Genomic DNA, 43,334 nt, shown 5'->3' with positions numbered 1-43,334 from the left:
AAGCCTAACACATCAAAAAATAATTATTATGGAGCTGATGTGGCTGGACCAGTTTTTAAGCGTATTGCGCAAAAAGTTTTTACCGATGTACCATCAACTAATGTAGTGAAAAACCTAAAAAAGAATAATCCGGCTCAGGACAAAAATTATTTGGCTTATAATGATAATGTAAATAAAAAACCAATATCAATACCTAATTTACATGGTATGTCTGGAATGGACGCTGTCGCTTTACTCGAAAATTTAGGAATGAAAGTAAAAGCTATCGGTGTTGGAAAAGTAAAAAAACAATCAATACAAGCAGGTCAGCCAATATTAAAAAATAATACAATAATTTTAGAATTGTCATAAAAATGCTTTTAAAAGAAATTTTATACAAAGTCGCTCTCGAAGTTGTTCACGGTTCAACCGATGTTGCTGTGCATAATATTCATTTTGATTCTCGAAAAATAGAATCTAATGATGTTTTTGTAGCTATTCGTGGTTCGGTTTCAAACGGACATGAGTTTATAGATAAAGCCATTTCTCTTGGAGCTTCTGTGATTATTTGCGATACATTACCAACTGATTTATTGTCGCAAATCACTTACGTGAAAGTAAAAGACACGAATGCAGCTTTGGCTTATTTGGCAACAAATTTTTATGATAATCCATCACAAAAACTACAATTAGTTGGTGTAACAGGAACAAACGGAAAAACGACAATTGCTTCATTGTTATATCAATTATTCAAAAAAGCAGGTTTCAAAGTCGGATTGCTTTCTACTGTAAAAATTTTAGTTGATGAAGTAGAATATAAAGCAACGCATACTACGCCAGATTCATTAACCATCAATTATTATCTAGATAAAATGGTTGAAGACGGTTGCGAATATTGCTTTATGGAAGTAAGTTCGCACGGAATTCATCAAAAACGTACTGAAGGTTTACAATTCGTAGGTGGAGTTTTTACCAACTTATCTCACGATCATTTAGATTATCATCCAACATTTGCAGAATATCGCGATGTGAAGAAATCATTCTTCGATAATTTACCTAAAAATGCATTTGCTTTATCAAATATTGATGATAAAAATGGTGCTGTAATGATGCAAAATACTAAGGCAAGAAAATTGTCTTACGCGTTAAAAACGTATGCCGATTATAAAGCTATTATTATTGAAAATCAGTTAAGTGGATTACTGTTAAAAATAAATGAACAAGAAGTTTGGGTTCGATTGATAGGAACTTTCAATGCGTATAATTTATTAGCAATTTACGGAGTTGCCATCGAATTAGGAATCGAGAAACTAGAAGTTTTAAGACTCTTGTCAGAATTAGAGAGTGTTTCAGGTCGTTTTCAGTTTATTGTTTCGAAAGAAAATATTACCGCAATTGTCGATTATGCACACACGCCAGATGCTTTAGAAAATGTATTGAGTACTATAAATGATATTCGTACAAGAAACGAACAACTCATTACTATTGTAGGTTGTGGCGGTGATCGTGACAAAACCAAACGTCCAATAATGGCAAATATAGCATCAGAAATGAGTGATAAAGCTATTTTGACATCAGACAATCCAAGAACAGAAAATCCGGAAACCATTATTGCCGAAATGGAAGCTGGAATTACTCCAGTTAATTATAAAAAATACATGTCTATTACAGATAGAAAACAAGCCATAAAAACCGCTTGTCAGTTAGCACAGCCTAATGATATTATTCTCATTGCAGGAAAAGGACACGAAACATATCAAGAAATAAATGGCGTTCGTCATGATTTTGATGATATGCAAATTGTAAAAGAAATTTTAGAACAACTAAATAAATAAAGTTCAATCGTTGATTAGTTTAATCGATTAACCGAATCAACGAATAACCAAATAAACTAAACTATGCTATACTATTTATTCGAATACTTAGATAAATATTTTGATTTCCCAGGCGCTGGAGTTTTTCAATATATCACATTTAGATCAGCATTAGCGATTATCATGTCATTGCTTATTTCGACTATTTTCGGAAAAAGAGTCATTAGTTATCTAAGCCGCTTGCAAGTAGGGGAAACAGTAAGAGAATTGGGGCTTGAAGGGCAAACTCAAAAGGCGGGAACACCAACAATGGGTGGGTTAATTATTATATTTTCTACCTTACTTCCTGTTCTTTTATTGGCGAAATTGAATAATATTTATATTATACTTTTAATTGTAACCACAATTTGGATGGGAGCTATTGGATTTCTTGATGATTATATCAAAATATTCAAAAAAGACAAAGCGGGATTAAAAGGAATTTTTAAAGTAATAGGTCAAGTTGGGTTAGGGATTATTGTAGGAGCTACTTTATATTTTCATCAAGATGTAACTATTCGTGAGAATATTGCAAAAAATAAAACTGAAATTAACTCTACTCAAAATTCATCAAATTCAATTTCGTTAGATAAAAAATCGACCGCAACAACCATTCCCTTTTTTAAAGATAATGAGTTCGATTATGCCGAATTATTAGCTTGGACAGGTGATGGTTATGAGAATTATGCTTGGCTAATTTTTATTCCAATCGTAATTTTTATCATTGTTGCTGTTTCAAATGGAGCCAATCTAACCGATGGAATCGATGGTTTGGCGGCAGGAACTTCCGCAATATCAGTTATTGCTTTAGGAGTTTTTACATTCGTTTCGGGGAATATTATTTTTTCTAATTATCTTAATATTATGTTTATCCCAAATTCGGGAGAAATGACAGTTTTTATTGCTGCATTTGTGGGAGCATTAGTTGGGTTTTTATGGTACAATAGTTATCCAGCTGCTGTTTTTATGGGCGATACAGGAAGTTTAACCATTGGAGGAATCATAGCCGTTTTAGCCATTGCAGTTCGAAAAGAAATGCTAATTCCAGTTATTTGCGGGATCTTCTTAGCTGAAAATTTATCGGTGGTTTTGCAAGTTTCTTACTTTAAATATACTAAAAAACGTTTTGGCGAAGGACGACGAATCTTTCTTATGTCGCCTTTGCATCATCATTATCAGAAGAAAGGATATCACGAAAGCAAAATTGTAACGCGTTTCTGGATTGTCGGAATTTTATTGGCGATAGTGTCAATAGTAACTTTAAAATTACGATAAGATGAGGCTAGTAATATTAGGCGGAGGAGAAAGCGGCGTTGGTACGGCGATTCTTGGTAAGAAGAAAGGATACGATGTGTTTGTTTCTGATTTTGGAAAAATAAAAAACAATTACAAAGAAGTCTTAATTCTTAATAAAATTAAGTTTGAAGACGAACAGCATACAGAAGAATTAATTCTAAATGCCGATGTAGTGATGAAAAGTCCTGGAATTCCTGACAAATCACCCATAGTTAAGAAATTAAAAGAAAAAAACATTCCTGTTATTTCTGAAATTGAGTTCACAGCACAATTTACTAATGCTACAACCATAGGAATCACTGGAAGTAATGGCAAAACAACAACAACGATGTTGGTGTATCATTTGCTAAAACAAGGTGGACTAAATGTTGGTTTGGCAGGAAATATAGGTAAAAGTTTTGCTTGGCAAGTTTCCGAAGACAAACATGAAACTTATGTTTTAGAGCTAAGTAGTTTTCAGCTTGACGGAATAGAAAATTACAAGCCACATATTGCCATAATTACAAATATTAGCCCAGATCATTTAGATAGATATGATTATAAATATGAAAAATATATAGCATCGAAATTTAGAATAACTATGAATCAAACAGAGGAAGATTATTTGATTTATGATGCCGATGATGAAGCTATAAGTAACTGGCTAAAAAATAACAAAACAAGAGCAAAATTAGTTCCATTTTCATTAACAAAACAATTTGAATTTGGCGCTTTCGAAGCAGAAAATAATATAAATATAAACACCAATAACGACCCATTTGTTATGCAAATATCTCAACTATCACTCGAAGGAAAACACAACGTAAAAAATGCTTTGGCAGCTACTTCTGTAGCACAATTGTTAAAAATTAGGAAAGCGACTATACGTGAGAGTTTAGCTGATTTTCAAGGTGTCGAGCACCGTTTAGAGAAAGTGCTTAAAATTCAAAATGTGCAATACATCAACGATTCTAAAGCAACAAATGTAAATGCTACTTTTTATGCTTTAGATAGTATGACTTCGCCAACTGTTTGGATTGTAGGTGGTGTAGATAAAGGAAATGACTATTCAGAATTGATGGAATTGGTAAATAAAAATGTAAAATCTATCATTTGTCTAGGTGTTGATAATAAGAAAATAATTGAGGCTTTTGGTAGTGTTGTAGATGAATTAATTGAAGTAACAACTATGAATGATGCTGTTCGCCAAGCCTATAAAATGGCAGAAAAAGGCGACACAGTTTTATTGTCGCCAGCTTGTGCAAGTTTCGATTTGTTCGAGAATTATGAAGACAGAGGAAGACAATTTAAACAAGCAGTTCAAAATTTGTAACGAGGTTTTTCGAATAACCGAATCAATAAATAACCGCATAAACATAAAATATGAAAACGCTATTACATAACTTAAAAGGAGATAAAGTCATCTGGTCATTCGTGGCGCTTTTGGCATTGTTTTCGTTTATACCTGTATATAGTGCCAGTAGTAATTTAGCTTATTTGCATCATGGTACAGGAAATACATTCGTGTACTTACTAAAACATTTTATACACTTAATAATGGGTTTTGTTATTATGTATCAAGTGCAAAAAGTGCCATACCATTATTTTAGAAGTTTATCCAGATTATTATTGCCTTTTGCATGGTTGTTATTAGTTTATACAATGCTGAAAGGAACCATGATTGAAGGAGCGAATGCCAGCCGATGGATACAAGTTCCGTTTTTAGGAATCACCTTTCAACCATCAGCATTTGCATCAATGGCATTGTTAATATTTGTTGCGAGATATTTGTCTAAAACAGCAGTCGAAGACATGACTTTATCTAAATCAGCATTGGAATTATGGGCGCCAGTTTTCTTTACATTAATGTTAATTTTGCCTTCTAATTTTTCTACAACAGCTTTAATATTTTCAATGGTATTAATGGTAACGTTTATTGGAAAATATCCAATAAAAAATATTGCGGTGATAGTGGGAGTAGGAATTTTATCATTAGCGGCTTTTATTTTGGTTGTCAAAGCATTTCCAGATGCGTTCAAAAATAGTCGAGTTGGTACTTGGGAAAGTCGTATAGAAAATTTCACGTCAGACAAACCCGGCGAAGACGATTATCAAATCGAAAAAGCAAAAACAGCCATTGCAACTGGTGGTCTTTACGGATTAGGTCCAGGAAAAAGTATTCAGAAAAACTTTTTGCCACAATCTTCTTCCGATTTTATTTTCGCAATCATCATCGAAGAATTTGGGCTTTTAGGAGGATTCGCTATCATGTTTTTATACATCATGTTATTCATTCGGTTCATAATTGCATCATATAAAGCGCCCACATTATTCGGAAAATTATTAGTTGCAGGATTGGGTTTTCCTATTATTTTTCAAGCTTTTATAAATATGGGGGTTGCTGTCGAATTATTACCAACCACAGGACAAACATTACCACTTATAAGTAGCGGAGGAACATCAATCTGGATGACATGCGCAGCGCTTGGAATTATAATTAATGTGACCAAAAAAGAAGAAGAAATTACTGAAGAAAATATCGAAAAGAAACAACGAGATGAAGCTTTACAAAAACTAATAGACAAACAATTGGCAGAAAATTCTCAGGAAGAAAATTATTCTATCGAAGACAATACGAATAATCCAATGAATGCAGTTTTGAATAAACAATAATAAAATGAAACAATATAAATTCATATTAAGCGGAGGCGGAACTGGAGGACATATTTATCCTGCAATTGCAATTGCTAATGAGTTAAAATCTCGTTTCCCTGATTGCAAAATTCTATTTGTAGGTGCACAAGACAAAATGGAAATGCAAAAAGTGCCACAAGCGGGTTATGACATAAAAGGATTGTGGATTGCAGGAATACAAAGAAAACTCACTTTGCAAAATGCCATGTTCCCATTTAAATTGATGTCAAGTTTAGCTAAATCATTCGGAATCGTAAAACAATTTAAACCAGATGTGGTTATAGGAACTGGGGGTTTTGCTAGCGGAGCAGTGCTTAAAGTAGCTTCTATGTTAGGAATAGCAACGGTGATTCAAGAACAAAATTCTTATCCAGGAATTACCAATAAATTATTAAGTAAAAAAGCCAATAAAATTTGTGTGGCTTATGAAAATTTGGAACAATTTTTTCCAAAAGAAAATATGATTCTGACAGGAAATCCTGTTCGTCAAGACTTAATTTCAGTTGATGAAAAACGAAATGAAGCGATGGCTTATTTTAAATTAGATACAAATAAAAAAATAATATTAATCCTAGGAGGAAGTCTTGGAGCAAGAAGAATAAATCAATTAATTGCGAAAGAAATAGATTGGTTATTGTCGCTAAATATTCAAATTATTTGGCAATGTGGTAAACTGTATTTTGAGGATTACAAACATTTTTCAGACAAAGAAAATGTACAAGTTTTATCATTTATAGACAGAATGGATTTTGTTTATGCTGCTGCCGATATTGTGATTTCTCGTTCAGGAGCATCATCAGTATCAGAATTAGCGATTGTAGGGAAACCAGTTATTTTTATTCCGTCGCCCAATGTGTCTGAAGATCATCAAACCAAAAATGCACAAGCCATTGTCGAGAAACATGGTGCGATTTTACTAAAAGAATCACAATTAGATTCTGAATTTAATTTGGTTTTTGAGGCCTTATTAAAAGACAAAGGAAAACAAGAAGATTTAAGTAAAAATATAAAATCATTGGCTCTGCCAAATGCAACAAAACAAATTGTTGACGAAATAGTCAAATTGATAAAATAAACTTAGTAACTCAGAGCATTAGCAACTTAAAAAAAATGAACTTAAACCAAATACATAACGTCTATTTTATCGGAATCGGAGGCATCGGAATGAGTGCTTTGGCTCGTTATTTCAAATTTATTGGCAAAAATGTATCTGGTTATGACAAAACACCATCAACATTAACGACAGAGTTAATCGAAAGTGGAATTGCAATTCATTTTGAAGACAATATCGATTTAATTCCGAAAGATTATTTTCTAGAAAACACATTGGTAATCATCACGCCAGCAGTTCCTAAAAACCATTCAGAATGGAATTATTTTCTAGAAAGAGATTATCAGGTAAAAAAACGGGCTGAAGTTTTAGGAATAATTACTAAAGATACTTTTTGTCTTGCGGTAGCAGGAACTCATGGAAAAACGACAACTTCTAGTATTTTAGGACATATTTTGTACGAAAGTGGTGCTGATGTTACGGCATTTATTGGTGGAATTGTCGAAAATTATAATTCAAACCTTATAGGTTCTGGGAAAACAGTAACTGTGGTCGAAGCCGATGAGTTTGATCGTTCATTTTTGCATTTACACCCAAATATTGCTTGCGTGACTTCAATGGATGCAGATCATTTAGATGTTTATGGTGATGATGCTTCAATAAAAGCTTCGTTCAAAGAATTTGCTGATAAAGTAGAAGATAAAAATAAGTTATTTGTGATAAACGGTTTGCCATTAGAAGGTATCACTGTTGGTGCAAATGATGATTCACAGTTTGTAGCACATAATATAAGAATTGAAAATGGGTGGTATGTTTTTGATGTAAAAACGCCAACTGAAAATATAAAAGATTTGAAATTCGGATTACCTGGAAAACATAATCTTACAAATGCGTTGCTTGCTTTGGCAATGGCTCGAACTTTCGGAACCCCAACCGAATCTATTGCTAAAGCATTAGCAACATTCAAAGGGGTAAAACGCCGTTTTTCTTTCCAAATTAGAAAGCCAGGATTCGTTTATATTGATGATTATGCGCACCATCCAACGGAAATAAATGCTGTGTATCAAGCAGTTCGTGAGTTGTATCCTAATCAGAAAGTTTTGGCAGTTTTTCAGCCGCATTTGTTTAGTAGAACTAAAGATTTTGCAGATGATTTTGGTAAAAGTTTGTCGCAATTCGATGAAGTTTTGTTGCTAGATATTTATCCAGCCAGAGAATTGCCTATGGAAGGAATTACCTCGCAATGGTTGCTAAATAAAATTGAAAATAAAAACAAGGAATTAATTCAAAAAGTAGAGTTGATTCCGTTATTAAAAAAATCGGATGCCACAGTAATTGTTACTATTGGCGCAGGAGATATCGGAGAGATGGTTTCGCAAATTAAAATTGCATTAGATGAAAAGAAGTAATATTTTAATCAATATTCAATTAATTGCCATTCTTGTTTTGGTGGTTTTTTTGTATTCCTTCACTTCAAAACGAAATGAACGCAGAAAAATATCAAAACCAACCATCGAATTTTTAAACTCAGAATGTCCGTTTGTAACAAATGAAATGGTTAATAACTTGTTGATAGATAATTTTGGGGGTACTTTCAGTATCCAAAAAGATAGGGTAAATTTGAAAAATATTGAGCGAACCATCAATAAACACAACCTAATCGAAAAGTCTGAGGTTTTTTTGAGTGTCGATGGTAAGTTAAAAGTAGTTATAAAACAAAAGATCCCAATCGCTAGAGCTTTTAACAAAAACACTTCCTTTTACATTGATTATAAAGGAGGTAAGATGCCGCTTTCGAGTAATTTCACAGCAAGAGTTCCGCTTGTTTATGGCGATATTAACAATCGTTATGATGAGAATTTTGCTGAACTTTTGCGGGAAATTTATAACGATGATTTTTTGAAAAAAAACATTATCGGAATGAAAATTTTAACCGACGGTAGCGTTATTATGAAGAATAGAGATTATAGTTATGATATAATTTTTGGGAGAACCATTTATATGGAAAGAAAATTTAACAACTATAAAGCGTTTTTTCAAAAAGCAGTACAAGATACTCTGATAAGTTCTTATAAAAAGATTAATCTGAAGTTTACAAAACAAGTAGTTTGTACTAAATAATTAGGGGTATGGAAAGAGAGAATATAGCGGTAGGACTAGATATAGGTACAACAAAGATTGTAGCTATGATAGGAAAGAAAAATGAGTATGGAAAGCTAGAAATTTTAGGTGTAGGAAAATCTAAAAGCCTCGGTGTGGCTCGTGGTGTTGTAAATAACATCACACAAACCATACAATCTATACAAGAAGCAATAAGTTTAGCGGAAGCTGATTCAGGTTATAAAATAAAAGATGTTGTAGTAGGAATTGCAGGGCAACATATTCGTAGTATTCAACACAGCGATTATATTTCAAGACCCAATCCAGAAGAAGTAATTAGCGAACATGATATTGATGTTTTAATCAATCAAGTTCAAAAATTAGCCATGTTGCCAGGAGAAGAAATTATTCATGTATTGCCACAAGAGTTTAAAATCGATGGGCAATCTGAAATAAAAGAACCAATAGGAATGTACGGCGGAAGACTAGAAAGCAGTTTTCATGTAGTTGTTGGACAAGCATCGTCTATCAGAAATGTGGGACGTTGTATAAAAAGTTCTGGTTTAGATTTGTCTGGATTAACGTTAGAGCCATTGGCTTCGGCAGATGCGGTTTTAAGTCAAGAAGAAAAAGAAGCAGGGGTGGCTTTAATTGATATTGGTGGCGGAACAACGGATTTGGCTATTTTCAAAGACGGAATTATTAGACATACAGCAGTAGTTCCTTTCGGAGGAAATGTAATTACTGAAGATATAAAAGAAGGCTGTTCGATTATCGAAAAGCAAGCGGAATTGCTAAAAACAAAATTTGGTTCTGCTTGGCCAGGAGAGAATAAAGACAATGAAATTGTTTCAATTCCAGGATTAAGAGGAAGAGATCCAAAAGAGATTTCATTAAAAAACTTGTCAAAAATAATCCATGCCCGTGTGGTAGAAATTATAGAACAAGTTTATACAGAAATTAAAATATATGGTCACGAAGATCCACGTAAAAAATTAATCGCAGGAATTGTATTAACTGGTGGTGGTTCACAATTGAATCACATCAAACAATTGGTTGAGTATATTACAGGAATGGATACTCGAATAGGATATCCTAACGAGCATTTAGCAGGAAATTCTAGCGAGGAAATATCAAGCCCGCTATATGCAACTGCGGTCGGATTGGTTATGAATAGTATTCGTAATAATACAGTAAGTGCTGTGCCACAGGATAATTTTATTCCCGAACCAGTTCTTATTCAAAAACCGACTATTGCAGAGCAAGTTGAAATACAGCAAGAAGCAGAAAAAGTTATTGAAGAAGCGAAAGTAGAATCAAAAACAACCGAAAAAATGATTCGTAAATCCTTTTTCGACAAGTATATAGATAAAATAAAAGATTTTTTAGACAACGCGGAGTAATCTAAATTGTCAATATAATATAAAGCATAAATAAAAACCAATAGTATGGAAAGCAACTCAGAATTTGGAAGTATTTCATTTGATTTACCAAAAAACCAATCAAATGTAATTAAAGTAATAGGTGTAGGTGGAGGCGGAAGCAATGCGATAAACCACATGTTTAAGCAAGGGATAAAAGGTGTAGATTTTATCGTTTGTAATACAGACTCACAAGCACTTGAGAACAGTGCTGTACCCAATAAAATTCAGTTGGGAGTAAACCTAACCGAAGGATTGGGAGCGGGAGCAAATCCAGAAGTGGGACAGCAATCAGCAATAGAAAGCATTGCCGAAATCGAAAAAATGCTAGACAGCAACACCAAGATGGTTTTTATCACCGCAGGAATGGGTGGAGGAACAGGAACAGGTGCTGCGCCAGTTATTGCGCAACTGGCAAAAGAAAGAGACATCTTAACGGTTGGTATCGTAACAATTCCATTTCAGTTTGAAGGAAAAGTACGTATCGAACAAGCACTTTTAGGTGTTGAAAAACTAAGAAAACAAGTCGATTCACTTATTGTTATAAATAATAATAAGTTGAGAGAAGTGTACGGAAATTTAGGTTTCAAAGCTGGATTTTCTAAAGCTGATGAAGTTTTAGCAACTGCATCACGCGGAATTGCCGAAGTAATCACACATCACTACACACAAAATATCGATTTAAAAGATGCTAAAACGGTATTGTCAAATTCAGGAACCGCAATCATGGGTTCCGCTACTGCCGAAGGAGAAAACAGAGCCAAAGAAGCTATTGTTTCGGCATTAGATTCCCCATTGTTAAATGATAATAAAATTGCTGGTGCTAAAAACGTATTGTTGCTTATCGTTTCTGGAACTAACGAAATCACTATCGATGAGATAGGAGAAATAAACGATTATATCCAAGCAGAAGCAGGACACAACGCCAATATTATTATGGGAGTTGGAGAAGAAGAAGAACTTGGAGACAAAATAGCAGTAACCATTATTGCTACAGGATTTTGTGTAGAACAACAAAACGAAATTGTAAATACAGAACCTAAAAAAATAATTCACGCGTTAGAAGACGACCAGAAAATTGTTCGTGATTTAACACAAAAATACGAAGCACAAGGATTCGATTTCTCCTCAAATGTAGTTGCTGAAGAAACAAAAATTATTGAAGTTCCTGTTGTCGAAGAAAAAATAGTATTTTCTTTAGAAGGAGAATTACCAAATCCTGTTGAAACTTATTTCACAATGGATTTAGTGCCAACAACAGAATTAATCAAAAATTTAGATGTTACTTTCGAAGTGGTTTCATCAAAAACAATCGATGTAAATGATTTTTATTTCACTTCACCAGAAGTTAAAGAAATCGAAGTAATCGATCCACAATTTGTAGTAAAAGAGCAAGAACAAATCACATTTACATTCGATTTGCCAATACAAAAAGCTCCTGAAACTGCAAATAAAGATAGATTAATATTCGATTTAACAAACGAAATTAGAGATATCAAAGTAAATGAAGCAGTAGAATTTGTGCCAATGACCGAAGTAACTCAAAACGGAGTTATCAAGCATTCGCTCGAAGAGTATATGGAAATCGAAAACCAACTATTTGAAGCTAAAAAAGTAGAGAATGTAGTGGTAGAAACAATTCCAGCCGAATTAAATATTACGATGACGCAAATAGAAACGCCACAGTACACAACTCAAAATGAAGAAAATAAAATTTCTCCGTTAGAAATGTCTATCGAAGATTCTTTGAAATTTAGAGCTGAAGAGCGTCGTCGTAAAATGAAAGAATTCAATTATAAGTTTCACAACAATGCATCAAAAGTAGATGAGTTCGAAAAAGAACCAGCATACAAACGCATGGGAATCGATATTTCGAACAATTCGATAGACAATAGCAGATCGCGTATGTCATTAGGAACAGATAGTAACGACGATATTCAGTTGCGATCAAACAATTCGTTCCTTCACGACAACGTCGATTAACTAACTCAAACCAAACCCTTGTAGTCCGAAATTTCTTATGATTTTTCGGGCTATTTTTTGTCATTTCTAGAGGTAAAACAATCTAAATTTTCACTAAATTTGTCGAGCCTAATCCTCTGCTGTACATTATAAGCTTTTTTTGCAAAATGTTTTTTCTACAAACCAGAAATAGCTTCCTTTGGTCGCTTTTCTGCTTCAATAAAAAATATATTTTCTCTCAAAAAGGCTTTTCATTTCCATCAGGGGCAAAAAAACATTAGATTTCAGATGTTTAGACTTCAGATTTTTTTGAAATCAACATCTGCAATCTAAAATCAGCAATCTAAAATCTAAAATAAAAATGAGCTTATCAACACACATCATGGACGAAATGAAAACAGCAATGCGAGCAAAAGACACCGTTGCACTCGAAGCACTTCGCGCCATCAAATCGGAAATATTACTAGCCCAAACGGCAACAGGAAGCAAAGAAGAAATCACTGAAGCAGACGAAATCAAAATTCTACAAAAATTAGTAAAAATGCGTAAAGACAGTGCGTCTATTTTTACAGAACAAAATCGTCCAGACCTTGCTGAGCCAGAATTAGCGCAAATTGCAGTTATCGAAAAATTCTTGCCAGCACAATTATCAGAAGAAGAAGTAGAAGTTATTATTGCAAAAATTATTGCAGAAACTGGTGCTTCGGGAATAGCAGTAATGGGAAAAGTTATGGGATTGGCATCAGCACAAATTGGTGGTCAAGCCGAAGGAAAAACAATTTCTAGTATTGTTAAGAAACTATTAGTTTAGACTTCTTAGATTATTAGAAAGTTAGACTACTTAGATTTATAAAATTTAAAATATCTAATTTTCTAAGTAGTCTAAATATTGGCCGCGTAGTTCAACTGGATAGAATGACGGATTTCGGCTCCGTTGGTTGCAGGTTCGAACCCTGCCGTGGTCACTGTGTATAAGAATAATACTTTAACATCGTTAATTGTAAATGATTAGTTTTTTTGATCTACAGTTTAATTTATATTAAATAGGGTTTAAATATTAGTGTAATATTTAAACCCTATCCACAGGTATTATATTTCTAAGATTTAAATAATTTTCTATTAGAAGATATAATTTAATCCTTTTACAGTCATTTGTTAGTTTAGTTTTTAAGTAGATTAATTTTTTAGGTTAATATGTTTATTTTAAAATTTCTATTTTCTAATATTTTAATTTCCTAATTCTAATTGATTTTTTACCAAATTGAAATAAGCTGCTTTTTTTTGTACTAATTGTTCGTGATTTCCTATTTCAGCTATTTGACCATTTTTTAGGACTACAATTTGATCAGCATTTTTTACAGTCGATAATCTATGAGCTATTATTAATACGGTTTTTCCCTTAAAAAATTCTTGAAGATTGTCATGAATTACTTTTTCATTTTCGGCATCTAGTGCTGAAGTTGCTTCATCAAAGAAAATATAATGTGGGTTTTTGTAAACAGCTCTTGCTATTAAAATTCTTTGTCTTTGTCCTCCCGAAATTCCATTTCCAGCAGCTCCTATTTTAGTATTCAACATTAATGGTAAGCCTGCTATAAAATCTTCAATATTTGCTATTTTAATTGCTTTATTTAACTTTTCATAATCAATTATTTCATCTCCAGTAGCAATGTTTCTCTCTATGGTATCAGAAAATATAAAACCATCTTGCATTACAACTCCACAGTTTTGGCGTAAACTTTTTGGAGATATGGTTTCTATATTACTATTGTTAAATGACAAATCTCCTTTAGTTGGTGGGTAAAATTTTAATAATAATTTCATTAGGGTAGTTTTTCCACTACCACTAGCTCCAACTATGGCGGTTATTTTACCTTCTGGAATAACAAAATTTAAATCTTTAAGTATATAAGGAGATTTGGGTCCTTCATATTGAAAAGATACTTCTTTAAATACTATTCCCGTATTTAATTCGATCTTACTATTACTTGTATTAAGTGCTTTTTGTTCCTTTTTTTCTTCATCTGATTGGTCTTGTACTTCTTTTAATCTTATAAAACTTAATTTTGCATCTTGCAATGATCTAAAGAAAGAAATTAACTGATTAATGGGGGCATTCATTTGACCAATAATGAATGATACGCTAAGAAGTGACCCCAATGTCATATGTCCTTTGATTACAAAATAAGCTGATAAAAAAGTAACCAATATATTTTTTGATTGATTTATAAATTCGAATCCTAATTGTTGTGTTTGATCAATTTTGAGAATTCTCATATTAAGTTTATAAAGCTTATGTTGTACAATTTCCCATTCACTTCTCTTAAATTCTTCAAAATTATTTAATTTCATCTCTGAAACTCCTGTAATAATTTCAAAAGTATTTTCTTGGTTTTGGCTCCTCAATTGAAATTTAAAATAATCTAAAATTTTTCTTTTTTTTAACCAAAAAATAGACCACAGAACTGAGATTGTGGTTAAAAAGATATACACAAGTAGAATTTTATAATCGTATGTATACAAAATTCCGAAGAATACTAAAAAAGAAAGCATAGAAAATATAGTGATTAAACTTTGCGATGTCAAAAAGTTTTCGATGCGTTCATGATCTTGTATTCTTTGATTAAAATCACCGATATTCTTGGTGTCAAAAAAGCGAATTGGAAGTTTTAGAATTTTTTTAAGAAAATCTGAAATAATCTCGATATTAATTTTGGCACCAACCTTAATCATAATCCAATTTCTATAAATATCAAAAATAACACTTCCAAAGAAAACACCAAATTGTGCGATTAGGATGTAAGTAATATAATTAAAATCTTTTTTGACTACTCCATTGTCAATTAATTCTTTAGTTAGTAAAGGCAGGAATAGATTTGAAACAGAGCTTAGGAGTAGCAATGCCATAACTCCTAATAATTGTTTTTTAAATGGTTTTAAATATTTTAAAAGACTCGACATATTAAACTCTTTTTGATATTCCTCATTTAAACTTTCAAATTTTTCTGTAGGTTCTAAAAATAAGGCAATGCCTTCTTGATTAGCATCTGACCACGAAGCTTTGAATTTATCCTCGGACAGTTTTATCATACCATGACCTGGATCTGCTATTTTAAAGGTTCTTTTCTTTGAAAATAAAGAAGTATTAATTTTATATAAAACTACAAAATGATTATTATTCCAATGTAAAATGCAAGGTAAGTAGTCTTTTTCTAATTTTTTGAAATTCAAAATAGCGGGAAATGTATTAAACCCAATTGTATCTGCGGCTGATTTTACGCCTAAAAGGGAAACACCTTCCTTAGTTATATAGCTATTCTCTTTTAAAAATTGGAAATTTATTTTTTTTCCATAAAACCTGCTAATCATTGATAAACAAGCTGGTCCACAATCCATTTGATCACGTTGTGGAATAAATTCTATCTTCATATTTATGTGTTATTTTATGTAATATTCTTTTTATTCAAGTATCTGGAGTTTTTATTTTAGTTAGTTGTATTTTATACTAACTTTCCTAATAACCCTAATTCATCTATTGAAGGAAGACTAGAATCAATACCAATCAATAAACTTATTCCTACGCCTGCTAAACCCCATCCCAGAGAAAATTCATCAGATATTGATTTTTTTAAATCTTTGGGGGTACAAACGAAAGTATATCCTGCCTTTTCTTTCGTTTTCAAATTTCTAAGTTCCATGATTTGCCCATACCAATATTGATAGCATTCTTTGTAAATAGGTATATCTGTTGTTTGATATAGTTCTTTAAATGCACTGAAAATACCTGAGGCGCCATACATTACTCCAGCATCATAAGTGAATTTTAAATCCATTTTTCTTTCAGCTGATGTGACTAGCATATCTGTAATTTCTAATTCTAATATTGAATTTTTCAAAATTTTATTTGCATTATATAAGGCATAAAGTACTCCTAAATCACCATAAGTTATTCCGAAAATGGTATTTAATTCTTTTGGAAACTCTTCGTCAGAAAAGAAATTAGGAAAATAACTGGTACTAATATTTCTTTTTTTACTCATAACTAGATTGACAGCTTTATTTAAAAAATTTTGGTTTAAATTATCATCCTTGATAACTCCTAACTGAATTATTTTTGAAATAAAATTAAGAATCATCGAACAGCCATGTGAAATCCCTAAGTAAACTAGATTATTATATACAGCGGATGATTTCCAATATATTTCATTTGGGGTATGATAAATTGCATATTCATGAATTGCTGAATAAATTTTTTGTAAGACTAATTTTGATTTTTCATCCTTTTGATAATAATATTTATTGAGGTGAAAATGACCTGCTGATAAAGCCCCACTAAAATAATCAAAATCTTTTTCTTTTAAACTTTGTTCTGTTAATAACTCTAAAGTGTCTTCAATAATAGTATAAAAATCTTCAAAATTATATTCATAATTCCAATGATACTGAATAAATAATAATCCTTTTCCAAAACTAGAAATAACATTAGATAGCGAATCTCCTTTGTATTTGGGTTTGTAGTTTTCTTGTGAGATAGAAGATACCCAAACAATAGATAGGTTGATTAATTGTTCTCCTTTCTCAAGATATTTTTCATCTTTAAAATATTGATGACAATAAAAATAAAATATCGCCAATCCCATAGTACCATAATCTGAAGAGGCATCATCAAATAATTCAATGTTTTGATCAATAGCTTCGATAATTACACTTATGTTATTTTCTATATCATCAAGTGTATACTTAATATTGTTTATGGTCAATGGTTGATTATGTAACATATGTGTTGTAGGTTTATTTATTTATTCTAAGGATGTGAAACCCTTATTTAACAGTGCTTTATTGCGATTATAATTAGAATAATAAGCTTTAAACATCAAAAAATAAATAACCAATTCATGCATTCTTGCATTGGTTGGAAAAATCCTATTTAGGTTCATGTGAATATAATCTTTTACTAAAGTTATTAATTTTTGTGTTGTTACGATATTTTCTTTAATTTGAGGAACTATTGTTTGATTTTTATAAGATCGTTTATTAAAAATAGGAACGAAATTTTGAAGAGAATCATAGTTTTTTAATCTAATAATTTCATCTAAAAGAGAATTGTATTGTCTTAATTTTGTATCTATAGATGACTTAAATCTTTTTAGTGCTTCATGATCTGACATGTCAACAAATTCTGGCATGAATCCTTTGTATAAATCTTCCATTAATTGCATTTTTTCTTCAAGTGACACTTCAAAATCATTTAGTAAATAATCTACTGATAGAATGGCTGTTCTCCAACGAATATCTTCATCGCCTATGTGGTTTATTATTTCGACAACATCTATCACCGCTTGACTATCATAGCAAAATAGTGTTTCAGAAAGTTCTATATTATTTTCTTGGTATCGTTCAATTTCCCTTTTATAGGTGTCTATTTGCATCGAAAATATATATCCTTCTTGAATTAGGGGTGTTAGTAGTTTGTTTAATTTGTATGTGATTTTTGCTATTTTTGAAGATGCAATACGCAATCGGATATGATGGTCTGTATCTTCATAACGTATAAAAAACCAGCATAAATTTTCTTCTTTTGATTGAAGTTTTGTAATTAGGGGTTTGATAACCTCACATATAACTCTCTCGCCAACAAGATGACTGCAATAAATTTTAAAATAACACCAAGAATTTCCAGGAAAAAAAGAATGATTGTATCCTTTTTTTGTTTTTTGTTTTTTTAATAAAATTTCACGCATAAAAATTAATTAGTGGTTTGGGTTTGCAAAGGAAAAATAAATTCAGTTGCATGGTTTTTTCCATTTTGAGATATAAAGTGATCTTTATGAAAGGATTCAAATAAATATAAATCTCCTTTTTTTATTCTTTTTAAAAGTATTCGTAACGAGATTTCATTTTCAATATCTAATAGAAGCGAATTGTCACCATCTCTCAATACACAAAAAGTATTTACATTAAGTGATTTTAGGTGTTCTATTAATTTGGAAATATTGCAATTTTTATTTTTTTTTAATTTCCATCTAGCTTCTGAAAGTATTATGTGTTTATATTCAACTCGGGGTAAGTAAGTGTTATTGTTCAATGAGGACCAATTCCAACTCCTAAGTATTATATTTTGATATTGGATATCACATAAAAACTGTATGATTGGAAGTTGACTATTATTTGGATTATATGCATTCGAGAATCTTGGACGAATTTCTTTATTTAAAGATTTTGAACGTAATATTATATTTTGGTTACGAATACTTACATAAATATCGTTAATAGAAATAATTTTATCTATTTTTTTACTATTGGATAAGTATGGAATTTCGTAAGAGTAGAATGTAGGTCGTAATAATACATTACCTAACTTGTCATCAGGTTGATGTATAATTTCTGCATATATATAGTTTGAGTCTAAATTAGATAAGGATTTTTGTAACATGTCTGTTAATTTTGGATCATGGTAAGCAAATCTACCTAATATGTTTAGAGAATAAGGGGTTGGTAAATTACCTTTACAATTAAATTTAAAATCCCCTTTATCTAGAGATTCCATCGATTGAGCATATAAATCTCCAAATAGATAGTAATTTTCAGCCCAATTATGGATGACATTTTCTTTAGGTATTTCCCGTATATCTTTTTCGCATAATTGAATGATTTTCGGATTTGAAGAATCAAAACAATAATGATATTTTTCGTAAACAAGCTTAATTATTGGAGGTACAAAGGATTTAATGTTGGAAGTTTTAAAAGAGAAATCAATGTTTTCAATTAAAGGTTTATTTTCAATATTTCCACTAGTATATATCCCATAACCTACACCCATTTGGGGGTCAATAGCTTGATTTAAGGGTATTTCTCTTGACTCAAATTTCTTCAAGAATTGTTTTATAAAAATTTCTAAATTTGGTTTGTTTATTTGTGGAAGTACTTCTAAAATTTCTTTGGTTTCTTTTACTAATATTTCAGGAATATTTTTTTTAAGATTGTTATTTGTCAAATTAAGTTTTAAATCTATTTGAAATGTTTGATGAGTGTCATCTAAAATATTTTGGAATTGATTCATAGTTGTTTCCAATTCTGATATTTTTAATCTTTCTTGATTAAAACTTAGTGTTTCTTTTATAGTTGCTAACAGTGATGTTTCAATATTAAATTTAGTTAAATAATTTTCTAACTCTATTAGGGGATCCTCTACACTAGTCATGTATGGGGGTAAAGCATCTACTAATAATTTACTGCTTAGTAGTGAATAAACATACGATGTTATTGAGTCTCGATCTGCATCTTTAAGCTCTACTAAAATGTTTTCAATTAATTTTTCAATAGTTAAACCATTAACTGATTGTTGTAATATTTTATCTAATAAAAAATTATTATTTACCTCTGATAAGGTATAACTATAATTTTTATCCCATTCAATATAACGTATTTTTTTCGCAACTTTAGTAATAGTATTATTAGGGTAATATAATAGATTGTGAGTATTGTTATTTTTTATAATTTCATCTTTAAGTTTTTTTATAAAAAACATATCAGTCCTAAAAATCGGGTTATGTTCAGTTGCTAAAGTAATATTACTCGAAGCATTTGTAGTTTGCCCTGTTGTAAATCCAGAAAATAAACCATAGGGTGTGCATCGTGTAGACATTCTCGTATAATATTTATATAAGCTTTCTAGTACTTTGTCATCTGAATTCCAAACTGTATAATCTTCTTTTAGCCATACTTTTACTAGATGATAGAAAGGACGGGAAGAAAAGTAAATAGCATTTAAAAATTTTTCGTTTTTAAAAAGTATTTTTAATTCTTTACTATTTTTCGACTTAAACAAGTCATTCATTTGAAAGAAATCATCCAAAGAAAGACTAGTTGATCGCAAAACATAAAAAGGAAGTGGGGATATCATAAGTTTATAATAAAATGTCGATAAATAGCTTTCATATATAAAGGAGAGCAAAAGATTACGGTTATATAGCTTGTGTTGGTATTTGCATAACACTACTATCTACAAACGATATATTTCCCGATTTGGATAATCATTACCACAGGAATGTTTTTTATAACTATAATTTCTATCTATCCTTTTGTGATATTTTTTTCTCTTTTCTTACTTAACTTAGTATAAGTTTTACTTTAAAAAAGCTCTCCTCTAGAAGAAGAGGAGAGCAAGAAATTGAATTATAGCTCTGCTGATGCTGGAGAAATAACAGTAGCTCCTGCTACATTACAGTTGATAGTTGATGTTTTAAATACACAAACATCTGTTTTAGACACTCCACCTTTTACAGCGATAATTTGTTGGTCATTTAATCTAGCAATTGCTTTTTTCTCTAAGTTTAAGATTTCAAATTTTTTCATTTTAAATTTTTTTTAATTGTTTATTTGTCTCTACTCTATTAAGGATTTTCGAGTTACTCCTAGCTGCGCGCAATTTATTTTCAATGGTGAATTATTTTTTATAGAAGTTTTATCATTTATTTCCATCTAATTCTTTCGATTATTTTCTTCAAAATCTCTATTTTGACTTACCTTTTTTACCTTTTTGTTTCCAAAATTATAGCTGCATCCAAATGACAGTTTTCTATAATCATTATATTGGGTAAGATATTCTGTATAACCATCGTATTTAGTATATCCATCACTTTTTGTTGTTTTAAGAATATCGCTTACAGAAAGGTTTATTTTTAAATTTTTTTCTAATAAAAACATTCTTATTCCAGAAGATAAGCCATATATATTCTTTAAATAGGTAGTCCCATATATATTTGGTAGATTATGAAAAAAGTTTATGCTTCCAGAAAATGTTTTTGTTTTGTTAATATTAATGGTGTTATTAATATTATATGTCATAGAATACTGCTTCATTCCAATTAATTCAGATATAATTGGCTTAGCATTAATATAAAAAATATTTGCATTTGTAGATAACTCCCATCTAGAAAAAAAAGTATTATAATAGCCTATAGTTAACCCAGAGCTATTTTGTTTGTACGCATTTCTTTTGGTGTTATTATATATACTTCCATCTAATTTTGCTACAGAAGTAATGTCATTAACACTGTACTGGTTGTATAGTGATATAGTTAGTTTACTTTTAAAAGTGTAAGATAATTCACTGTTGTAACTAATTGAAGGTTTTAGATTGACATTCCCTTCAGAATACATATATGGATTAGAATACCAACGAGAAGGATTCATATCAAACAAACTAGGACGATTTATTCTTGTAGAAAAGTTAACCGAAAAATTATGGTTTGTATTTGGGTTATAACTTAAATAATAGGTAGGGAAAATATATCCATATTTTTTATTAAAATTATCCCCATTAATGTTAAAACCTTTTGAATTTGTCCATTCGTACCTTAATCCTAACTTAGTAGACCATTTTTCATTAATTTCTTTTTCAGCACTAAAGTAAAATGCATAATTATATTCTTTATAATCAAAGAAATTACTCTTTGTCAAATCTTTTACATATTCATCATTTATTTTATCTTTATAGTTTAAAGAGGATAAATTATCTAAAAGCGTAAATTTTCCACCCGTTTCTATCATACTCCATTTATAAGGTAGAGTAAAATCAATTTGACCAGAGTAAATCTGATTTTTCATGTTGCTAGTAGTTAAGATATCATTCGATATCGGGTTTATACTATTGACAGTAAGAAAGGAGTTGTTTCTGTCTGCATTACTTTTTGAAAAGTTTCCAGATAAGCTTACTTTTTTACCCAAAGTATCTAATTTAAGATCATAAAATAAATCGAGCGTGAGTGAAGGAGTTTTCCATCTTTGTTGAGAATTTGTACTGAGTTGATAGGATGTACTATTCATAATGTCATATACACTTGTGTTATCTGAATCCATATTATAACTAGATTTATACGATTCAAACATCATGCTCATATCAGACTTATTGTTTATCTTATATTCCGATGTAAAATCAAATCCATCAGCTTTTGTGTCGTCAATTCTATTTTCGGTTGTATGAATATTATCTCCTGTTGAGCTTATAAGATCACGTGTTCCAATAGGTGCAAATCCATTTTTATATTTATAACCATTAACTGTAAAATTAAGTTTGGTAGCCTGGTAGTTAAAAGTTAAATCATTTTGGCTAGATAGTAATGTATTTTTTTTAGTTGTAGAGCCTAATTTTGCATTCCATCCATTGGCCGTATTCTTTTTCAATACTATATTCACAATACCGCTGTTTCCTTGTGCGTCATATTTCGCTGGTGGGGTTGTTATAACCTCTATTTTAGCAATATTGTCGGACTTTATAGTTTGTAGATAATTAGTTAATTCTATACCAGTTAGATGTATTATTTTATTATTAATCATTATTGATAATCCACTTTTTCCTATAATAGAAACTCCTTGTCGTTCGTCTACATATAACATTGGTGTGCTACGAAGCATATCGATACCATTCATACCTTGAGATACAATACTATTGTCTACATTAAAAATTAGTCGATCTACTTTACGTTCTATCAATTTCTTTTTGCCTACTACCCTAATTTCATTTAACTTTTTTATAGGGTCTAATTTTATTACACCTAAATCAATATTTTTATTTACTATAATTTCTTTTTCATAAAGAATATTTCCTAATTGTTTGATTTGTAAATTATAATTTCCTCTCTTTATGATTAGAGAAAACCCTCCATTTGAATTAATAAGTTCACTTTTTGAATTATTACCATCAATACTAAATAAAACTACCTCAGCAATTTCTAAAGATTTATTTGAATTATTCTCTATTGTACCAGTTATTGTAAACTGTGAAAAAACACTCATGGGGAATAATGCGATAAAAAAAAGAATTTTTAATTTTCTAATTAACATGTGTAATTTTATTTTAATTTAATACTTCTTGTCATTTAAATAAAAAAATGTATTATAATAATACTGTACTAAAGTTTGTGATTTTTGACAAGACAAATTTATATGTGTTTTTATTTTAATACAAACAATACAAGTTGGGATTCATGAATTTCGAGCCGAAATTCATGAAATTAAAATTTATTTTTCAGCTAAGTATTTGAAAATAAACAAGTTTTGTTTTTTTTTAAAGGAAAGTTTTTTTTGGATATAAATACTTATTTTTGTAAAATTTATTATAATTTAAATTATGAGATTTATTTTTAAGAAAGTTTTTATTTTTTATTTTTTATTCACAAATATAGTATACTCGCAAAAGTCTAATAATAAGTTAGATAATTTATCTTATGATAAATTAAAGACCATTTATTTTAATGTTTCTAAAACGGATTTTGAGAAAAACTTGTTAGCAAATACATTTATAAAGAAAGGGATAAAAGAAAAAAATAAAATTGGAATTGCAAGAGGTTACTACTATTTAGGTTTACTTTATTATGAAAATAACCCTAAAAGAGCCATAAAGTATCTGGATAGTGTGATTAAGTACTCTATTAATTCTAATGATAAAAGTTTTCCGCAAAATGCCTATAGAGAAAAAGCCTACTTACTCAGAAGAATATATAAATATGACGAGGCTATTCAGAATTATATTCTTGCTGAAAATATTGTTAAGAATACTAATTTAGATTTTTATTATAAAATAAAATTAGATATTGCAGAACTTAAATCTGAAGAATTAGGAGATGTTGATGAAGCACTATCTATTTACAAACAATGTTATAAGTATTACAAAACGAAAGATTTAAAAAATACTGATTATTCTTATTGCTATAATCAAACTTTGTTTGATTTAGCTGATGCTTTTAAAGCAATACAGGCTGTAGATTCTTCAACATATTATAACAGGTTAGGTTATCAAAATTCAGTAATAACAAAAAATGAGGAGGCAAAATATCTATTCGTACTAAATGAAGGAGCGAACCTAATATTGAAAAAAAAATATACGATTGCTATAGATAGTTTAAAGAAGGCTCTGCCTAAAATGATTGAATATAAAAATAAAATAAATATTCTTGCGGGATATTATTACTTAGGTAAAGTAAATGAAAATATAGGTAATAAGGTTGCTGCCCTCAAAAATTATATTACAGTGGATTCTGTGTATCAGAAAGAACAAATAATTTATCCTGAATTTACGGATGGGTATGATTTTCTAATTGAACATTATAAAACAATTGGGAATAAAGAATTACAATTAAAATATTTGAATACTTTGATGTGTATAGATAGCTCTAATCAAAAAAAATATAAAAAGCTAGATAAAATTATTAGGAAAAAATATGAAATTCCTAATTTATTAAAAAATAAAGAAAGTTTAATACAATCCTTGAAAGGAAAAAATGCATTTGCATTTTGGATTGCCTCAATATTGACTGTTTTGGCTCTGTTTTTATTTTTTTATATTATTCATCAAAGACAGACAACAAAAAAATATAAATTACGATTTGAAAAAATTATTGCTGATTCAAAAGAAAGTGCTACAGAAATTTTATACAATGAGATTAAAACAGAAGTAAAAAAGCAAAAAAAACAATCAATAGGAATAGGAGATGACGTGGTAGAACAAATCATGCATAAATTAAGTGTTTTTGAAAAACAAAAAGGTTATCTTAATCCAATAGTTTCTATTCAATTTATCTCAAAAGAATTTGAAACAAACACCCGATATTTATCTAAAATTGTAAATGAGTTTAAAGAAAAAAGTTTTTCACAATACATCAATGATTTGCGAATCGATTATGCAGTTAAAATTTTACAAGAGAACAATAAACTTCGAAAATATAGTATTAATGCTCTAGCAAATGAATTCGGTTTTAATAATGCAGAATCTTTTTCGACTGCTTTTTTTAAACAAACAGGTATAAAACCGAGTTTTTTTATTAAAGAATTAGAGTCTTATAAATCAGTAATTTAAATTTTAATTCTACACTAAATTCATAAATTCCGTGTAGAATATAGAATTTAATAATCGATGTGTTAATTAAGCTTTTATATTTGGGATAAATTAAAAAATTATAAAACAATGAAAAAAACTAAATTTGAATTAGAAAAGTTTAAAATTGCAACTTTAACAAACAAAAACATGAGAGTACTAAAAGGAGGATGGAATCGTAATGATCCTATGACAACAACAGGAACCACAAATGGTACTGGAAATTCATCTGAAAAGTGTTTAGTTTATATCAATTTTAAAGTTGATTAAATACCTTTGTTGTTTAAATTCATTTTGCATAATAAATATCATGAAATTTATTTATTTAACATTAGCTCTTATAATAATTAGTTGTACTTCAATAAACAAAAGTATTCCTAACTTAGGAAAGATAAAAGGATATTCAGAAACTTGGTATAGGAAAGACTATATTTCAAATGGAGTTCCAGGTATTTCACTAGATAAATTTCTTTTAAAATCAAAAAAAGTAAATAAAGAAAATCAAATCATTATTGCAGTATTAGATACCCAAATTGATACTAATCATGAAGATTTGAAAGGGATGATTTGGGTAAATAAAAGCGAAATTCCTGATAATAATATTGATGATGATTTCAATGGATATGTTGATGATGTTAATGGTTGGAATTTTATAGGAACAAAATCAGGAAATTATACAATTTGGGCAAATTTTGAATATACAAGGCTTATAAGGGAATATAATAATATTTTTAGAGATAAAAAAAGGGAAGAGATTCCAACTAAAGATTTGTTAAAATATGATGAATATCAAAGGGCTTTAGTTTGTCAAGATAGGTGGTTTAAATATTATGGAAATTATTTAAAATCTTTAAAATATAGTCTTACTATATATCCTTTAGCAAAAGATACACTCAAATATTATTTTTCTAAAGAAGATTATACGGTCAAACAGTTAGATAGTATGTATAGTTGTTACAAAATAAATGATAAATCTTTTAAAGAAAGGAGAGACAACGAGGATAAAGATTTTGGAGCATTAATCGCAGAAGTAAGATCAGATATTAAATCAAATACAAATTCTTTTGAAAAATTAAATAGCGAAAAAATTGAAATAGATTCCATTTGTAATAAAAATCTTAATTTAAATTATAATGAGAGAAAATTTATAGGGGATAACGAAAATGTATTAGAAAAGGGTTATGGAAATGGAAAAATAAATAATAAAATTGAAGGCATAAGAAGTTTGTATGGACACAATACGAAAGTTTCGAGCATCATTGCCGCCAATGTAAAAAATAACATTGGAATTAAAGGTTTTTCCGATAATATAAAAATAATGCCTTTGTCTATATCTCCATCAGGTGACGAACACGATAAAGATATTGCTATGGCAATATTTTATGCTGTAGATAATGGGGCAAAAATTATTAATATGTCCTTTTCGAAACAGTTTTCTCTACATCCTGAATGGGTTACTAATGCATTTAGATATGCTGAAAAAAATAATGTTTTGATTGTACATATTTCAGGTAATGATGCTTTTAATATAGATGAGAATCCTATTTATCCTAATGATTATCAATATGATAGCCTGTTTGAGGTTTGTGTTAATTTCATTAATGTAGGGTCGGTATCGTCTAAATTAGATAGCACCTTTGTATCGAGTTTTTCAAATTACGGAAAAAAGAATGTTGATTTATTTGCTCCTGGAGAGAATATATATACTGCTATTCCTGAAAACAAATACGATTATGATTCAGGTACTTCATTAGCTGCACCTATGGTCTCGGGTACTGCAGCTTTAATTTGGTTGTATTATCCTAATTTATCAGTACAACAAGTCAAACAAATTATTTTAGAATCTGGAACAGACTATGATTTGGAAGTATTGCTGCCTGGAGGAAATGGTAAAAAAGTTCCTTTTAGACAACTTTCCAAATCGGGTAAAGTTCTTAATGTTTATAGCGCAATGAAAATTGCTAAAAAAACCAGCATGTTAAAAAATAATGGATAATTACAGTATTCGTTCTTTCCCCAACTATGTTTTAAGGACACCCTCTTTTCCTGTCACTTATTATTTAAATTTAGTAGCTAATTATTCGTTGGATATAACTCTAGAAACGATTGAAGAACCTTTTTTTAAAGAAGCTATTAGATTAGCCTCTCCTGAATTTTTAGGTTTATTAGATAAGTTAAAAAAAAATTCACAATATTTTCCTTCAGAAAAAAAGAAGGCACTTGTTCTTACATTACTCAAGTATATAGCTCGAATATCATCAAGATGTACCCCTTTTGGACTTTTTGCAGGATGTACTGTTGGAAATTTTGAAAGAGAGACAAATATCATATTAAAATCAAATAATGAATTTGAACGATTTACACAATTCGACATGCAATTTTGGATAAGTTTTTTAAAAAAAATAGAAACCGAAAATAACTTTCGACAAGAAATCTTGTATTATCCTAATAATTCTATTTACTCTTTTGGGGATTTCTACCGTTATATAGAATATAAGTATAAAAATAAAAAAAGAGAACATGCAATAAGTGCCTTGCGCAAAACAGATTTTTTAGATCACCTACTAAAGCATTGTAATAATGGAAGTACTATTAATAAAATGGTCGTTGCCCTAGCTCATGATGAATCTGAACAAAATGAAGCCTTGTATTTTGTTGAGAAACTTATTGAATTTCAATTTTTTGTTAGTGAGTTGGAGTCAGGTTTGACAGGAAATGATGAATGGGAACGGGTTACCAGTGTTATTAGTAAAATTCCCAATACAGCAGACTTGCAAAAAATAATATACAATTTTAAAAAAAAAATACAAATTATAAATCGTTCATTGTTTAATGTAGAGGATACGTATTCTTTTATAAAAAAAACTATTGAAAAAGCAAATTTTGAATATGATGATAAATATCTTTTTCAAGCAGACTTAAATACTAAAACATTGTCAAATAAATTGAATGATGTAGTTTCAAAAAAAATAAAAGAAACGTTATTTTTTTTAAATAGCATTCAAAAAAAGCGTAAACACGATCCTTTAGAAAATTTTAAAAGAGCTTTTCTTCATAGATATGAGACCCGAGAAATGCTATTAACAACAGTTTTAGATACAGAAATAGGAATTGGCTATCTTCAAGATAATAAAGCGAATGATGATCATAATCTATTGGAGGACTTTTCGTTTCCCAATAGAGGGCAGAATAGTATTGAAGAACAATGGACAAATTTTGATCTATTTCTAGAAAATAAGCTAAAGACTTTTTTAAATGATGAAGAGTCATTTATAGTGTTGTCAAAAAAAGACTTTACTGAATTTGATACAAATTGTGATAATGTTCCTGCAACGTTTTCAGTAATGGTAGAAATTATTCGTGAGGATGATATAGAAATTATTTCGTTAGAATCTTCAGGAAATACAAGTGCTGCTAAGCTTTTAGGGCGATTTTGTAATGGTAATGAAGATATTCATAAGCTTACAAAACAAATTATATTAAAAGAAGAGGAATATCATAAAGATAAAATCACAGCTGAAATTGTACATATTCCTGAGTCAAGAACAGGTAATATATTAAAAAGACCCGTACTTAGACCTTATGAAATTCCATATCTTTCTAATACAAGTGTTAATGCTGATTTTAAAATTGAAATATCAGACTTAACAATCACAATAATTAATGACAGAATTGTATTAAAATCTAAAAAGCATAATAAAGAAGTAGTTCCGTTTTTATCCAATGCACATAATTATTCAGTTAATTCGTTACCAATTTATCATTTTTTATGTGATTTGCAGTATCAAGATATAAAACCTATTCATAATTTTAGTTGGGGGGTTTTAGAGTCCCATTATGATTTTTTTCCAAGAATATATTATCAAGAAGTAATAATTTCAAAGGCAAAATGGTTTATAACTCAAAAAGAGATACAATCATTTTTAGGACTAAAAGAAAATCTATTTCAAAATTTTATTATTTGGAAAAAAGATAGAAATATACCACGTTTTGTAAATTGGGTAGATTATGATAATACTTTATTGTTAGATTTAGATCAAGAAATTTGTGTTAAGTTATTTTTTAGATCTATTAAAAACTTTAATAAGGTAATTCTAGAGGAATTTTTATTTGCCGATAAATCTATCGTTACTAATGAATTGGGAGAAAATTTTGCCAATCAGTTTATTGTGTCATTTTATAAAGAGAAAAAAAAATGAAACGAAAATTTATTGTAGGTAGTGAATGGTTGTATTATAAAGTATATACAGGTGTAAAAATATCAGATATTATCTTGGTTGAAAAACTACGTCCAATTATAAAGGAATTAAAATCAAATAACTTGATAAAAAAATGGTTTTTTATTCGGTACAAAGATCCAGACGAGCATTTGAGGCTACGATTTTATAGTTCGAAAAAACAAAATTCATTGCAAGTAATTCAATATTTACATCCTGTTTTAGATGTGTTAGTTGAGGAAGATATTGTTTGGAAAGTGCAATTAGATACTTATCAAAGAGAGATTGAGCGATATGGTAGTGCCACAATGAAAGTGTCCGAAAGTCTTTTTCATTACGATAGTGAAATGATTTTAGAATATCTTTTATTAAAACCTAATTTTCTTGAAGAAGATACACAATTGCTTTTTAGTTTTCTAGCCATTGATAGTTTTTTGAATGCTTTTTCGTTGCAGAACAGTCAGAAACTTGAACTACTTGAAAAATTGCAATCGTCTTTTAAAGAGGAATTTAATGCAGATAAAATTTTAAAAAAAGAATTAGATAAAAATTATAGGATTTTGTTTTCTAAAATTGTTTCAATTTTAAAGAATAAAGATGGGTTTTTAGAATTACATGAGATTGTTACACACAAAGAAAATAAGATTAAAAAACTAATTTTAGAAGTAACGGGTAAATTAGAAATTTCTTTGCATTCTTTTATTAGTAGTCACATTCATATGATAATCAATAGACAATATGTGTCAAGACAAAGACAATATGAATGTTTAATTTATGATCACTTATATCGATATTATAAAACAATTCAATACGAAAAACTTAAATAAATTTACTACCTAGACTATTTGTAAAAGTATAATCGAATGTAAAATATCTAGTCATTTTATACAACTAAATGTAAAGTAAATTATAAAAATATGATAGACTAACAAAATAAGATGTTTACGATCTTTTGAGGTCAGGCTAATTTGACTTATTTTGAACTATTTTATTTTAAACACAAATTTCTTTAGATAGTAATAAAAGTCAATTTCTGAAATTATTGTTAAATAAATCGCAATCATTTAGAGAAATGAATATTAAAAATTAGTTTTGTCATATCACTTACAGATTGTAGTAACATTACATATAAATCATTATGAAATTAAAGAATATTGTATTCCTATTATTAGCAATAATATTAGGCGGAATGATTTTTTACCGCATTTCAGAAAATAAAAGCAAAAACGACGAAGGAGGGAAAGGAAAAGGTGGTGGAGATAAAAAACCAGCTAAAGTAACTGGTATTGTTCTAAAATCTCAAGTTTTTTCAGATAATCTTTCACTTTCAGGATCTATTGATGCAAATGAACAAATTGAAGTTCGTAGCGAAGTATCGGGAGTTGTAGAAAGTATTAACTTCAATGAAGGAACACTTGTTAGTAAAGGACAACTGCTTTTCAAAATTAATGATATTGAATTGCGTGCACAACTTTCACAAGCTAAAACAAAACAAACACTAGCCTCAGAAAATGAACGTAGGGCTAAACTTCTCCTTCAAAAAGAAGCCATCAGTCAAGAAGAATATGATATTGCTAGTGCTGATTTTCGTTCGGCACAGGCGCAAACCCAATTAATTCAGGCTCAAATTGCTAAAACAAGTGTTCGTGCTCCTTTTTCAGGAAAAATCGGACTGCGTTCTATTTCTAAAGGAACTTATGTAACGCCAACAACAGTTGTGGCTAATTTGATTAACACCAATCAAGTAAAAATCACATTTTCAATCCCAGAAAAATATGCCACTTTGATGAAGGTCAATTCTCCATTGTCATTCACAGTTGCTGGGTCAAAAGAAAATTATACTGCAAAAATTTACGCCATCGAACCACAAATCGATGTTACCACACGAACCTTACAAATGCGTGCCATTGCTCAAAATGCAGAAGGGAAACTTATTCCTGGAACATTTGCTAATGTAGCATTGCCTTTAGAAAATATTAAAGATGCATTATTGGTTCCAACAGAGGCGCTTATTCCAATTCAAAATGGTAAAAAAGTGTTTATTGCTATAAATGGAAAAGCAAAAGAGGTTATTGTAGAAACTGGTGCTAGAACAGATAAAAATGTATTGGTAATTTCAGGATTAAAAGTAGGAGATACCCTTTTAACAAATGGAGTAATGACATTAAAAGATGATTCAGCTGTAAAAGTGAATTTAAAATAAGATAAACCTAAATATTCAAAAAACTATGAGTTTATCCACCTTAAGCATAAAAAGACCCGTTTTAACAATCGTACTCAACCTAATGTTGATACTTTTTGGTATAATAGGTTATACCTATTTAGGAGTTCGAGAATTCCCTTCTATTGATCCCGCTCAAATTTCGGTTAGAACTAGTTATTCTGGTGCCAATGCTGATATTATCGAATCTCAAATTACTGAGCCACTAGAAAAAGCCATAAATTCTATTGATGGAATCAGAAATATTTCTTCTTCAAGTAACCAAGGAAGTAGTAATATAACTATTGAATTTAATTTAGATAAAAACTTAGAAGAAGCAGCAAATGACGTTCGTGATAAAGTATCACAAGCCGTTCGAAGTCTTCCACAAGATATCGATGCACCTCCAGTAGTATCAAAAGCTGATGCTGATTCCGAACCGATAATTACCATGACCGTTCAGAGTGATAATAAGAATGTTTTAGAACTCTCGGATTATGCAGATAATGTAATTGCACAACGTTTGCAAACCATCCCAGGAGTAAGTAGTGTGCAAATTTGGGGACAACGAAAATATGCTATGCGTTTGTGGCTCGATCCTGTTAAATTGGCTTCTTATGGCTGTACTGTTGCCGAAGTACGAGAAGCATTAAATAAACAAAATGTTGAGTTGCCATCGGGAAAATTAACAGGTGCAAACACAGAGTTGACTGTAAAAACTATAGGAAATATATCTACTGAAGAAGGGTTTAATGATATTATTATCAAGGCAGATGGTGATAAAATTGTTCGTTTAAGTGATATTGGTAAAGCTTCTTTAGAAGCAGAAAATCTGGAAACAAAATTATCTGATTCAGGGCAACCTATGGTAGGAATGGCAATTATCCCTCAGCCAGGAACAAATTATTTGGATATTGCCGATGCTTTTTACAAACAATATGATCAGCTAAAGAAAGATTTACCCAAAGATTTTAAACTAAATATTGCTATAGATAACACTGTTTTTGTTAAAAAAGCTGTGTTAGAAGTGGCAGAAACACTGTTGCTTTCTATTATTTTAGTAGTCTTAATTATCTATCTTTTTTTTAGAGATTGGGCAATCGCTTTCCGACCATTAATAGATATTCCAGTTTCATTAGTTGCTACTTTTTTTATCATGTATTTATGTGGTTTCTCTGTAAATGTATTGACACTTTTAGCCATCGTTTTAGCTACAGGATTGGTGGTGGATGATGGGATAGTGGTTACTGAAAATATTTTCAAAAAAGTAGAAGAAGGTATGTCGCCTATTGAAGCAGCGATCAAAGGGTCTAATGAAATTTTCTTCGCAGTTATTTCAATTTCAATTACTTTAGCTGCCGTATTTTTACCTGTAATTTTCCTAGAAGGTTTCGTAGGAAGATTATTCCGAGAATTTGGAGTCGTTATTGGAGCTGCAGTTTTGATTTCGGCATTCGTTTCCTTGACATTAACACCTATGTTAAATGCTTATTTGATGAAAGGTGGTGAACAAAAAAAATCAAAATTTTATAACCTAACCGAGCCTTATTTTCAGAAAATGAATTCGACTTATGCAGAAGCGTTAACAGGATTTATGAAGAAAAAATGGTTGAGTTTTCCTATATTAATTGCTTGTTTTGGATTAATTTATTTATTCTTCAATATCATTCAAAAAGAAACAGCACCATATGATGATAGAAGTTTTATTGGTGTTAATGTAACTGCTCCAGAAGGCGCTTCTTATGATTATATGGATAGATTCATGAATGAACTAACTCAATTGGTTAATGATTCTATTCCAGAGAAAAAAGTGAGTTTAATCATAACTTCACCAGGATTTGGATCGTCATCTGTAAATAGTGGAAGAGCTAGAATTTCATTAGTACAGCCTGGAGAAAGAGAAAAATCGCAGAAGGAGATAGCTGAGAAATTGACTAAATGGACTAAACAATATGTAGATGCTAAGGTTTCAGTTTCAGAGTCGCCTACAATTGCCGTAAATAGAAGAGGAGGATTGCCAATTCAGTATATCATACAAGCGCCTAACTTCAAAAAATTAGAAGAGAAAATACCTCAGTTTATGGAGGAAGCTGCTCAGGATCCAACATTTTCAAACACAGATGTCAATCTAAAATTCAATAAACCAGAGATTTACGTTACTATCGATAGAGAGAAAGCACAAAGTTTAGGTGTTTCTGTAATTGATGTAGCACAAACATTACAGCTTTCATTAAGCGGACAACGTTTTGGTTATTTTATGAGAAATGGAAAACAATATCAGGTTCTGGGACAATTTGACAAGAAAGATCGAAATGCACCTATGGATTTAACATCTATTTTTGTAAAAAACAAAGAAGGAAAATTAATTCAGTTGGATAACTTAGTAACTATCGAAGAACAAAGTAGTCCTCCGCAATTGTATCATAATAATAGATATATGGCTGCTACCGTCTCTGCGGGCTTAGCTCCAGGAAAAAGTATTAGTGATGGTATAGAAGCTATGGAACGTATAAAAACAAAAGTACTTGATGACACTTTTACGACTGATTTATCTGGAGAATCTCGCGATTTTGTTGAAAGTAGTTCCAATACTTCTTTCGCATTTGGATTGGCTTTGTTGTTGATTTATTTGATTCTTGCGGCACAGTTTGAAAGTTTTATCGATCCGTTTATTATTATTTTAACAGTGCCAATGGCAGTTGCTGGAGCCTTATTTTCATTATGGCTTTTCGGACAAACATGGAATATATTCAGTCAAATTGGAACTATTATGTTAATAGGTTTGGTGACCAAAAATGGTATTCTGATTGTCGAATTTGCTAATCAATTGCGAGAAGAAGGAAGACCTAAATTTGAAGCCATTATTGAAGCCTCCGAATCTCGATTAAGACCTATTTTGATGACTAGTTTAGCCATTGCTTTAGGTGCTTTGCCTATTGCGCTTTCTCTTGGTGCGGCTTCAACTAGTAGAATAGGAATGGGAGTTGTCATCGTTGGAGGAACATTATTTTCATTGATGTTAACGTTATTTGTAATTCCGTCTATTTATTTTATGTGGTCTAAAGCGCGCAAACACCGACCAGAATTTGATCATATTAAAGAATATGAAAATGAATAATAATATGAAGTATAAAATCTTTTTTCAGTTGCTAATTTTGCTTGCTGTTCCTGTTGCAATTCAAGCGCAAGAAGTTTTAAAGCTTGAAGATGCAGTAAGTATTGCATTAAAAAATAATTATGACATTAGAATTGCTTCAAACGCTGGAAAGATAGATTCAGTAGGTGTGAGCATTGCAAATGCTGGAATGTTACCAAGATTAGACGCTACCTTGACTCAAAACAACAATATTCAATATTCGAAACAAACGAGATCAACAGGTGAAGTTCAAGAATTAAATAATGCTAAAAACAACAGTTTAAATTATGGTGTGACTTTGGGTTGGACAGTCTTTGACGGTTTCAAAATGTTTGCGCGTTACGATCAGTTGAAAGAACTTCGTAAACAAGGTGATGCCGAATTAAAAATGACCATTTTAACCAAAGTTAGTGATGTCATGACTACTTATTATGATTTGGTACAACAGCAACAATTATTGAAAGCATTGGATACCACAATTGTCATCTCTAAACAAAGATTAAAAACTGCGGAAAATAGATTTACAATTGGAAAGGCATCGAAATTAGAAGTATTGAATGCTCAAGTAGATATGAATACGGATGCAACGACTTTTTTGCGTCAAAAGGAAACGTATGAAAACACAAAAATTCAATTCAATCAAATATTAGCAAGAGATGTTTCGACTAATTTTACTGTTTTGGAAACGGTTGAAATTGATGATAAATTAGTATTATCAGATTTAAATGATTTGGCAACAAAACAAAATCCGCAATTACAATTGATACTAATCAATAAAAGAATATCGGAATTGGATTTGAAACAAATTCGTGCCAATCGTTATCCAACTATAAAATTAAATACGGGTTATATATTTAATGAAACCCAGTCGAGTTTAGGTTTTACTTCGCAATCATCAAGTAGAGGTTTAAATTATGGGGTTTCTGCATCGTTAAACATATTTAACGGATTTCAACAGACTCGTAATGAAAAAATAGCCAAGCTTCAGATCGAAAATTCAAGTATTGCTATCGAAAAACAAATACAAATGTTAAATGGGCAATTGGCTATGGCTTTTCAAACATATGTAACAAATATTGAATTGTCTAAATTAGAGGAAAATAACGAAGCGATTGCCAAAAATAATTTGGAAATTACTTTAGATAAGTTTAAAATAGGAACTATTACAACACTCGAATTCCGAAGTGCACAACAAAATTATGTAAATGCGATAGCAAGAAATAGCAGTGCTAAGTTTCAAGCAAAAATTTCGGAAGTAACACTGAAAGAAATAGCCGGAAATATTAAGTTTTAAATATAAAAAAAGCGCCAAGAAATTGGCGCTTTTTTAGTTTTATAGAGTTGTGATTTTCTTTAAGTCTGCAATGGTTTGTGTTGGGTTTTCAGCTTTGAAAACATAACTTCCAGCAACTAAAACATCGGCACCAGCGTCTACTAATTGTTTGGCGTTTTTATTTGTTACGCCACCATCAATTTCAATAATAGTATTTGCTCCTTTTTTTAGAATTAATTCTTTTAGTTTTTTAACCTTTTCGTAAGTGTTTTCTATAAACGATTGTCCGCCAAATCCTGGATTTACGCTCATAATACAAACTAAATCAATATCATTAATAATATCTTCCAATAATGCAACGCTAGTATGTGGATTTAATGCCACTCCAGCTTTCATTCCTTCAACTTTTATAGCTTGCAAAGTTCTATGAAGATGCGTACACGCTTCATAATGTACTGTCAAAATATCTGCTCCAAGCTTTGCAAAAGTTGGGATAAATCGTTCAGGTTTAACAATCATCAAATGTACATCGATAGTTTTCTTGGCATGTTTGTTTATTGCTTCTAAAACGGGCATTCCAAAAGAAATATTCGGTACAAAAGCACCATCCATAATATCAATATGAAACCAGTCGGCTTCAGAATTGTTAATCATTTCGATGTCGCGCTGTAAGTTAGCAAAATCCGCGGCTAGTACTGACGGAGCAATAAGTGTATTTTTCATGTTATGTAGTTGTATTGTTGGTGCAAAGATAATATAAAAAATAAAACTCCGGAAACCCGAGCGAAGCGAACAGACTGGGGTTTTATTTGCCTTGCAAAAAATAAAACTCCGGTAATCAGCCGGAGTTTCAATCATCAATCAAAAAACGAACAGTTAATCAAACTGTTAGTCATCGGTTTTAGGATTACCCTAAATACGTTTTCAAGATTTTACTTCTTGAAGTATGTTTTAATCTGCGGATTGCTTTTTCTTTTATTTGACGTACACGCTCACGAGTCAAATCGAAAGTTTCTCCAATTTCTTCTAATGTCATTGGGTGTTGATCTCCAAGTCCAAAATACAAACGAACCACATCAGCTTCACGAGGTGTTAATGTTTCTAGAGAACGTTCTATTTCTGTACGTAAAGATTCGATAATTAATTCTCTATCAGGATTAGGTGATTCTCCAGAACGTAAAACGTCATAAAGGTTAGAATCTTCACCTTCAACTAAAGGCGCATCCATAGATAAGTGACGACCAGAGTTTTTCATACTCTCTTTTACGTCATTTACAGTCATATCTAATTCTTTGGCAATTTCTTCAGCAGATGGTGGACGCTCATTAGATTGCTCTAATAAAGCATACATTTTGTTGATTTTATTGATAGAACCAATTTTATTTAATGGCAAACGAACGATACGAGATTGCTCTGCTAATGCTTGAAGAATCGATTGACGAATCCACCAAACGGCATACGAGATGAATTTGAAACCACGAGTTTCGTCAAAACGTTGTGCAGCTTTTATTAGACCTAAATTTCCTTCATTAATTAAATCGGGAAGTGTTAATCCTTGGTTTTGGTATTGTTTTGCTACCGAAACTACGAAACGCAAATTTGCTTTTGTTAGTTTTTCTAACGCAGCTTGATCTCCAGCTTTTATTCTTTGAGCCAATTCTACTTCTTCATCGGCAGTAATCAAATCTACTTTTCCAATTTCTTGTAAATATTTGTCTAACGATGCAGTTTCACGATTGGTAACCTGCTTGGTAATTTTTAACTGTCTCATTGTAGTTTCTCCTTAAAAGTTATAAGTGTACAAGTAGTTATACGTAATGAGTTTGTAAAAAGTTACAAAAAAGATAAATTATTTTTAAAACAAATCAAAAAAACCGTTTCAAATTAATGAAATGAAGTTTTATTTTACTTCAATAATTGTGGAGACATAAACAGCAATACCTTTATCGGAAAATCCTTCAAGTATTATTTCAAATTCACCAATAACATCAGATGTAAAAAAGGATATTGTTTGTTCTTTGTTTTCTAGTTTTACATCAGGTTGCCATAATAACTGGTATCTGTAATCTGGAATTCTAGAATTAATATTGTTTCTATAATCTGTTTTGTAGTATTCTTTTTTTTGTAAAGGTCTTAAAATATTTGGTTTTATTATAAAATCGCCATTTATCTTACTTTCGTAATCATAGTTCTTAGTTGTAAGAGCTACGACTCCGTTATATAATTTGGTTCCAAAATAATACCCGCCTTTTACAATATTTATTTTATAGATATTGTCTGCTTTATGTTGGAAAAGCTCATTTATATCTTGAATTATTAGTCCGTCAACTATTACTAATGCAGGTATTTGTAATTCGCTATTTACATCATAATCATATAGGTGTAATGTATAATTGTTATTTGTTGTTTTATAATACATTCCGTCAATAATTTCTATAATTGTTTCTTTGAGTGTGGGAAATCTTGTGTAATCATCAAGAATGTATTCTTTTGATGTAAAGTCGTAAAACTTTCTCGTGCTTTTTGTATTTATTAAATTGTCTTTTTTATTATTATGATAAGCATTTTCTATTTGACTAGCAATAGACTTTTCTTCAATAATTTTTTTAAGTTCTGTACTAAGTTTTAATTCATTGAAGCTTAGTGAAGAGTAATCAGGAGATTTAGTATTATTAATTTCAATTTTGTAATTTTCTTTATCGGAATCAATAATTTGAATAACTACATTAGAGCTTGGAAAAGAATTTTCTAAATTAAATATAAATTCACCGTTTTTGTTTGTTTTGGTAATTTTGAATGCATAATTTTCTCCAGGAATTGATAGAGAAATATTTTTATCCTCAACAGTATTTGTGTTTAATTTTGACTTGATTTTTCCAGATATAATTTCTCCTCTAAATTCAGGGATTATTAATTTTTCAGAATTAAAATTACTGTCAATATTTGAATTTATTTTTGATTTGCTGAAATTTACTGAGTTTAATTTCTTTTTTAATGAAAAGGAATCAATTTTCCTTACAGATATTGAGTAACTTCCTTTTAGTGATTCTTTGATTATATTTGATTGGATTTCTAAATTAACGATTTCTCTATTTGAATATGTTGTTTTATTTGTACCAATACTAATATTATTAGTTGTTTCTTCTGTCAGTTTTTCAATTTTAGAAATATTTTTTTCTGGGATATTATTATCTAAGTTGTTGTTACTAATTTGATAAGGATTTACAATAAATATATCAATATTGAAGTAGTCAAGACTAGATTTATTTAACATCCAATTTGTATAGCCAATCAATTTGTAGTTTCCAGTTTCTAAGGTTGTAGGGATGAAAAAATCTCCGTAACCTATTCCTTTTTCTAAAAATAGTTTTTGTGTAAATACTTTTTTCTTATTACTGTCTACAAGTTCGACATAGGCAATTTTACTAAAAACAGAAACAGAATTGGTATTGTTGTTCAGACAAAATAGTTTATATAGTAAATTCTCACCTGTTAAAAAAACATTGGTGTTTGTATTAATAAAAATTGATTCATTAATTTTTTCATCAATGGTTTTTAATTCAGAAATTGAATTTTTATTTTGAGCAAAAGTTACTTGCTTATTAAATAATAAGGTTAATATTAGTATGTATTTTAGTCTATCCAAAATGAGGGTCTTATGTTGTTAGAAAATGATGTGCAATCTCCACATTGTATGGGGTAAAGTATGTATTTATCTCCGTAAAATCCAGCATAAACTTTATTTCTGCTTTTTATCCATGATAATATTTCGTTTCCATAGCAATTTGGGTCTACATAGCTGAAACAAAAGCCAAAAGCATATTCTATATTATTGTCTTGGTTTATTTCAGGACAATCGTAAGGATATTTGGGTAATTGTTCTCCAGGAAAAATATCAGCATAGTTAAAGAAAATTCTTTTTTCTGAATATGATGATACGTCAAAATTGCCTATAACTTTTTCGTTTGGGTTGTCTTCGGATTTTATATTTCCTGAAAAATAGCCGGGTTGATTTTGTGATAAAATACTTCCTGAACTAGACATTTTTTTTAATGTTTCATAAAAAGTATAGGCCTTGAGATTTTGAACATACTGTTTTACTAAAATGCTATATCTATTTATTAAAATATGATCACTACTACTTATAAATCGCACAGGATAATTTACCCTATCCTCAGATAAATTATTTGTATTTGTTAAAATAATGTTTTTTGATTTTTCAGTTGAAAAACAAATTTTTGCTTCAGTTGTTCTTGTTTGAAATAAAAGTTCGCCAGGTGGGTTTGATCCAAGAGGGAAATAATTTGAAATAGCTTCTTGTTCTAGCCATTTAGGGGCAATTATCTTATAAGTTTCATCATATTCATATCTATAATATTTTGATGTGTTTGTAGGGTCAAAACTATTGACTTTTATTTCAACACCGCGAATGCCATCTTTTATTATAACTGATGGAACAATGTTTTGTATCGGATTTACAGTTGTTAGTTCTTCATTAGAAGAGATATATGACTTCCCATCATTAGTTGTTATGTGTAACTGGTAATTTCTGTTGGCTATTGCTTGAAACTCTGAAGTAGAAATATATTTACCGTTATTCTCTTCAAAATCATATTTATTCCCTAAATTATCTATAATATAAGCAATTGCTCCTGTCTCAAACTTAGGTCCGTTTTCTTCTAAAGTATAAGTTCTAGAAAGTTTTATTTCCTGTTTTTTGAATTCGTTAGTTATAGTTGCTTCAATAACAATGGCATTTTCAAAGTTATTTGTTTGAAGGGCATAAGGTTCTGTACAACCAACCATGCATAGGATTATTATTACTAGAATATGTGGAATTAAAATTCTTTTTTTCATAACCATTAAAATTTAAAATTATAAGTTATTGTTGGTACTGGAATTCCAAAAATAGATGTTTTGTAGGCTTTTACTTTACCATCTTTTGTTACGAAATATACAGAATATGGATTATTCCTTCCTAAAAGATTGTAAACAGAAATATTCCAGAAATTATGTGCTAGTTTCTTTATTTTATGATTACCTTCTATATTTATACCAATATCTAGTCTGTAATAATCGGGTATTCGGAACTTATTTCTATCACTATATAACGTGTATTCGGCATTTCCAAAGGTATATTTCCCAATAGGATAGGTTATAGGTCTTCCAGTTTGATATATAAAGTTAGCAGAAAAACTGTAACGTTGTGTAAATTTATAATTTAAAACGGCACTAAAATCATGCGGTTTGTCAAAATTTGTTGCAAAATATTGTCCATTATTTACTTTTTCTTCATTAAATTGGCTATCTAATTTTATAAATGCTCTAGAATAGGTATATCCTAGCCATCCGTTTAATCTGCCCTCAGTTTTTTTCACTAGAAACTCTATTCCATATGATTTGCCTTCTCCTTGTAGCAATTCGGTTTCAAGATTTTCATTTAGCAGTAAATTTGCGGCTACTTTATAGTCTAAAATATTTTTAGATTTCTTGTAATATCCTTCGATACTTAATTCTAAATCTTCATATTCAATGTTTTTAAATAGACCTAAAGAAAATTGTTGTCCACTTTGTGGTTTCACATTTAAATTAGATAGTTTCCAGGTATCAGTCGGGGATTGTGTTGTGTTACTTGATAATAAATGGATATATTGAAAAGTTTTATCATAACCAGCTTTAATTGAAAAATCATCATTAAACATATATCTCAATGCTAATCTTGGTTCAAAACCACTTGAAGTGTTTATAATTTGGTTATTGCCAAATTGTTTCTCTTCAATAACAGTAGCTTCATTTAATGGAAGTCCTTCTTCGTAGATTTTCTGTGTCGATTTTCCCAATGCCATAAATACAGAATATCTGACACCTAAGTCTAATAATAATTTTTTTGTTAGTTTATAATTATCTGATATAAACCCTGCGGATTCTAAACCTTTCTCTTTGTCTATATTAATAGGCAACAATAGTGAATTAGGATCTTTTGCGTTAAAATCGCCAGGAGTTATGTTGTATAATTTGCTTGAAATTCCATAAGTAAATTTGTGTTTGCCACTATTAGGTAGATAGGTAAATTTAAAAATTGCTTGAGATTCATTGATTTTAAAACCAAAATCAAATGCATTTAGGTCGTTTGAATCATAATCAATATTAAACTTGTATTCGCTATTTGTGATGTTTAATTCACCTTTGTTTCTATCATTAAAATTATGTTTCCATTTTAGAGAGATAAGTCTATTACTATATTTATATAAAGAATCTGATGTAATACTATACGCATCTTTACTATAATATAAAGTGGTTTCTATCGAGTTGTCTTTGTTTATTTTATGATTGTATTTTGCAAATAGATCGTAAAAGGAAGCTTCGCTATTCTTTAGTTTTTCGTCTTTTAAACTTCTTAAAATCCATCCAGAATAAGTTGCTCTTCCGCCTATAAAGAGACTCGCCTTTGTTTTTATTATAGGAATTGAAGCTGTGAGATTACTAGTTACAGGCCCTATTCCTCCTTCTCCTACAAATTTATCAAGCTTTCCATTTTTTGTTGTTATATCAAAAACTGAAGATAATCTTCCTCCAAATTCAGACGGGATTCCACCTTTATAAATATCTACTTTACTTACAGTATAAGGATTTATAGCTGAGAAAAAACCAAAAAAATGAGCAGGATTGTATATGGTAGCGTTATCTAAAAGAATTAAATTTTGATCTTCTTTTCCGCCTCTAACATTAAAACCGGCCGAACCCTCACCAGCAGTTTTTATTCCAGGTATTGTTAAAGCTACTTTTAGTACATCTCTTTCACCTAAGACTAGTGGTATGTTTTTAATTCCTTCTGCATCAATCGTTGTTACTCCAGTAATAGCGGCTCTTATATTTTGTTTTCTTTTTCCTTTTACAGTTACTTCGTTAAGTTGATTTATTTTTTCAGAAATTTCTATATTTAGTTTTCCATTACTATATACAACGATTTTCCGAGTTGCTTTTTTATGGTTTAATGATTCGGTTTCAATAATATTCATTCCTGATGGGATTTTTAAAATGTAATATCCGTCTTTATTAGTACTTGTGCTGATTTTTGTATTTTTAACGGTAATTGTAACATCGGATAGAAACTCTCCGTTTTTACTATTTTTTATGTATCCGGAGAGTGTGTATAAATCTGATTCTTGTTCTGCAGACTCTTTTCCGACCAAAGTTATAGCTTTATTATATTCCAAAGTAGAATTGTTTATTGAATCATATTGCTGAAAAAAAATTGGTTTTGTCAATATAGTTTGACTATTTGAATTAAGGGTTTTT

30 protein-coding genes and 1 tRNA gene are annotated in these 43,334 nt (G+C 30.0%); 20 read left to right on the top strand and 11 right to left on the bottom strand.

Annotated elements, in window-relative coordinates:
• The 12 genes from ABI549_RS04925 to ABI549_RS04870 all read left to right on the top strand — a co-directional run.
• The coding region (locus ABI549_RS04925; RefSeq protein ID WP_348075342.1) for a PASTA domain-containing protein at window positions 1–351 on the top strand (351 nt) is incomplete at its 5' end.
• Window positions 352–353: 2 nt separating this feature from the next.
• Window positions 354–1,814 carry a UDP-N-acetylmuramoyl-L-alanyl-D-glutamate--2,6-diaminopimelate ligase gene (locus ABI549_RS04920; RefSeq protein ID WP_348075341.1) on the top strand — a complete coding sequence of 487 codons (1,461 nt, stop codon included), beginning with the start codon at window positions 354–356 and terminating at the stop codon, window positions 1,812–1,814.
• A gap of 63 nt (window positions 1,815–1,877) precedes the next feature.
• Window positions 1,878–3,107, top strand: a complete 1,230-nt coding sequence (gene mraY, locus ABI549_RS04915) for a phospho-N-acetylmuramoyl-pentapeptide-transferase (RefSeq protein WP_348075340.1) — start codon at window positions 1,878–1,880, stop codon at window positions 3,105–3,107.
• Window position 3,108: 1 nt separating this feature from the next.
• Window positions 3,109–4,440, top strand: coding sequence for a UDP-N-acetylmuramoyl-L-alanine--D-glutamate ligase (gene murD / locus ABI549_RS04910; protein ID WP_348075339.1), 1,332 nt, complete (start codon window positions 3,109–3,111; stop codon window positions 4,438–4,440).
• A gap of 50 nt (window positions 4,441–4,490) precedes the next feature.
• A complete protein-coding gene (locus tag ABI549_RS04905; protein WP_348075338.1) occupies window positions 4,491–5,780 on the top strand; it encodes an FtsW/RodA/SpoVE family cell cycle protein in 1,290 nt (429 codons plus the stop codon).
• 4 nt (window positions 5,781–5,784) lie between these two features.
• Window positions 5,785–6,876: an undecaprenyldiphospho-muramoylpentapeptide beta-N-acetylglucosaminyltransferase gene (gene murG / locus ABI549_RS04900; protein WP_348075337.1), complete on the top strand. Its 1,092-nt coding sequence runs from the start codon at window positions 5,785–5,787 to the stop codon at window positions 6,874–6,876.
• A gap of 35 nt (window positions 6,877–6,911) precedes the next feature.
• Window positions 6,912–8,261, top strand: a complete 1,350-nt coding sequence (gene murC, locus ABI549_RS04895; protein WP_348075336.1) for a UDP-N-acetylmuramate--L-alanine ligase — start codon at window positions 6,912–6,914, stop codon at window positions 8,259–8,261.
• A complete protein-coding gene (locus ABI549_RS04890; protein WP_348075335.1) occupies window positions 8,248–8,973 on the top strand; it encodes a cell division protein FtsQ in 726 nt (241 codons plus the stop codon). The genes murC and ABI549_RS04890 overlap by 14 nt, the downstream gene beginning before the upstream one ends.
• An 8-nt stretch (window positions 8,974–8,981) precedes the next feature.
• Window positions 8,982–10,355 carry a cell division protein FtsA gene (gene ftsA, locus ABI549_RS04885; RefSeq protein ID WP_348075334.1) on the top strand — a complete coding sequence of 458 codons (1,374 nt, stop codon included), beginning with the start codon at window positions 8,982–8,984 and terminating at the stop codon, window positions 10,353–10,355.
• A gap of 45 nt (window positions 10,356–10,400) precedes the next feature.
• Window positions 10,401–12,356 carry a cell division protein FtsZ gene (ftsZ, locus tag ABI549_RS04880; protein ID WP_348075333.1) on the top strand — a complete coding sequence of 652 codons (1,956 nt, stop codon included), beginning with the start codon at window positions 10,401–10,403 and terminating at the stop codon, window positions 12,354–12,356.
• Between the two features lie 340 nt (window positions 12,357–12,696).
• Window positions 12,697–13,146 carry a GatB/YqeY domain-containing protein gene (locus tag ABI549_RS04875; RefSeq protein WP_348075332.1) on the top strand — a complete coding sequence of 150 codons (450 nt, stop codon included), beginning with the start codon at window positions 12,697–12,699 and terminating at the stop codon, window positions 13,144–13,146.
• Between the two features lie 80 nt (window positions 13,147–13,226).
• Window positions 13,227–13,300, top strand: a tRNA-Arg gene (locus ABI549_RS04870).
• A gap of 262 nt (window positions 13,301–13,562) precedes the next feature.
• On the opposite strand, the gene ABI549_RS04865 is transcribed toward ABI549_RS04870, so the two are convergent.
• From ABI549_RS04865 to ABI549_RS04840, 6 genes are all read right to left on the bottom strand, one after another.
• Complete coding sequence (locus ABI549_RS04865) at window positions 13,563–15,764, bottom strand: peptidase domain-containing ABC transporter (protein ID WP_348075331.1); 2,202 nt, start codon at window positions 15,762–15,764, stop codon at window positions 13,563–13,565.
• Window positions 15,765–15,835: 71 nt separating this feature from the next.
• Window positions 15,836–17,113: a lanthionine synthetase LanC family protein gene (locus tag ABI549_RS04860; RefSeq protein ID WP_348075330.1), complete on the bottom strand. Its 1,278-nt coding sequence runs from the start codon at window positions 17,111–17,113 to the stop codon at window positions 15,836–15,838.
• A gap of 21 nt (window positions 17,114–17,134) precedes the next feature.
• Window positions 17,135–18,076 carry a thiopeptide-type bacteriocin biosynthesis protein gene (locus tag ABI549_RS04855; protein WP_348075329.1) on the bottom strand — a complete coding sequence of 314 codons (942 nt, stop codon included), beginning with the start codon at window positions 18,074–18,076 and terminating at the stop codon, window positions 17,135–17,137.
• A 5-nt stretch (window positions 18,077–18,081) separates the two neighbouring features.
• Entirely contained in the window at window positions 18,082–20,238 is a 2,157-nt protein-coding gene (locus tag ABI549_RS04850) for a lantibiotic dehydratase family protein (protein WP_348075328.1), read from the bottom strand.
• Between the two features lie 272 nt (window positions 20,239–20,510).
• Complete coding sequence (locus ABI549_RS04845; RefSeq protein WP_348075327.1) at window positions 20,511–20,690, bottom strand: class I lanthipeptide; 180 nt, start codon at window positions 20,688–20,690, stop codon at window positions 20,511–20,513.
• Window positions 20,691–20,816: 126 nt separating this feature from the next.
• The gene (locus tag ABI549_RS04840) at window positions 20,817–23,180 is read right to left on the bottom strand and encodes an outer membrane beta-barrel family protein (RefSeq protein WP_348075326.1); all 2,364 of its coding nucleotides are present in this window, start codon (window positions 23,178–23,180) and stop codon (window positions 20,817–20,819) included.
• Between the two features lie 286 nt (window positions 23,181–23,466).
• Here ABI549_RS04840 and ABI549_RS04835 point away from each other — a divergent pair, with 286 nt between their 5' ends.
• From ABI549_RS04835 to ABI549_RS04800, 8 genes are all read left to right on the top strand, one after another.
• The gene (locus ABI549_RS04835) at window positions 23,467–25,191 is read left to right on the top strand and encodes an AraC family transcriptional regulator (RefSeq protein WP_348075325.1); all 1,725 of its coding nucleotides are present in this window, start codon (window positions 23,467–23,469) and stop codon (window positions 25,189–25,191) included.
• 108 nt (window positions 25,192–25,299) lie between these two features.
• On the top strand, window positions 25,300–25,479 hold the full coding sequence (locus tag ABI549_RS04830; protein ID WP_348075324.1) for a hypothetical protein: 180 nt from the start codon (window positions 25,300–25,302) through the stop codon (window positions 25,477–25,479).
• A 40-nt stretch (window positions 25,480–25,519) separates the two neighbouring features.
• Window positions 25,520–27,205, top strand: coding sequence for a S8 family peptidase (locus ABI549_RS04825; protein WP_348075323.1), 1,686 nt, complete (start codon window positions 25,520–25,522; stop codon window positions 27,203–27,205).
• A complete protein-coding gene (locus tag ABI549_RS04820) occupies window positions 27,198–29,408 on the top strand; it encodes a lantibiotic dehydratase family protein (RefSeq protein WP_348075322.1) in 2,211 nt (736 codons plus the stop codon). The genes ABI549_RS04825 and ABI549_RS04820 overlap by 8 nt, the downstream gene beginning before the upstream one ends.
• The gene (locus tag ABI549_RS04815) at window positions 29,405–30,253 is read left to right on the top strand and encodes a thiopeptide-type bacteriocin biosynthesis protein (protein ID WP_348075321.1); all 849 of its coding nucleotides are present in this window, start codon (window positions 29,405–29,407) and stop codon (window positions 30,251–30,253) included. The genes ABI549_RS04820 and ABI549_RS04815 overlap by 4 nt, the downstream gene beginning before the upstream one ends.
• Window positions 30,254–30,564: 311 nt before the next feature.
• Complete coding sequence (locus ABI549_RS04810; RefSeq protein ID WP_348075320.1) at window positions 30,565–31,629, top strand: efflux RND transporter periplasmic adaptor subunit; 1,065 nt, start codon at window positions 30,565–30,567, stop codon at window positions 31,627–31,629.
• Between the two features lie 25 nt (window positions 31,630–31,654).
• Complete coding sequence (locus ABI549_RS04805) at window positions 31,655–34,744, top strand: efflux RND transporter permease subunit (protein WP_348075319.1); 3,090 nt, start codon at window positions 31,655–31,657, stop codon at window positions 34,742–34,744.
• A gap of 4 nt (window positions 34,745–34,748) precedes the next feature.
• Entirely contained in the window at window positions 34,749–36,056 is a 1,308-nt protein-coding gene (locus tag ABI549_RS04800) for a TolC family protein (protein ID WP_348075318.1), read from the top strand.
• 39 nt (window positions 36,057–36,095) lie between these two features.
• Here the strand turns inward: ABI549_RS04800 and rpe are convergent, their stop codons facing one another.
• The 5 genes from rpe to ABI549_RS04775 all read right to left on the bottom strand — a co-directional run.
• The gene (rpe, locus tag ABI549_RS04795; RefSeq protein WP_348075317.1) at window positions 36,096–36,758 is read right to left on the bottom strand and encodes a ribulose-phosphate 3-epimerase; all 663 of its coding nucleotides are present in this window, start codon (window positions 36,756–36,758) and stop codon (window positions 36,096–36,098) included.
• Window positions 36,759–36,942: 184 nt separating this feature from the next.
• A complete protein-coding gene (locus tag ABI549_RS04790; RefSeq protein ID WP_348075316.1) occupies window positions 36,943–37,806 on the bottom strand; it encodes a sigma-70 family RNA polymerase sigma factor in 864 nt (287 codons plus the stop codon).
• Window positions 37,807–37,935: 129 nt separating this feature from the next.
• Window positions 37,936–39,681 carry a hypothetical protein gene (locus tag ABI549_RS04785; protein ID WP_348075315.1) on the bottom strand — a complete coding sequence of 582 codons (1,746 nt, stop codon included), beginning with the start codon at window positions 39,679–39,681 and terminating at the stop codon, window positions 37,936–37,938.
• Entirely contained in the window at window positions 39,669–40,892 is a 1,224-nt protein-coding gene (locus ABI549_RS04780; RefSeq protein ID WP_348075314.1) for a DUF4249 domain-containing protein, read from the bottom strand. The genes ABI549_RS04785 and ABI549_RS04780 overlap by 13 nt, the downstream gene beginning before the upstream one ends.
• A 5-nt stretch (window positions 40,893–40,897) precedes the next feature.
• Window positions 40,898–43,334, bottom strand: a 2,437-nt coding sequence (locus ABI549_RS04775) for a TonB-dependent receptor (protein WP_348075313.1), incomplete at its 5' end; no start/stop codon positions are given.

It is taken from the genome of Flavobacterium sp., assembly GCF_039932285.1.
Lineage (GTDB): Bacteria > Bacteroidota > Bacteroidia > Flavobacteriales > Flavobacteriaceae > Flavobacterium.
Note: the sequence above shows the minus strand (reverse complement) of the source record. Positions and strands in the feature narration are given on the sequence as shown.

What these genes read in the sequence shown, in the direction of transcription:
- ABI549_RS04920 (WP_348075341.1), top strand. Translation starts at nt 354, where the DNA reads ATGCTTTTAAAAGAAATTTTATACAAAGTCGCTCTCGAAGTTGTTCAC.
- mraY (WP_348075340.1), top strand. Translation starts at nt 1,878, where the DNA reads ATGCTATACTATTTATTCGAATACTTAGATAAATATTTTGATTTCCCA.
- murD (WP_348075339.1), top strand. Translation starts at nt 3,109, where the DNA reads ATGAGGCTAGTAATATTAGGCGGAGGAGAAAGCGGCGTTGGTACGGCG.
- ABI549_RS04905 (WP_348075338.1), top strand. Translation starts at nt 4,491, where the DNA reads ATGAAAACGCTATTACATAACTTAAAAGGAGATAAAGTCATCTGGTCA.
- murG (WP_348075337.1), top strand. Translation starts at nt 5,785, where the DNA reads ATGAAACAATATAAATTCATATTAAGCGGAGGCGGAACTGGAGGACAT.
- murC (WP_348075336.1), top strand. Translation starts at nt 6,912, where the DNA reads ATGAACTTAAACCAAATACATAACGTCTATTTTATCGGAATCGGAGGC.
- ABI549_RS04890 (WP_348075335.1), top strand. Translation starts at nt 8,248, where the DNA reads ATGAAAAGAAGTAATATTTTAATCAATATTCAATTAATTGCCATTCTT.
- ftsA (WP_348075334.1), top strand. Translation starts at nt 8,982, where the DNA reads ATGGAAAGAGAGAATATAGCGGTAGGACTAGATATAGGTACAACAAAG.
- ftsZ (WP_348075333.1), top strand. Translation starts at nt 10,401, where the DNA reads ATGGAAAGCAACTCAGAATTTGGAAGTATTTCATTTGATTTACCAAAA.
- ABI549_RS04875 (WP_348075332.1), top strand. Translation starts at nt 12,697, where the DNA reads ATGAGCTTATCAACACACATCATGGACGAAATGAAAACAGCAATGCGA.
- ABI549_RS04865 (WP_348075331.1), bottom strand. Translation starts at nt 15,764, where the DNA reads ATGAAGATAGAATTTATTCCACAACGTGATCAAATGGATTGTGGACCA.
- ABI549_RS04860 (WP_348075330.1), bottom strand. Translation starts at nt 17,113, where the DNA reads ATGTTACATAATCAACCATTGACCATAAACAATATTAAGTATACACTT.
- ABI549_RS04855 (WP_348075329.1), bottom strand. Translation starts at nt 18,076, where the DNA reads ATGCGTGAAATTTTATTAAAAAAACAAAAAACAAAAAAAGGATACAAT.
- ABI549_RS04850 (WP_348075328.1), bottom strand. Translation starts at nt 20,238, where the DNA reads ATGATATCCCCACTTCCTTTTTATGTTTTGCGATCAACTAGTCTTTCT.
- ABI549_RS04845 (WP_348075327.1), bottom strand. Translation starts at nt 20,690, where the DNA reads ATGAAAAAATTTGAAATCTTAAACTTAGAGAAAAAAGCAATTGCTAGA.
- ABI549_RS04840 (WP_348075326.1), bottom strand. Translation starts at nt 23,180, where the DNA reads ATGTTAATTAGAAAATTAAAAATTCTTTTTTTTATCGCATTATTCCCC.
- ABI549_RS04835 (WP_348075325.1), top strand. Translation starts at nt 23,467, where the DNA reads ATGAGATTTATTTTTAAGAAAGTTTTTATTTTTTATTTTTTATTCACA.
- ABI549_RS04830 (WP_348075324.1), top strand. Translation starts at nt 25,300, where the DNA reads ATGAAAAAAACTAAATTTGAATTAGAAAAGTTTAAAATTGCAACTTTA.
- ABI549_RS04825 (WP_348075323.1), top strand. Translation starts at nt 25,520, where the DNA reads ATGAAATTTATTTATTTAACATTAGCTCTTATAATAATTAGTTGTACT.
- ABI549_RS04820 (WP_348075322.1), top strand. Translation starts at nt 27,198, where the DNA reads ATGGATAATTACAGTATTCGTTCTTTCCCCAACTATGTTTTAAGGACA.
- ABI549_RS04815 (WP_348075321.1), top strand. Translation starts at nt 29,405, where the DNA reads ATGAAACGAAAATTTATTGTAGGTAGTGAATGGTTGTATTATAAAGTA.
- ABI549_RS04810 (WP_348075320.1), top strand. Translation starts at nt 30,565, where the DNA reads ATGAAATTAAAGAATATTGTATTCCTATTATTAGCAATAATATTAGGC.
- ABI549_RS04805 (WP_348075319.1), top strand. Translation starts at nt 31,655, where the DNA reads ATGAGTTTATCCACCTTAAGCATAAAAAGACCCGTTTTAACAATCGTA.
- ABI549_RS04800 (WP_348075318.1), top strand. Translation starts at nt 34,749, where the DNA reads ATGAAGTATAAAATCTTTTTTCAGTTGCTAATTTTGCTTGCTGTTCCT.
- rpe (WP_348075317.1), bottom strand. Translation starts at nt 36,758, where the DNA reads ATGAAAAATACACTTATTGCTCCGTCAGTACTAGCCGCGGATTTTGCT.
- ABI549_RS04790 (WP_348075316.1), bottom strand. Translation starts at nt 37,806, where the DNA reads ATGAGACAGTTAAAAATTACCAAGCAGGTTACCAATCGTGAAACTGCA.
- ABI549_RS04780 (WP_348075314.1), bottom strand. Translation starts at nt 40,892, where the DNA reads ATGAAAAAAAGAATTTTAATTCCACATATTCTAGTAATAATAATCCTA.